The sequence below is a fragment of the Rhizobium sp. YAF28 genome (genome assembly GCF_052113285.1).
Classification (GTDB): domain Bacteria; phylum Pseudomonadota; class Alphaproteobacteria; order Rhizobiales; family Rhizobiaceae; genus Rhizobium.
On the sequence record NZ_JBFRCX010000007.1, the window covers coordinates 289,534 to 345,277 of the forward strand.

A 55,744-nucleotide genomic window follows, 5' to 3' on the forward strand; every position below is an offset into this window, starting at 1 on the left:
ATTGTCCGCAGATCCAGCAGCATCGAGCCTATCCCGAAGTCCCACACCGCGGACCCTACAGGAAGCGATTTGCAGTTTGATTGGATGCTTCGCTAAAAATTTAGCGACATTTGGTTTTTCAGCGTCAGGCGGCCCGTACCGCGCCGATGATATCAGCCAGCAGGCCGTGCAGCGAATCCCGATAGCCGTTGCGCGCGGAAGGGCCGCTCTCCTCCGAGGTCATGACGACCGTGAGATTGAGCGACGGCACGATATAGAGCATCTGGCCTCCATAGCCCCAGGCGAAATGCACCTGCTCTCCGCCGATCTGCCGCGTAAACCAGCCGTAACCATATTCATCACCGGAGAAGCGCGAATTGGTGCGGCGCTGCCAGGATTGGGCAACCCAGTCCGCCGGAACCACCTGTTTGCCTTCGTCCGTGCGCCCGCCGTTGCGGTAAAGCTCACCGAAAGCAAGCAAGGATCGGGCGCTCATCGCCATCTGGTTGCCGCCAAGATAGATGCCTTGCGGATCGCGCTCCCAAGCACCGATGCTAAAGCCCTCGATGGGACCGAGCCACTCTCGCGCCAGCGCCAGCGTCGACTTGCCACCGACCTTGGTCAAAATAGCGGAGAGAAGATGCGTCGAGGCCGTGGAATAGAGCATCTCCCCGCCCGGCTGATCGACGAAAGGCTGCGAGAGCGCAAAACGCACCCAGTTGCGTGAGGAGACCCAGCGGCCGTAATTCGGCCCGGACATGCGATCCAACCCCGCCTGCATGGAGAGCAGATTGCCGATCGTGATATCGTTGAGGCGAGCATCCGGAGAAGCAGGCAGATCCGCCTTCAGGATCGGCGCGATCTTCTGATCCGGCCCTTCCAGCAGGCCCTTGCCGATAGCAATGCCGACCAGCGCCGAAATAATCGATTTCGAAGCGGATTTGATGTTGCTCGGCTCCGACGGCGTATGACCGCGATAGCCATGCTCTGCCACCGCGCGCCCATTACGGGCGACAATGACGGTTTTCAGCGGTTTCAGCTCATCCCGACTTCCGAGACTATCCAGGAGATTCGAAACGGAGCTTCCCTGCTGCTGGGCGAGAGCGGCAATGGGGGCGAGCAGCAGAAGGCAGAGAGCGAGGCGCTTGATCATGGAGCGATGAGCTAGCGCAGCTACGCGGTGAAATCAGCAGCGGAAAGCGCCGATTCACGCGGACGTGAAACTTTATGATCCGCGCACTGGCCACTTGCAGTTCCGCGAAGCGGCACGACATACTGCGCATGACCAGCCCATATTCGCATCTGGAGGAGACTGCATGGCCCGCGTGATCGTCATCGGAGCAACAGGACATGTCGGCACCTATCTCGTACCCCGCCTCGTCGAGGCCGGCCATGAGGTGGTGGCGATCAGCCGCGGCACGGCCGCGCCCTATAAGGCGCATGAAGCATGGAGTCGCGCCGATATCAGGCATATGGACCGCGCAGCGCTCGAAGCCGAAGGCCGCTTCGGCGATGCGATCCGTGCGCTGGAGGGCGAGATCGTCATCGACATGATCTGCTTCACGCCCGAAAGCAACGAACAGCTCGCAACCGCGCTTGAGGGTCATGTCCGCCATTTTCTTCATACCGGCACGATCTGGACGCATGGTTTCTCAACGGTGGTCCCGACACCGGAGGAGGCACCGAAGAAGCCCTTCGGTGACTACGGCGTGAAGAAAGCGGCGATCGAATTCGACCTGCTGCGGAGGGCGCGAGAGAAAAGCTTTCCCGTAACGCTGATCCATCCCGGCCACATCGTCGGTCCCGGCTGGAACCCGTTGAACCCCGCCGGCCATTTCAACCCCGCTGTCTTCACGACGCTGGCACGCGGCGAAACGCTTGCGCTGCCGAATTTCGGCATGGAAACGGTGCATCATGTCCATGCCGACGACATTGCTGAACTCTTCATGGCCGCCATCGCAAAGCCCGAGGCGGCGATTGGCGAGGCCTTCCACGCGGTATCGGAAAAGGCTGTCACGCTGCGAGGCTACGCCGAGGCGATGGCGGCCTGGTTCGGCCAGGAAGCGAAGCTGGAATTCCTTCCCTATGAGGCCTGGGCAAAAAAACAGAACCCGGAAGAGGCCAGAGCCACCTGGGAGCATATCGCCCGCAGCCCCAACTGTTCGATGGAAAAAGCCCGCCGGCTGCTCGGATTCGCGCCGCGGCACGGCTCACTACAAGCCGTGCAGGAAGCCGTCCGCTGGCTGATCGGCAATGGCCGCGTCGAGGCAAAGGCTCCCTGAGCTATCAGTGATAGCCCTTAAACAAAAAGCCCCTCCCGGAGAATGGGAGGGGCTTTGCCGGTCAGGCCGCCTTCCGGACCGGCGCGCCGGCCAGCATGCGTCCCGAAGGGACGATCATGCCGGCCGCGCCGCCAAGCCAGCCCTCGACGAGCTCCAGCGCCAGAAAGCGCGAGCGTTCGAAGGGGCCGGGCATGACAAGGTGACGAGCCTTCTCGGCAAAAAAGCCGAAACGCTCGTAATAGTCCGCATCGCCGACGAGCAGGATCGCGCCGTGGCCGCGGTTTTTTGCTTCGAGGATCGCCGCGCGCATCAGCGCAGAGCCGATGCCCTTGCCGCCATGCTTACCATCGACGGCGAGCGGGCCGAGCAGCAGCGCGTCGAGCGGCGTACCCTCGTAGTTGATGCCGGCTTCGACATTCCACAGACGCACCGTGCCGATCACATGGCCGTCGCGGTCGCGCGCGACCAGCGCCAGGCCTTCGGCCGGCACACGGTTGCGGCGGATCATTTCCGACGACTTCTTGCGGCGATCCGGACCCATGACGCGATCGAGCAGGGTTTCGCGAGGAACGACGTCGGACGGATTTTCCGCATCGATAGTGAAAGTAACAGGCGCAAAGAATGCGCGGACAGAATCAAGAACAGCGACCATCTTGGCCTCCCGTACCCAATACCGTTATCAGCGGTGATGACTGGAAATTGTGAAGTTGCCGCCCCGGCTGGTTACGGGGCTGGCAGAAACAAGACCTTAGATGACGTAGGCCTTCAGCGGCTCAAAGCCATTGAAAGCGACTGCCGAGTAGGTCGTCGTGTAGGCGCCGGTACCTTCGATCAGAACCTCGTCGCCGATCGTCAGAGACATCGGCAGCGGATAGAGGTTCTTTTCGTACAGCACGTCGGCCGAGTCACAGGTCGGGCCGGCGATCACGCAGGGCTCCATCTCGTCGCCGTCGCGCTCGGTGCGGATCGGGTAGCGAATGGCTTCGTCCATCGTCTCGGCGAGACCGCCGAACTTGCCGATGTCGAGGAAGACCCAGCGGGCGTCGTCATTGTCCGACTTCTTGGAAATCAGCACTACTTCAGCCTTGATGACGCCTGCATTGCCAACCATGCCGCGGCCCGGCTCGATGATCGTCTGCGGGATCTGGTTGCCGAAATGCGTGCGAAGCGCCTGGTAGATCGACTTGCCGTAAGCTTCTGCGGACGGAACATCGCGCAGATACTTGGTCGGAAAGCCGCCGCCCATATTGACCATCTGCAGGTGGATGCCCTGCTTGGCAAGCTGGACGAAGACGCGCTTGGCATCGGCAAGAGCCGAATCCCAGGCATCGACCTTGGTCATCTGCGAGCCGACATGGAACGAGACGCCGTAGGACTGCAGGCCGAGCTGGTGAGCATAGACGAGAACGTCGACGGCCATCTGCGGAACGCAGCCGAACTTGCGCGACAGCGGCCATTCGGCACCCTCGCCGTCCGTCAGGACGCGGCAGAATACACGAGCACCCGGAGCTGCACGGGAAATCTTCTCGACTTCTTCGTGGCTGTCGACTGCAAAGAGGCTGACGCCGAGTGCATGCGCACGGGCGACGTCGCGTTCCTTCTTGATCGTGTTGCCGTAGGAGATACGGGCTGCGGTCGCACCGGCTTCCAGCGCCATTTCGATTTCTGCGACGGACGCGCAATCGAAGTTGGAACCGAGGCTGGCGAGCAGCTTCAGGACTTCCGGAGCCGGGTTGGCCTTGACGGCGTAATAGATCGCGCTGTCCGGCATCGCGTGACGGAAGGCGTGGAAATTGTCTCTGATGACATCGAGGTCAACCACGAGGCAGGGACCGTCGGGACGTCGGGTTGCGAGAAAGTCGCGGATGCGCTGGGTGGTCATATCGATTCCCTCTTCCAATTCCAGAGCTCCGGCACGAACCGGAGGACAAAGGGCATACAAGAACCGCTCAGGAACCAGCCGGTGGAGACCCCGGATCCTTGACGGCGCTTGATGCGCGAATAGTGAACCAACGCCGCTGACGCGGTATGGGTTCGGCTTTGTCTGCCATGGATTGGAGGGAGTATCCCTGCCGCACTTCCGGCAATGAAGGTGTGCCTCTTCAGTAACCCCCGCTGATGGAAAGCAGGGAGAGAACAAAAAGGCCCGCACCGTCGTTGCTTCAGGCGTCCTCGCATTTTCCGGTTGGCCGGAATAGCGACTGGAGGGGTTAATTCCAGGTACCTTACCGATTTCCTCACCAATTCGAGGGTTCGGCGGACACCCATGGGCACGTGCGACTTTGGGCTGAGTGGGAAATAAGAATATTCGCCGACATAATCAAGAGAATTTTTGATTGCGCCCCAAAAAATAAATTGAACAAAGCAGCCAGATTTGTTCAATATTCTGAAACAGATCGGAGGAATCATGGACACGCTGACCCGCATACGCGCCTTCATCGATGTGGTCGAAGCTGAAGGTTTTTCTGCTGCTGCGCGGCGCACCGGCCGCTCCAAGGCCCTGCTCTCGAAATACGTGCGCGAACTGGAGGACGAACTCGGCGCCTTGCTGCTCAATCGCACCACCCGTCAGTTCTCGATGACCGAGGCCGGACACACCTATTATCGCACGGCATCCGACATCCTGAAGGAGATCGATAACCTCGCCGACCTCGTGCGGGAGAACAATGCGCAACTGAAGGGCCGCCTGAAGGTTTCTGTGCCGCGCACCTTCGTCGATGCCGATGTCGGCCAGTCGTTGATCGACTTCGCCAAGGAAAATCCAAACCTGCAGCTGGAGATTGCCGCCGACGACCGATTCGTCGACCTGATCGAGGAAGGCTTCGACGTCGCGGTCCGCGTCACCAAACTCGAAGATTCCGGTATGATCGCCCGCAAGATCTCCGATTTCCGCGTCCATATCTGCGCCACGCCGGAATTCCTCGAACGCTACCCCAACATCGAGCACCCGAGCGATATCTCCAACGTGCCCTTCATCGTCGATACCAATTCCCGCAACCAGGCGAGCATCCGCTTCTACAATCCCGACAGCACCTCCTTTGCGGTCGCCGTTTCCGGCCCGATGGAAGTCAACAGCCCGCACGCGACACTGCGCGCCTCGCTCTCAGGGATCGGGATTGCGCTGATTCCAGACTTCATCGCTCGCAAACCGATCGAAGACGGCCGGCTGGTGACGTTGTTCAACGACTATATTCCGACTGACCGCGGCATCTATGCCGTCTATCCGCACCGCCGCTATCTGCCGGCAAAGGTCAGGATCTTCGTGGACTACCTTTACAACTGGTTCAAGAAACATCCCTGAAGCGAGCGGGATGCGCGCCTAAGCGTCGCAGGGGCGGTCCCAATTCCGTCCCATTTTCTGGTGAGAAATCACCCCAACCGAACAGGGCAGCGGGTAAGCATGAAAAGATCGACACTTCTGACGGCTGGGCTTCTTTCGCTCGCCCCCGCCACCGCCTTCGCCCATCCGCATATCTTCGTGGAAGCGCGGCTGGAAGTTGTCGCAGCACCCGACGGCAGCATTCAGGAACTGCGCAATGTCTGGCGCTTCGATGAGGTCTTCTCCTCTTCGGTCGTCATGGATTTCGACAAGAACACCGATCTGAAGCTGGAGCCGAACGAACTTGCCGAGGTCGGCAAGACGGTCCGAGATTCGCTTGCCGACTACGATTACTACATGAACTTGACGATCAACGGGAAGAACATCACCGTCCAGAAGCCCGACATCATCCACGTCGACTACAAGGAAGGTCAGCTTCTGATGTTTTTTGCGGTCAAACCGGTCGAAAAGATGCCGCTGAAGGGCAAGCTGACCTTCGGCGTCTATGATCCGACGCTCTACACCTCGATCGACTTCCCGACCGACAACGAACTCGCCACGGTCGGCGACGGCTTCAAGGCTTGCAAGCACGCGGTCGTGCGCCCGGACGCAGACGAGGTAATCTCGGAAAACAAGCAGTCGCTGACCGACGCTTTCTTCAACGATCCGACCGGCACCAATATGTCGAAGCTCTTTGCCACGCGGCTGGAGGTCACATGCTGATAAAGCGCCTGCCCCTCGCCCTGCTTGCGCTCGCTGTCATGTCCGTCGCTGCCCATGCGCAATCGCCGCTCGGCATCGGCACGGCCGAGCCGAGCTTCCAGCCGACGGGCGGGCCGCTGGCGCCACTCTTTCTCTACGTGAATTACGAGCAGCAGGCCTTCTATCGTGCGCTGACTGGCGCGCTGAAGGAGATGCGCCAGGATCCCTGGCAGCTTTCCTCGCTGATCGGCCTTTCCTTTGCCTATGGCGTCTTTCATGCCGCCGGCCCCGGCCACGGTAAGGCCGTCATCTCGTCCTACATGATCGCCAACGAAGTCGAGCTTCGACGTGGCATCGTCATCTCCTTCATCTCAGCCTTCGTCCAGGGCGTTATGGCCGTCGTGCTTGTCGGCGGCGCGTGGCTGGTGCTGCGCGGCACCGGTATCACACTGACCATGGCAACACAGGCCATGGAAATCGCAAGCTTCGTGATGGTCATCCTCTTCGGTGGCTGGCTGCTCTTCCGAAAGCTGCGCTCGATGGCCGGCAGCCTGCCACGCCGTCGGCTCATGGCAACGCCGGCTGGGCCTGTCAGCATGATGCTGGACTGGAAGGAGAATGCCGCCGAACGCCAGCGCGCCAATTTCAGCTTCAACGGCAAGGCGCAGGCCGTGGACCCCGGCCATACCTATGTGCCCGGCATGGTCTGCGAGACCTGCGGCAATTCACACCTACCCGATCCCTCGCTGGTCAGCGGCGACAAGTTTAGCGCGCGTGAGGCGTGGTCTGCGGTGATTGCCGTGGGCTTGCGCCCCTGCTCCGGCGCATTGCTGGTCATGACCTTCTCACTGCTGAACGGGCTTTATCTCGGCGGCGTGCTCTCGGTCGTCGCCATGTCGCTCGGCACCGCCATTACCGTTGCAATTCTTGCCACGCTCGCCGTCACTGCCAAGAGCACCGCGGTGCGCCTCTCCGGCCGCGGTTCGTCCGCCTCCGTCTGGATCGGCAATGCGATCGAGATATCAGGTGCAATTCTTGTAATCTTGATGGGTGTATTGCTGCTCGGAGCCTCCCTGCAGGGATAGTCTTCAGGGCTTTCTGCTGCGCTGATAGCGCGCCCGCAGCCAGAATATGCCGAAGAAACACATCAGCAGGCAGACGCCGACGATGACGGCCAATGTCGGCGAGAAACTGCCGATCCACAGCACGATGGTCGGCAGGAAGTAGATCACCAGCCCGGCAGAAAACAGAATGATAGCGGCGGCGATCGCCTGCGAACGGCTTTCCGGGCTCATGGACATGCTCACTCCTCTTGTCCGGGAGTGGATAGGCCAGCCGCTTCGCAAAGGCAACTGGCCCCAGGATCACTGTACCGCTGACATCATTGAGAGAGGGTGATCTTGGCGGAGGAAACCGTCGCCTCGATATGGTCGACGAGCTGATCGGGAAGACCGAGCCTGCCCGCAAGCAGATCGAGATAGCCGCGTTCGGCACGCGAATCCGGCTCGATCGTCAGGCGCGAGGCTGTGTAGAGCTCGACCTTCTGCTCCTCGGTCACGGCGGCTGCGACAAGCGCATCGATGTCCGTCGGCTCCGAAAGCTCGCGCTCGATGAAGCTCGCCGCCTCGCCGCTGACATCGGCGGCCTTGACCTTGTCCATGATGAGCGCGCGCTCTGCATCGTCGATATGACCGTCGGCCTTGGCGGCAGCGATCATGGCACGGATGAGGATGAGCACGAATTCATTGCTGGTCGCAGGCGAGGCCGGACCGAAGCCGGATTCCGTGGGCGGAGGCAGGAGAACGGGATTGTTCGCCGTCGGCGCATCAGAGGGTGCCGCAGGCGCTTGCCCGGCCTGATAATTCTTCCAGGCCTGATATCCGAGACCTGCGATTGCTGCGAGACCGCCGATGGCGACGGCATTGCCGGCAATGTCACGACCGGTCTTGGTGCCGAGAAGGACGGCGGCAAGACCGGCGGTCTTCAACGGATTGTCCTTCGCCATCTGGATCGCGTCGCCCGCCCGGTCGCGCACGCTGCCGCCCACACCCGGCACTTGTGATCCCAGAAACTGGTCGAGTAGCTTCTTCGCGTCGAACATGTCCTCATCTTCTCCCTGTTCTAGAGGCTGGAGGAGAACATAGGTTTGCGACTGCCGAAAAACAAACGAGGGCGGCGCGGCCACCCTCGTTCAAAATCCATCTGCTCTAAAAACCGACAAGCTTTGAGAGCTCAGCCCTTCAGCGCGAACGCTTCGGAGGCAAGCTTGGTGATGCCTGCCCAATCGCCCGCAGCAACCAGTTCCTTCGGTGCGACCCACGAACCACCGACGCAGATGACGTTCGGCAGCGACAGATAGTCATTGGCATTCTTCAGCGAGATGCCGCCCGTCGGGCAGAAGAGCGTGCCAGCAAGCGGGGAGGAAAGCGCCTTGAGATAGGCGGCACCGCCGGCCTGCTCGGCCGGGAAGAACTTCAGCACCTGATAGCCTTCTTCGCGCAAGGCCATGACTTCACTTGCGGTGGCGGCGCCAGGAAGCAGCGGCACCGGAGAATCGGCGGCGGCATCCAGAAGCTCCTGGGTCGTGCCGGGGCTGACGATGAACTTGGAGCCTGCCTGCACGGCGGCTTCCCAGTGAGCGGCGTTGAGGATTGTGCCGGCGCCGACTTCAGCACCCTCCACTTCAGCAGCAACCGCGCGCACGGCATCGAGAGCGGCCGGGGTGCGCATCGTGATCTCGATGGCCTTCAGGCCGCCGGCAACGAGGGCTCGAGCGAGAGACACGGCCGACTTCGCGTCCTCGACGATCAGGACCGGAACGACGGGCTGGAGTTTCAGGATGGAAAGGAGTTTTTCTGTCTTCTCGCCCATGGCCACGGTTCCCTTAAACGATTGAAATCGATTTTCGAATAGCGCCCCCACAGAGGCTTGTCGAGATAAAACCGGCCCCTAAGACAAGCCGGGTATTAAATCATTATAAATTGGGGTACCGTGCGACGATCGTCACAAAAGGTTCATTCGTATGGCGAAAGAGATCGAACGGAAGTTCCTCGTACGCGGCGAAGCATGGCGCTCTGCCGTAGAGTCCAAGTCGGTCCTGAAACAAGGCTATGTCGCCTCGATGGATGATCGCTCTGTGCGGATTCGCATCCTTGATGAGAAGACCGCGCGGCTGACGATGAAAATCGGCCGCGGCACCCTCACCCGCGATGAATTCGAATACGAGATCCCTGTCTCCGACGCCGAGGAACTGTTGGAAAACGCCATCGGTATCGTCATCGAAAAGACGCGTTACCGCGTCCCCTATGAAGGTTTCGTCTGGGAAGTCGATGTCTTTGCCGGCGCCCATCGCGGCCTCGTCATCGCTGAAGTCGAGATGCAAGCCGAAACTGACAATCCTCCCCTACCCGCCTGGCTCGGCCGCGAGGTCACGGGCGATTTCCGTTATTCCAATCAGGCGCTGGCCACAGAATTTGAGCACGACAGGCATGGGCTATCGCATACGGCCTGAGGCCGACTTTACCGACGAGTTCCGAAGCACCGCTGAGGAGCAGCTGAAGCGTGCCATCACCGTTCTCGACAAGCGGCCGGAAGGCGCCCATGAGGCGATCCACGCCTTCCGCAAGAACATCAAGCGGCTGCGTTCACTTTATCGTCTTGTGTCCCGCGAAGTGCCGGAATTCCAGAAGCGGGAAAATGCCCGGCTGAGAGAAACGGCACGGTCGCTGTCGGCCATCCGCGATGCCGCGGCAATCGTTGGTACCGCCCGCTACCTGCAGGACAATGCTCGCAATCTGGAAGAGGCCGAGGCGCTCGGCCGTATCGTTTCCATTCTGGAAGCCCGGCGCGACTGGATGGCGGAGGCCGAAAGCGGCCTTGAGGAAAGGCTGCATGATGCTGCCGGCAAGTTGCGGGAAGCGATCGCGGCACTCGACGATGTCGCCTTCGACAAAAGCCACCGCAAGAATGCCCGTATGCTGGCAAAAAGCTGGCGCAGGACGGCATCGCGCGCCAGGGAGGCGCTCGATGCCTGCCAAGAGGACACAGCGGCCGGTGATTTCCACGAGCTGCGCAAGCGCTCCTACGATTATCGCCTCTATCACGCGCTTCTGCGCGATCTCTGGCCAAGCGCCATGAAGGCCAAGCGCGACTTCGCCAAGGACCTTGTTGAACGTCTCGGCCATATCAACGATCTCGCCGTGCTTTCAGGCCTCGTGGAGGCAGAACCGCAGCTCTTCACCCGCAACGACGATCTCGCCCATCTGCTGGATGCCATCATCTTCCGCCAGCAGGAGGATCGGCGCGAAGCGTTAAGCGACGCCGAAACACTCTATGGCGATGATCCTGACGATGAGGCCCAGCGTCTGGAACTGCTCTGGGTGTCTATCGGCAATTGACGCATTTGATCTGTTGACCTCAACTTTACTTGAGGTCTTAGCCTCGACCCGGTCAATGAACCGATCGAGGAAAATATGTTTGCAGACAATGCCGCGACGCCCCAGATCCAGGGCATCTATGAAACCCATCTCACCGTCGCCGATCTGAAGACCTCCATTCCTTTCTACCGCGATATTCTCGGCTTGGAGCTCGCCGCCGAATTTCCCGAGCGCCGCAGTGCCTTCTTCTGGGTGAACGGCAAGAAGAACGCCATGCTCGGCCTTTGGGAAACCGGCACCGGCCCCTTGAAGATGCGCCTGCACATGGCCTTCCGCCTGTCGCGGGAAGAAATGATGCGGGCGCCGGCGCTGCTGATCCACAAGGGCCTGAAGCTGCATGGCTTTCACGGCGAGCCGATCACCGAACCGATCGTCATCGGCTGGGTGCCGGCACTGTCGCTCTATTTCAACGATCCCGACGGACATTCGATCGAATTCCTGAGCGTGCTCGACGAAGAGCCGGATGCTGCGTTTGGCATGCGGTCCTACGCCGAATGGAAGGCGCGCGGATAGGCACAATCCCACAATGCCGTCCTTGCGTAATGTCATTGCGCAGGGACGACATATTCTGTATTTCCACGCGCATGACCGACAATGCGACCCAAACAAGCCCCTTCCTGGTGGCAGCGCTCTATCATTTCGTATCCCTGCCACGCTTCGAGAGCCTGCAGGCGCCATTGCAGGCGCTCTGCGAGGAGAATGGCGTGAAGGGTACGCTTCTGCTTGCCCATGAAGGCATCAATGGCACGATTGCAGGACCGGATGCCGGCATCCATGCCGTCCTCTCCTTCCTGCGTGCACAGCCGGAATTTGCTGCCCTGGAGCACAAGGAAAGCCGCGCATCCAAAATGCCTTTCCTGCGCATGAAGGCAAAGCTGAAGAAAGAAATTGTCACCATGGGCGTCGAGAATATCGACCCCAACAAGGTGGTTGGGACCTATATCGATCCAAGCAACTGGAATGCCCTGATCTCCGATCCCGATACGATCGTCATCGACACCCGCAACGACTACGAGACGGCAATCGGCACCTTCCGCGGCGCGGTTGACCCCAAGACCAAGACCTTCCGTGAGTTTCCGGATTGGGTGCGCAACAATCCCGGCCTGCACAACAAGCCGAAGATCGCCATGTACTGCACCGGCGGCATCCGCTGCGAGAAGGCGACGGCCTTCATGAAGGAACAGGGCTTCGAAGAGGTTTATCACCTCAAGGGCGGCATCCTGAAATATCTGGAGGAAGTGCCGCAGGAGGAAAGTCTTTGGGACGGGGCATGCTTCGTCTTCGACGAGCGCGTTTCAGTGGAGCATGGTCTGAAGGAAGGCGAGCACAAGCTCTGCCACGCCTGCCGCAACCCGATCACGGCAGAAGAGGTCACCTCGCCCTATTACGAGGAAGGCGTTTCCTGCAGCAACTGCTACGATACGCGCAGTGAAGAAGACCGCCTGCGCTATCGTCAGCGCCAGCACCAGATCGCGCTCGCCAAGAAGCGCGGCCAGAAGCATATCGGCACGTAGAGCAATTCCAGCAAAACTGCGTAGCGGTTTTGCGTCCGGAATTGCATGAAAACAAAGAGATAGAGCGACGTTTTAGCCTGCGATCCGGCGCAGGACCCGGGCTTCGCGGCGCTCCTGCAACAGGCCATTGATCTGGTCGGCGGGCATGGGCTTGCCGAAGAAATAGCCCTGCAGACTGTCGCAGCCGAAGAGGCGGAGCGCAACCGCCTGCTCTTCGGTCTCGATGCCCTCCGCGGTGACGGGGATATCCAGCGCGCGCGCAAGTGCGACCGTCGCCTGCAGCATTTCCCGCTGCCGGCTGTCGCCGGTAATATCGGTCACGAGCGAGCGGTCGATCTTGATGCGGTCGAAGCCGAACTGCCGCAGGTAGCCGATCGAAGAAAAGCCGGAGCCGAAGTCGTCGAGCGCCACCTTGACGCCGAGCGACTTCAGTCGCTCGATCGATTGGCGCGTGCGCTGCGGATTTTGGATCATGTAGCCTTCGGTGATTTCCAGCGTGACGCGGCTCGCCTCGATCTCCGTCTGCTTCAGCACATAACGAACATAATCGGTGAAGGCCGGATTGCGGAACTGGCCCGGTGAAACGTTGACCGAGATCTTCAGCTCCGGCCACTGCTTTGCTGTTTCGCAGGCCTTGCGCAGTACGAAAAGGCCGAGGGATTCGATGAGCCCGCTGGTCTCTGCGATCGGAATGAAAACTTCAGGCGAAACAGGACCGTGACCCGGCCGGTTCCAGCGCACCAGCGCCTCCACGCCATTCATCTCATGCGTCGCGGCATCGACGAGCGGCTGATAGGCAAGCGTGAGATCGCCGCTTTCGATCGCCATGCGCAGATCGAGCTCCAGCGCATTGCGCTGCGCGCGATCGGTATCCATGGCCGGATCGTAGAGCGTCATGCGGGCGCGGCCGGCTTCCTTGGCCTTATACATGGCAAGGTCGGCGCGGCGCACCAGTTCCTCCCGGCCGATCGAACCGAGCGACGACATGGCGATGCCGATGCTGGCGCCGACCACGACGATACGCCGGCCGACTTCGAGCGGTTCGGCAAGGAAATCGAGGATCTGCTCCGCAAGCTGCAGCGCGGCCGCATTCTCCGCATCCGAAAGGAAAGCGATCGCGAATTCATCACCGCCGATGCGCGCGAGCACGGCATCCTCAGGGATCAGCACGTCCAACCCTGCCGCAACAGCGCGGATCAGCTGGTCGCCGGTGCCGTGCCCATAACTGTCGTTGACTTCCTTGAAGCCGTCGAGATCGAGATAGAGCAGCAGGACGTTCCGCTTCGTCTGCTGGGCTTCCGCAACGAAGCTGTCGACGGCAAGCCCCAGGCCATCGCGATTGGAAAGGCCGCTCAGACGATCGCGAAGTGCTTCTTCACGCGCACTGTTTTCCTCCGCCTTCAGGCGCCGCCCGGCCAGCCAGCCGATGATGAGGAGGACGACGAAGAACAGGCCGACGAGACCAAGCGCCTGGATGACCATGGGCCTGACCTGCGCATAACCGATATCGCCGGGCGAACGCGACACCCAGACAAGTTTGCCAAGAACCGCGCGAGCAGGATCTGCAATTTCCACCGAATAGGCCGAGGCAAAATCCGCAGGCACCAGCCGCAATCCATTCAGCACATAAGTGGTGCCGAGAGCAGATATTTTTGCATCATCAAGATGCCGGGCAAAAATCAGATAGCGATGCTGACGGGCAGGCATATCAAGCTCACCTGACTTCTCTCGCACCAGCGCGATACCAACGGCGGCAATGCCTCTTGCGGTCTTGATGAAACCGATGGCTTCCGGCTTCTCGCCGGCATCAGGTGCACGAACCTTGTCCAGAAGCCGCCAAAGCGAGGGGGAGAAGAAATCACTGACCAACATCTGCATTGGCAAACCGTCCTGATAGGCCATGACGGTTTTCTTCTGGTCGTCAATGACGATGGCCATATCGAAGAGGGGGCTATTGAGGGACATCTCGCCGTAGTTGCTGATCGTCCACGCCATGCCCTCCGGCTCATAGACATTGGCAGCCGCATCATCCCAGGCGGCATAGTCGTCAAGCGTGGCGGCAAGCTGATCTTCGAAGGTCTTGAGCGCTCCGACGGTCGTTTCACGCGAGCGCTCGTCATCGAGCACATTGGCATTTTCCGAGACGCGCTCCAGCGCTGTCAGAACCATGATGGTGACAACTGCGACAATGACCGCAAAGGAAAAAAGCACGCCAGTAACCGTGGTATGGCGGCCTAAACCCGATCCGCTGCTTTTAGACCTCAAGACTGCCGGCAATTCATACAACTCCCCGTTCGAGAAATCTTCGCAGTCAAGGGTCAAGAAACGCTTAAGATCATGGGAACTATCGAGAATCCGGCTCAGGATTTACCTGAATACCGCATGTTTTCGCAAGTTGACAACTAGTTTCCAATAATGGTAACTAGTTTCCATTATTGGAAACGGAGGATTGCGAATTTTGAAGCGCACGATCGAAGCCGATCTGCTGACGGACATCATGCTGATGGTCTTCCGCATCAACGGACGACTGTTGGATGGCGGCGACCGGCTGGGCGCATCGCTGAACCTCACCAGTGCCCGCTGGCAGGTACTCGGAGCAATTTCGCTGTCCCCAGGTCATATCACGGTGCCGGGAATTGCAGAGATGATGGGCACGACCCGGCAGGGCGCCCAAAAGCAGGTGAACAAGCTCGAGGAAGATGGCTTTATCGAAAAGCGGCCCAACCCGCGCCATCAGCGCTCGCCCTTCTATGTGCTGACACCGCAAGGCACTGAGAGCTATGCGCGGATATCAGCGCTTCATACCGGCTGGGCCAATGCGCTGGCCGGCGGACTAAATGCACCGGAATTGCGGGCGGCGCTCGATCTCCTGAACAGGTTCGACCAACGGCTGGCGCTGGACGCCACGGAAAGCGAGGAGCAGAGATGAAAACGATCGTTCATGCCGGCGCAGGCACTCTTGCCATGGTCCTGATTGCGGGTTTTCTGACCGCAACGCTGATCTCCGAATTTCTTCTGGATACGACTGCTATTCTTACCGTCAAGAAAGCGATCCTTACCGGTCTCTGTCTGCTGATCCCGATGCTGGCAATCACTGGCGGCAGCGGATTTTCGCTGGCCAGAGGTCGTCATTCGCCGGCTATCGAAAGGAAACGCGGACGCATGAAGATTATCGCCGCAAACGGGCTGCTGATCCTGCTGCCCCTGGCAATCCTGCTTTACCTTCGCGCGGCGGCAGGCCTGTTTGACGGTGTTTTCTATGCCATGCAGACGCTCGAAGTTCTGGCTGGCTGCGTGCAGCTGACGCTACTTGCCCTCAATTTCCGCGACGGGCGGAAAATGACGAGAGGAAAACGTCTCGCCGCGGCAAAGACGTTGAACGCGATCTGAATCGGCAGGGCATCAATGCCCTGCCGAAAATACCTGGCCTCAGACGGCCTTGTGGTTCCCCTTCGGGAATTGGCTGGCAAGTTCCCGATACCACTTGCCGCTCTTCTTGACCGTGCGAACCTGCGTTTTGTAATCGACGTGAACGAGGCCGAAGCGCATGCGATAGCCTTCCGCCCATTCGAAATTGTCCATCAGGCTCCAGGCGAAGTAGCCGCGCATCGGATAACCGTCCTTGATAAGGTCGGCGACGACATTGAGATGGTCGCTGACATAGTCGAGGCGCATCACGTCATCCACCGCGCCGTTGACCACATCGGTGTTGTCGCAGGCGCCGTTCTCGGTGATGTAGCATTCCGGCAGCTCGTAACGGCGATAGAGATCTTCGACGAGCAGCTTGAGGCCCGGCGAATAGACTTCCCAGCCGATATCCGTCTTCACGTCGCTTGCGGGAGGCGCTTCCACCGTCCAGGGGAAATCGCCCTTCCGGCTCGCATCATCCGCAACGCGCTCCGGCTTGTAATAGTTCAGACCCCACCAATCGAGCTTCTGGTTGATAATCTTGAGATCGCCGTCTTCGATGATGGGCATACGATCGCCGAGCGCTTCGACGAACTCGTCAGGATATTGGCCCTTGAAGACCGGATCGAAGAAGGCGCCGTTATGGAACTGGTGCGCGCGTTCGCCAGCGGCGAGATCGGCCGCGCTGTCCGAGCCCGGAATGATCGACGAAGCGTTGAGCACCAGACCGACGGGCACACCAGGCGCTTCAGAACGGATCGCTTCGACACCGAGACCATGCGCCAGGTTCATGTAGTGCATGGCATGAAGCGCGGCCTGCATGTTGCGCTCGCCCGGCGCATGAATGCCGTAAAGATGGCTAAGCCAAACGATGCACCATGGCTCGTTGAAGGTGGCAACACTGTCGAGGCGATCTCCGAGGCGGTTCATGACCGTCTTGGCGTAACGCTGATATGCATAGGCCGTCGAACGCGCGGTCCAGCCGCCGTCACCGGCGAGCAGCAGCGGCAGGTCCCAGTGATAGAGCGTTGCGAAGGTCTTGATGCCACGTGCCTTGCAGCCGTCGACGAGACGATCGTAGAAATCGAGGCCGGCCTCGTTTACCGGGCCTGTGCCGTCGGGGATGATGCGCGGCCAGGCGATCGAGAAGCGATAGGCCTCGACACCCATGTCCTTGATGAGATCGAGGTCCTGTTCCAGCCGGTTATAGTGGTCGCAGGCAACATCGCCGTTGTCGCGATTATAGACGCGGCCGGGCATGTTGCAGAAGGCGTCCCAGATGGACGGCTTGCGGCCATCTGCCTTGCTGGCGCCTTCGATCTGGAAGGCAGCGGTGGCAACACCGAAGGTGAAATCACCGGGGAAGCGGTCTGCAAGCTTTTTCGGATCGATCATCTGTGAATCCCATCTCTCAGTTGTGGACTGACCGTTTGCGCGGGGGTTTAGCCAAGCCTGATGGCAAAGTACAGGCCGGCGGAAAGAAAACTGCAACGTTGCAGGAAGAAAAACAAGACAGCTGCAAGCCCGCCAGACGCCCTCTTCCCAATCTCATAACGCCAATGTCAGCAGTCGTGATTTGCTGTTGCGACCGCGATCCTTACACGGAAAGAGCATCGCAATATGAAAGGAAACGAATGTTCTCTTCGATCCATTTGCTGCAGCCGCATCTCCTGAGCCTGCTGCGCATCGTCTCATCCCTCGTGCTTTTCAGCTACGGAACGCAGAAGATCCTGCTTTTCCCGGCCGCGGCAAGCGTGCCGCCCGTCGGTTCGCTGTCCTGGGTTGCCGGCCTTATCGAACTCACGCTCGGCTTCCTGGTACTCATCGGTTTCCAGACCCGCATCGCAGCCTTCGTGCTTTCCGGCCTGATGGCCTTTGCCTATTTCATCGGCCACGCATCGAAGAGCTTCTTCCCGGCACAGAATGGTGGCGTCGCGGCGATCCTGTTCTGCTTCGTTTTCCTTTACCTGGTCGCCGCCGGCGCAGGTCCGTTCAGCGTCGATAATCTGCTGAAGCGCGGTCGCACGACGGCTACCGCCTGATCACCACAAATGGAAAAGCCGAGGCGATATCGAAGCGCCCCGGCTTTTTTAACGACATGCGCCTTATCGGCTCAGAAGCTCAGACCTTGACCCAAGCCCCGTTGCGCTTGGACGACGCCACGCAGGCTTCGACGAAGGCGACACCCTTCACACCATCATCGACGGTCGGGTAGACGACGGCCTTGTCGACCGCTTTACCCTTCTTGTGAGCGTTGATGGCATGCGCGGCTTCCGTATAGATCGTCGCAAAGGCTTCGAGATAACCTTCAGGATGACCCGACGGAACACGGGAAACGCGGGCGGCGGCAGCGCCGGAACCGGCGCCGTTGCGGGTGATCAGCCGCTTGGATTCGCCGAACGGCGTGTACCAGAGATAGTTCGGATCGGCCTGAACCCATTCGATCCCGCCCTTGGTGCCGTAAACGCGCACCTTGAGGCCGTTCTCATGACCCGGCGCCACCTGGCTGCACCAGAGCATGCCCTTCGCCGGCATTTCCGAACCCTTGGCCTTGAAGCGCAGCATCACATGGGCGTTGTCGTCGAGACGGCGGCCAGGCACGAAGCTGTCGAGATCGGCAGCAAGGCTGTCGAGCTCCAGCCCGGTGATGAACGAAGCGAGGTTATAGGCATGCGTGCCGATATCACCTGTCGAACCGCCGACGCCTGATTGTGCCGGGTCGGTGCGCCATGCAGCCTGCTTCTGGCCGGACTGCTCGATCGCTTCCGTCAGCCAGTCCTGCGGATATTCGGCCTGGACGATACGGATATCACCAAGCTCGCCATTGGCGACCATTTCGCACGCCTGACGAACCATCGGATAACCGGTATAATTATGCGTCAGGATGAACAGTGCACCGCTCTCGTCGGCAACCTTCTTCAGCTTCTTGGCATCGGCAAGGTTGGAGGTCAGCGGCTTGTCGCAGATGACATGGATGCCGCGGCGCAAGAATTCCTTGGCGGCGTCATAATGCACATGGTTCGGCGTGACGATGGAGACGGCTTCGATGCCGTTCTTCAGCTTCGCTTCGCGGATCGCCATTTCCCGGTAGCTGGAATAGGTGCGCGACGGATCGAGACCGAGATCGCGACCGGACTGGGCAGCCTTTTCCGGCGTCGACGACAGTGCGCCGGCGATCAGGTCATACTGATCGTCGATACGCGCTGCGATACGGTGGACGGCCCCGATGAAAGCCCCTGCGCCGCCGCCGACCATGCCGAGCCGGATGCGTGGCTCGCGGGTCTGTTCGGATGATGCTTCGATTGCCATAGTATTCTCCTCGAAATCCTGATCCGGTTACGACAAGCCCAGCATGCGTCGGTTGGCCGCCTGATCGGTGCCGCCGGCAGCGAAGTCGTCGAAGGCCTTTTCGGTGACACGGATGATATGTGCCGCAACGAATTCAGCGCCTTCACGCGCACCGTCTTCCGGATGCTTCAGAGCGCATTCCCACTCGACCACGGCCCAGCCATCGAAATTATTGGCGGTCATCTTCGAGAAGACGGCGCCAAAATCGACCTGGCCATCGCCCAGCGAACGGAAGCGGCCGGCACGCTCGACCCAGCCCTGATAGCCGCCGTAGACGCCCTGGCGTCCGGTCGGATTGAACTCGGCATCCTTGACGTGGAACATCTTGATCCGGTCTTTGTAGATGTCGATGTTGTCGAGGTAATCGAGGCACTGCAGAACATAGTGCGACGGGTCGTAGAGCATGTTGGCGCGCGGATGATTGCCGACGCGCTCCAGGAACATCTCGTAGGTGATGCCGTCATGCAGGTCTTCGCCCGGATGGATTTCGTAGCAGACGTCGATGCCGTTTTCGTCTGCATGATCGAGGATTGGCTTCCAGCGACGGGCAAGCTCGTCGAAAGCGGTCTCGACGAGACCGGCGGGGCGCTGCGGCCACGGATAGATGAAGGGCCAGGCAAGCGCGCCGGAGAAGGTCGCATGCGCCTTGAGGCCGAGATGCTTGGAAGCCGTCAGCGCGTACTTGACCTGCTGGACGGCCCATTCCTGACGCGCCTTCGGATTGCCGCGCACTTCCGGCGCCGCAAAGCCGTCGAAGGCTTCGTCATAGGCCGGATGGACGGCAACGAGCTGGCCCTGCAAATGGGTGGAAAGCTCGGTGACTTCGACGCCGTTTTCACGCGCCTTGCCAGCGAATTCATCGCAGTAGTCCTTGGAGGTCGCCGCCTTCTTGAGGTCGATGAGCTGGCTTGCCCAGGTCGGAACCTGCACGCCCTTGTAGCCGATATCGGCCGCCCATTTGGTGATCGCGTCCCAGGAATTGAAAGGAGCGGTATCACCCGCGAACTGTCCGAGGAACAGGCCCGGTCCCTTGATCGTCTTCATGTCAGATTCCTCCCTGAATATCGATCGTAAACGTTTCCGATAAATCTTAGTGCGCCGTTCGACAAAGAAAAGGCGCCTCCCCGCCAGTGCGAAAGATTTAGCGGGTGGGCCAAAATCAACGCGGTCTGGACCTAATCACGCTCACCGCGGATCGGCAAGAGGTACGTGCCGCATTTTGGCTTCAACTTGTCTGAAGGCATGAAAAATGCGCCCATCCTTTCGAATGGGCGCATGCATGAAAGTATTATCAGAACGGAGAATCCGGGAAGTAGAAGTTCTTGGCATTCTCCTTGGTAACGAGCGTTGCGTCGAGGATGTAGTTGCCGTGAACCGGAACCTGATCGTAGAGCGCAGCAGCCGTCAGTTCCATGGCCGTACCGACCATTGCCGGCGGATAGAGAACGTCAACCGGGATCAGCTTGTCGCCATCCATGACCTTCTTGACCATGTCCTTGGAGCCGGCGCCGGCAACGACATACTGGATGTCGGTGCGCTTGGCCTGCTCGATGGCCTGCAGAACGCCGACTGCCATGTCGTCATCCTGGCACCATACAACATCGATCTTCGGATACTTCGTCAGATAGTCCTGCATGACCTTGAAGGCGTCGTCACGGTTCCAGTTGCCGTACTGGCGGTCGAGAACCTTTACCTTGGAGCCGGCAATACCCTTGTCGAAACCGTCCTGGCGCTGCTGGTCGATCGGGATCGGCAAGCCGCGGATGATGACGACCTCAGCTTCCGGGGTCTTTTCGGCAATATACTTGCCGGCGACTTCGCCGAGTGCCGGATTGTTGCCGGCGACGTAGAGGTCACGCACGGAATTGTCGTTATTCGACGGCGCGCGGTCAACGAGCGCGACGAACTTGCCCTTGCCCTTGACTTCCTTGATGGCGTTGACGAGCGGATCCGGATCCGACGGCAGGATAACGAGTGCGTCGATGCCCTGCGTGTCGAGGTCCTGCACGGCGTTTGCCTGCGTTGCGGCATCCGGCGAGGTCTTGACGATGACGTTCAGGCCCGGATGTTCGGCCATCAGCTTCTTGGCAACGCGCTCGGCATGGAACACGACGCCCGACGTCCAGCCATGGTCAGCGGCCGGAATGGACACGCCGATCGTGTAATTCTTGTCCTGGGCGTAGGCTGCGCCGGCAAAAGCCACCCCCGCAACCGCCAGACCCAACATGAGCTTGCGCATGCTATTTCCTCCCAAAAATATCAGGGACTTATTCAATCCGGGCCGGGTGCCCTGGATAGCCCGGCCAATCCGAGAAGCACTTGTCTTACGATTTGCGCACCAGCGACCGCTGCACCAGCATCGCGATGATGATGATCGCACCCTGGATTGCGCCGATCAGGTATTCGCTGATGAAATTCGAAAGCAGCATGATGTTTCCAACGAGCTCGAGAATGAAGGCGCCGCAGATCGTGCCCCATACCCGGCCGGCACCACCCTTCAGCGCCGTACCACCCACGACGACAGCCGTGATGGCCTGCAGTTCCCACAGGATGCCGGTCGTTGCCGAGGTCGAGCCTAGGCGCGGCACATAGAGCAGCACGGCGATCGCCACGCAGAAGCCCTGGATGACGAAGGCAATTGTGCGCACGCGGTTGACCGCAATGCCGGAATAGCGGGCAACATCGCTGTTCGAACCGACAGCCACGACATGCCGGCCGTAGCGCGTGCGGTAGAGAATGAAGGCCGCAACGGCGGTAACAGCCAGGATGACGACGATCGGCACCGGCATGCCGAAAATGCTGCCGAAATAAGCCGGACGATAGAGCGTCTGGATATCTGCCGAGCGCAGCGTGATCGCGCCACCCTGCGAGAGCCATGTCGTCAGGCCGCGATAGATGCCCATCGTACCGAGCGTCGCGATAAAGGGCTCGATTTTGCCGACTGTCGTGATGAGGCCGTTTGCGAGACCGCAGAGCGCACCGGCGACCACGGCGAAGACGACAGCAGCCGCCAGCATCAGCACCGGATCGGCAATGACACCGGAATTGATAAGCAGGATCATCAGGCTGGCGACGAAGGCCACCATCGAGCCGACGGAAAGATCGAGGTCGCCGGCCGAGATCACGAAGGTCGCACCGACAGCGATGATGGCAATGAAGGCACAGCGCGTCGCGACATTCGTAAGGTTGGTGATGCCGATGAAATTCGGATTGACCAGTGCGCCCACGATGAGGAGCAGGGCCAGTGCGGCAAAGGGCGCAACCGCGCGCAGATCGACGTCACGCCAGGATCTGCGCCGGATTTCCCTGGTCTCCTCGTTAACACTCATGTCCAAAACCAACCTCCCGTCCCATGACTGCTGGGCACTTTGTTTGTCCCGCGCGCAGCACGCCCGTGCCGCGCCGTGCCGGCTCAGGCAGCCGCCTGACGCTTCAGCCCCGCGGCGTAACGCATGATTTCCTGTTCGGAAATTTCATCCCCCTCGAGCATGCCGACGATCCGGCCTTCACGCATGACAGCCACGCGTGTGCAGAGACCGATGATCTCAGGCATTTCCGAGGAGACGACGATGATCGACCGCCCGTCGCGGGCGAGCGCCGAGATGAAATGATAGATCTGCTGCTTGGTACCGACATCGATGCCGCGCGTCGGCTCGTCGATAATGATGATCTGCGGCTCTGTTTCCATGACCTTGGCAAGCAGCAGCTTCTGCTGGTTACCACCAGACATGCGGCCGGCAACGATATTGCCGTCGCGTACGCGGATGTCGAAGCGCCGCTTGGCCTTTGCAAGCGCTGCCGCTTCGCTATTCGGGCTCAGATAACCATGGCTGACATGGCGTTCGAGCGATTGCAGTGTCAGGTTGGCGATCATGCCCGAACCGAGCAGCAGCCCCTTCGACTTGCGATCCTTGGTCATATAGGCAAGGCCGGCGCGATTGGCGGCGCGCGCATCACCCGAAGACGCGCTTTCGCCGTGGATGACGACCTCGCCCGACAGGCGCGAGCGCAGGCCGGCAATCGCTTCCATCAGCTCGGTACGACCCGAACCGATAAGTCCGGAAAACCCGATCACCTCGCCCTTGCGCACTTCGAAGCTCGCATCCTGCACGTAGCCGGTCGAAACCGAACTGACGCGAAGCACAACTTCCTCGTCGACATTGGGCTCGACTTTGGCGGGATAGAGGCTGGAAAGCTCGCGGCCGACCATGAGCTGCGCGATGGATTCGCCGTCCAGCATGGAGGTCGGCGCCGTCTTCACCCATTGGCCGTCCCGCAGGACCGTGACCCTGTCGGTCAGTTCCATGACTTCGTCGAGCTTGTGGGAAACGAAGACGAAACTGGTGCCCTTATCGCGAAGCTTGCGCACCTGCTTGAAGAGCATATTGATCTCCTCGCGCGACAGAACCGCCGTCGGCTCGTCCATGAAGACCACGCGCGCATCGCGGCTGATCGCCTTGGCAATCTCGACCATCTGCTTGTCGGCGATGGAAAGCGAGCTGATCATCGCATTCTCGTCGACATGCGAACCGAGCATGTCGAGCACTCGGCGCGTCTCACCGCGCATGTACTTGCGATCGAGCACGCCGAAATGCGTGACCTCGCGGCCGAGAAACAGGCTCTCCGTCACGGTCAAATGTTCAGCGAGATTGAATTCCTGATGGATGATGACGATGCCCAGCGCCTCGGCAGCACCATTCGGCGGCAGCACTATGGGTTTGCCATCGAGCAGGATCTCACCCGATGTTGGCTGCTCGAAGCCGGAGAGAATCTTGACAAGGGTGGATTTTCCGGCGCCGTTTTCACCCATCAGCGCATGGATTTCACCGGCGCGAAGATCGAAGTTGACGCTGAAAAGAACCTGCACGCCGCTGAAAGACTTGCAAATGCGCCTGGCGGACAACACCACCGGTGCAGCCTCTGCGGTATCCACGGTCATGATTTCCTCCTGCGGCTCCCATCCGCTTATGTTGGGCATATGTAAACCTTTACATCAGGCATGTAAAGGTTTACATCGGGGATTTACACAGACTTGTTGGCAGTCGCCTTTGACCTCCCGACAAGTCTGTGTAGTGTGCGGCGAAGACAGCCCAAGGCAGAGCCCCCGTGTCGAATTCCACGCCCGCAACAATCGAAGACGTCGCCCGGATCGCCGAGGTTTCCATCGCGACGGTTTCGCGGGCAATTCACATGCCCGAAAAGGTGGCCAATTCCACGCGCCTGAAGGTCAACCAGGCGATCGCCATCACCGGCTATACGACCAATGCCATGGCGCGCAGCCTGAGGCTTGGACGCTCCAACATGATCCTGGTCGTGGCGCCCGATATCGGCGACCCCAACTTTTCCAATATCTTGATCGGCCTGGAAAACGAGGCACGGGCCCATGGCTACGGCGTGCTGATCGGCCACACGCAGAATGATGCGCAGCGCGGCCTGGAATATCTGAAATTCTTCAATTCCAACCAGGCGGCCGGCTTGATCCTTTTTACCGGCATCCTGCCCTTCGGCCATCAGATGGTGACGGCGCAGCTGCCGCCGAGCGTCGGCGTCTTTGAACCCGTCTTCAATGGCGGCATTCCCTATGTTGGCGTCGACGATATGGAAGGCGCGAGGAAGGCTGTCGACCTGCTTCTGGCCGAGGGACACCGCAAGATCGCCTTTATCGGCGATTCCCGCACCCGCCTCGCCTACAGCCGCCGCCGGCAGGGTTATGACGCCGGCCTCGACGCAGCCGGTGTCCCCAAGGACATGCGTATCGTGCTGGAGGGCGACGGCACAATCGAGAGCGGCCGCCATGCTGTGGAGCAGCTCTTCATGCGCGACACGCTGCCCACCGCCTTCATGTGCGTCAACGACCAGACTGCAATCGGCGTCATGATCGGCCTCAACGCCCGCGGCTACAACATCCCGCAGGATTTCTCCGTCACCGGCTTCGATGACGTGCCGCAAGCCGTCTTCATGAGCCCGTCGCTGACGACCATTCGCCAGCCGCGCACGGCAATCGGCAAGCAGGCCATGGCGCTGCTTCTGGAGCTCCTCTCCGATGGCCGTCCTGCCGAGACGGAAATCCTGCTGCGGCCGGATCTTGTGGTGCGCAATTCGGTCTCCGCACCGCCGCGTAACTGGCAGAAGCGGTAGCCTCGAAACCTCGACCAACCATCTGCCATTGCCTGATCTCCGCCCCGTTCTAGTTTGCCGACAGACTCCTTTGCGAAGACGAGGCAACCGAAATGACACTGCTGGCCGATAGATACCGAGGCTACATCGCTTGCTTGAACGAACAGGACTGGGCAAACCTGGGAAATTTCGTCCACGAAGAGGTTCGCTACAATGGCAAGCACATCGGCCTGTCCGGCTATCGGGAAATGCTGGAAGGTGATTTTCGCGCCATCCCCGATCTCTTCTTCGACATCCAGCTCCTGATCTGCGAGCCGCCACGTGTGGCGAGCCGTTTGCAGTTCGACTGCATACCGAAGGGCGAACTTTTCGGTCTTCCCGTCAACGGCAGGAGAGTGCAGTTCGCCGAAAACGTCTTCTACGAGTTTCTGGATGGAAAGATCGAGAGCGTCTGGTCGGTCATAGACAGGGCAGCCATCGAAGCCCAGCTTTGAAACACGGAGCTTCCCCTCCGATTACGCGATCCGCTTGAACGTGCTGAACTGAAACCTCTGCACGCTACCCCAGGGTGTCGAATGATCGTGGCGGCGGCTGTCGATCAGCTCGAAACCTGGTCCGATTAGCTCTCCCAGACTGTCGGAACTATGACGCGCCACAGGCAGGCCGCTGCACTTTTCCGGCCCATCGAGGGCAAAAGTCCCCATGACTAGATGTCCGCCCATTTTCAACGCGCGTTTCAGCCGCTCGATATAGGCTGCTTGCTGGGCCGCATCGGTCAAGAAATGAAAGGCTGCTCGGTCGTGCCAGATATCATAGGTCCGCGGCGGCTCCCAAAGGGTCGCGTCAGCGGCAATCCACATCACCTCGTTGCCTTTGGCACCAAGGCGCTTTCGCACCGTATCGAGGGCTGCCGCCGAAAGATCGAGCACCGTCACATCGCCGAACCCGTCGGCAAGAAGGCTGTCGACCAGCCTTGAAGCTCCGCCGCCCACATCGACGATGGCGTCCGATTGTTTTGCCTGCACCAGATGGATCAGCTCGAGGGAGGGTGCTGGATTTTCCTGAAGCCAGCTGACATCATTCTCGCCCTTGGTCGAATAGACATTTTCCCAGTGCAGCTTGCGATCGTCAGTCATGAAACGCTCCAAACGTTTTCTCCACCGCCACTGATGGCATGCCAGATTTCCGTCTGCCCGACCAGCACAACTGGCCATCTCCCGTCTCCGTAAACGAAAAAGCCGGGAAGCTTCGCTCCCCGGCTCTTCCAGTAAAATCAAACCGGCAATCAAACGTAGCGGTTGACAATGTTTTCGAGCAGTTCCTGCTTACCGGATTTCGGCTGCGGGTTGACGTCCTTGCTCTCGACCCAATGGGTGATCTCTTCCAGCGAATATTCGCCGCGGAAGAGCTTCTGTCCCTCAGCCGAATTCCAGCCGGCATAGCGGTCTGCGAGCGGCTGGGAGAGCGCCTTGTCCTCGATCATCTTGGCAGCGGCCTTCAGGCCGCGGGCGCAGCAATCCATGCCGCCGATATGGCCGATCAGCAGGTCTGCCGGGTCGAGCGACTGACGGCGCAGCTTCGAATCGAAGTTGGTGCCGCCGGTCTTGAAGCCGCCGCCTGCCAGAACGTGGTAATAGGCAAGCGCCATTTCCGGAACATTGTTCGGGAACTGGTCGGTATCCCAGCCGGACTGGTAGTCGTTGCGGTTCATGTCGATCGAGCCGAAGATGCCGAGAGCGTTGGCGAGTGCCAGCTCATGCTCGAAGGAGTGGCCGGCGAGAATCGCGTGGCCCTGCTCGATGTTGAGCTTCACTTCGTTTTCGAGGCCATGCTTCTTCAGGAAGCCATAGACGGTCGCAACGTCGTAGTCGTACTGGTGCTTGGTCGGTTCCTGCGGCTTCGGCTCGATGAGGATCGTGCCCTTGAAGCCGATCTTGTGCTTGTACTCGACAACAAGGTTGAGGAAGCGGCCGAGCTGGTCGAGCTCGCGGCCGATATCGGTGTTGAGCAGGGTTTCATAGCCTTCGCGGCCACCCCACAGAACATAGTTTTCTCCGCCGAGCTTCTGCGTGGCGTCTATGCAGGTCTTGACCGTCGCAGCGGCGAAAGCGAAGACATCCGGATCCGGGTTGGTCGCAGCACCCGACATGTAGCGGCGGTTCGAGAAAAGGTTCGCCGTGCCCCAGAGCAGTTTCGTGCCGGAGGCAGCCTGCTTTTCGGCGAAGTAGTCGACGATCTCGTTCAGGTTCTTGGTGTTTTCGACAAAATTCTTGCCTTCCGGGCGCACGTCGGCGTCGTGGAAGCAGTAATAGGGCGCGCCGAGCAGCGAGAAGAATTCGAAGGCTACGTCAGCCTTGAGCTTGGCAGCCTTCATCGTGTCTTCAAACCACGGACGCAGGAAGGTCTGACCGCCGAAGGGGTCGCCGCCAGGCCAGGTAAACGTGTGCCAGTAGGCGACTGCGAAGCGCAGATGATCTTCCATCCGCTTGCCGAGAACGATTTCGTCCGGCTGGTAGTAACGGAAGGCCAACGGGTTGGTGCTGTCAGGGCCTTCGTACTTCACTTTCTGGATGTCGCCGAAAAATCCGGTGCTCATTTGGGTTCTCCTTGGGTTCAGTTCGTATGGATGGATCAATGGGCCAGCGACTTGATCGCCGGGTAGACGGAGCGGTAGCGCTTGTAGGCATCTTCATAGGCGCCGCTGAGCGCGGCGACTGGCTCGATCGTGCCGGCCGTGACCGGCGGTGTGCAGACGGCAACCGGATCGGCGCCCGTTGCCGCAATCAGGCCGAGGCGGGCAGCACCGAAGGCAGCACCGAAATCGCCGTCCGCAGGCAAGTCGACGGGAACGCCGAGCGCGGTGGCGATAGAGGCCAGCCAGTAGCGTGAACGCGAGCCACCGCCGATCGCCGTGACACGGGAAATATCCGTGCCGGCAGAACGCAGCGCTTCCAGATTGTCTCGGATCGCGAAGGAGACGCCTTCGAGCACTGCCTGCGTCAGCACGACACGGCTGCTTTCATGCTCGAGGCCGATGAAGGCGCCGCGGATGACCGCATCATTGTGCGGCGTGCGCTCGCCAGAGAGGTAAGGAAGGAAGGTGACGCCGGTCGGCGCCTTCAGGCTTTCGCCGAGTTCGCCGGTGAGATCAGCGGCCGACTTGCCGGTAACCGACGAATGCCAGTTCAGGGCATCGGTCGCAGAGAGGATAACGCCCATCTGGTGCCAGGTATCCGGCAGCGCATGGCAGAAGGCATGAACAGCACTTTCCGGCTTCGGCAGATAGGCAGCATTGGCGGCAAAGAGAACGCCCGACGTGCCGAGCGAAACGAAAGCAGCCCCATCGCTGACCGTACCCATGCCGCAGGCGGAAGCCGCATTGTCCCCTGCTCCGCCGGCAACGACGACATCGCCGGAAATGCCCCAGGCCGAAGCGAGCTCACCGCGCAGTTTGCCGCCTTGCTCGGTGCCTTCAACAAGCGTCGGCATCTGCTTCTCGTCGAGATTGGTTGCAGCCAGCAGTTCGGGCGACCAGGCGCGCTTGCCGGTATCGAGCCAGGACGTACCGGCCGAGTCGGACATCTCAGAGATATGTTCACCCGTCAGCCAGAGGCGCAGATAGTCCTTCGGCAACAGAACGTTAGCGACCTTGGCGAAGATCTCGGGCTCGTTCTTGGCGACCCAGGCAAGCTTCGGTGCGGTGAAGCCTGGAAAAACGATATTGCCGGTCAGCTTGCGGAAGCGCGGATCGGCGTCGAGGGCCGCAGCCTCGATATAGGAACGCGTATCGTTCCAGAGGATGCAGGGACGCAGCACCTTATCGGAGGCGTCGAGCAGAGTGGCGCCGTGCATCTGGCCGGAGAGGCCGATACCCTTGACGGCTGCAAGCTCCTTCGGATGTTTGGCCTTGAGGCCGGCAACGGCCTCTTCCGTGGCGCGTACCCAATGGGCCGGCTCCTGTTCGGACCAGCCGGAATGCGGACGCGAGACGTCGAGCGAACCATTGGCGGAGCCGATGATCTTCTGATCGCCATCGATCAACATCGCCTTGACGCCCGAAGTTCCGAGATCGAGACCCAGATACATGTGGTATTTCTCCCTTTGCCGTTACGGCAGATTGTCTTTCAGGAATATGTCGAGGCGAATGCGCTCCTGTGCGTCGATGACCGAAAGCCCGTCCGCCTTTGCCTTGAGAACACGGATCGCGCTGCGCACTTCATGGCCGGCATCCTGATTGAGGATTGCGTCGATAGTGCCGTCGAGAAGCGCAGCGCGCGTATGCGCCGTCAATTCATGGGCAATCACCGTCAGCGACCTGTCTGCTGCCTTTTCCTTGAGCGCCCGGATCAGACCGCGGTTACCGGCACCGAGGCTGTAAATGCCGATGATGCCGTCGTTCTTCCCAAGCGCATCGGCAATCAGCATGTGTGCAACTTCAGGGTCGTCCCGGCCTTCGAGAACCGATAGTAGATGCAGCGCCGGAAACTCCTGAGCCATGATGGCGGCGAAGCCCTCCAGGCGTTCGCGATGGTCGCGTACCAGCATGGAGCCGGCGAGAATGGCAATCTCGCCCTTGGCGCCGCCAAGGAAGCGTCCGAGCAGACGCGCAGCGGTGCGCCCTGCCGCAATATTGTCGACGCCGGCATAGTGGTGGCGCAGCGATCCTGTCAGATCAGAGACGAGCGTGACGACCGGAATGCCATCTTTCACCAACCGGTCGACGGCGGCGCGCACGTCAGGCGCATCAGTCGCGACAAGCGCGACACCGGAGGGCTTTTCGGCCGCGAGCATTTCCAGCTCACGCACCAGCGCCTGCGGATCGAAGGCGGGCACCTCGACGATGCGGATATCCGTACGCTCGGCGACCGAGCGCGCGATCGCTGTGCGGATTTCGGCATTCAGGCCATGCATGAAGGAGTTGTCGCTGGCGGGCAGGATGAAGGTCAGCGGATAGACGCGACCTTTGGCGAGGTTTGCAGCGGCCACGTCGCGCACATAGCCGAGATCGCGGATCGCGGTTTCGACCTTCTCCCGCGTCACATGGCGCACACCCGGACGCTGGTTCAGAACCCGGTCCACGGTCGCAAGACTGACGCCCGCCGCAGCGGCGATATCATGAACGGTTGGCCTCATCACTCCTCCTGGACGAGACCATTAGCGCCAAATTTGATGTACGTAAATCAAAAAAGTGCGCGAGGTGGCAAACACCCTGTTGAAGGGGAACTGAAGCCACCTGTGCAGAAAAACAAAAAGGCCCTCCGAAGAGGGCCTTTCTCGCAATGACGGCCGGAGGTCAGTGGCCGCCACCGCCTCCCCCGCCGCCTTGCGGTGCGGGTTTCTTGATCATGAAGACGCCAAGGACCATCGCCAGGAAAAGCACAGTCAGCATCAGGAAAATGTCGCCGAACGAAAGGATCATCGCCTGTTTGGTGGCCAAGCCGACCATCTGCTTGACTGCAACATTCGCACCATCCAGACCCCAATTATTGAAGTTGTTGGTCATGTTGTTCATCTGGTCGATCGCAGCCGTGTTGCCCCAGTGCACGTTTTCACGCAGGCGTTCGTAGTGCACGTCCTGTCGGGTGGTCAGCACGGTGTTGATAACAGCAAGGCCAACGGCGCCGCCGAGATTACGCGTTAGGTTGAAGAGGCCGGATGCGCCACGGATACGCTGCGGCGGCAGGGTGCCGAGCGCGATGTTGTTGATCGGCACCATGCACATCATCAGGCCGAAACCGCGCAGGATCTGCGGGATGAAGAGTTCGTAGAAGTCCCAGTCCTGCGTCAGATGCGTCATGATGTAGGTGCCGGCGGCAAAGCTCACGAAACCGATCGCCATCATGAAACGCAGGTCGAGTTTCGTCGACAGCCGGCCAGCAATCGGCGCGGTGAAGAACATCGCAAGGCCCGACACGAACATCGTCTCGCCGATCATCTGCGAATCGTAACCGCGGATGCGGCCGAGATAGACCGGATAGATATAAGTGAGCCCGTAAAGGCCGATGCCCATGACGAAGGAGAACACCGAACCAAAGGAGAAATTGCGGTTGGCAAAGGCCGTGAGATCGACGACCGGAAATTCCACCGTGAAGGCCCGGTAGAAAAAGACGACACAGGCGACGGCGGAGGCAACGGCGCCGATGACGATGTAGCTGTCATTGAACCAGTCGTTCGAATTGCCTTCTTCCAGCACATATTCCAGTGCGCCAAGGAAAACACCCATAGACAGCAGGCCGTACCAGTCGAACTTCTTGAAGAGCGACAGTTCCGGCTTGTCGAAATCGATGAAATTCCAGGTGACGATCGTGACGATGATACCGGGCACGATATTGACCAGGAACAGCCAGTGCCAGGAGAAGGCATGGCTCAGGTAACCGCCGACCGTCGGGCCTATGGTCGGCGCCAGCGTCGCGATGAGGCCAATGATCGGCGAGACGATCGCACGCTTCGACGGCGGGAAGATCGTGAAGGCGGCCGCGAAGACCGAGGGGATCATGCCGCCGCCGATGAAGCCCTGAATGACACGGTAGACGATCATCTGGTCGATATTCGTCGCCGTTGCGGCCAGGGCGCTCGCCATGGTGAAACCGGCAGCCGAGATTGCGAAGAGATACCGTGTCGAGATGATACGAGCCAGCGTGCCCGACAGCGGGATCATGATGACTTCGGCGATCAGATAAGCAGTTTGCACCCAGCCGATTTCGTCCGTGCCGGCAGATAGGCCTGCCTGGATTTCGGCGAGCGAAGCGGAGACGATCTGAATGTCGAGGATCGACATGAACATGCCAAGCACCATCGCGAAGAAAGCGATGAGCCTTTTGGGATCCATGCGATCGGCGGCATGCGCAGGCGCTGCCGGGATCGAACCTGCCGTTGCTGTCGCGCTCCCGGCCATGGGATTACCTCCGCCCTGGCGCTTACTTCACCGGCGCCGTGCGGGTATCGACGTCGACGACGACGCTGAGACCGGCGCGCAGGCGGCCGCTATCAAGCGCATCCTGCGGCAAGGCGATGCGAACCGGCACGCGCTGGATGATCTTGGTGAAATTACCAGTCGCATTTTCCGGCGGTAGCATCGAGAAGACCGAGCCGGAGGCCGGCGCGATCGATTCAACGGTGCCGACAACAGGATAATCGCTATAGGCATCGACATGCACGTTCACCTTCGAGCCGGCAACGAGATGTTGGATCTGCGTTTCCTTGAAGTTGGCGTCGATATAGAGCTGGCGGGTCGGCACGAGCGCCATCAGCCGCTGGCCGGGCGAGACGAGATCGCCTTCCTGAACCGAACGGTTGCCGACGACGCCGTCATAGGGTGCCTTCAGCACCGTGAAGGAAAGGTCGCGGGCGGCCTTGTCGCGCTGGATTTCCAGCGTACGGACGGAACCCTCAGCTTCCTTGCGCTGGGCTTCGAGGATGGCAATATTGGCCTGGGCAGCAACGATATTGGCATCGCCGCCGGCAAGATTTGCCTTCGCCTGATCAAGAGCCGTATTCGCGTCATCGAGATCTGCGGTGGTGCCGACCGACTTCGCCTGCAGGTCGCTCTGACGCTTCTGCTTGATCTCCGCGCCGCGCACGGTGGCTTCGAGGGCAGTCTTCTGGGCCTGGGCTTGCACGAGGCTCGCCTTGGCGCCTTCGATCTGCGCATCGATGCGGCTGAGCGACAGCTGCTCGGTTTCGATCTGAGCGTTGGCCTGGTCGAGGGCGTTCTGGTAGTCGCCGTTATCAAGGGTAGCGAGAACGTCGCCTGCCTTGACTTCCTGGTTGGCGACAACATTCACCTTCGCGACATAGCCGGTGACCTTCGGCGATATCGTCGCGATATCGCCCTCGATGTATGCGTCGTCGGTCGACACCATGAAGCGGCCATTGGTCCACCAGTCGTAGCCATACCAGCCGGCACCGGCGAGAAAAGCGAGCACGATGACGGGCAGTACGAGGCTACGGCGCTTCTTCGGGGCAGACGGAGCCAGTGCGACAGCAGGCGCGGACTGCGCGGGAGCCGTCTGCGGTGCCTCGGCCTTCGGGGCTTCAACGGGAACTGCGGTTTCCGCTTTTGCCTCTTCGGCGTCGGCATTTTCGCTGACGATGCGCGCGACGTTGCTTTTCTGGTTTGTCGACATAGACAGGCTACCGATCTGGAGTAAAATAATCGAACTGAACGGTTCGGTTCAGTTGACATAAATGGTTTTTGACTTCATATCAAGATGCATAGAACCAATCGGTTCGATTTCTTTAAAAGAAAACACGAATTCGCCAAGACGGTTAAGGAGACATGACACTGAAGCCCGAGGAGACCGCCGTATTCAGCCCACCCGTTCCGGGAGGCCGCTTTGCTGCGGGTGAGGATCCCGCCAAGCGCCAGCAGATCCTTGATGGTGCCAGGCGCGTATTCCTGAAGATGGGCTTCGACGCGGCCAGCATGAATGACGTGACCCGCGAGGCCGGCGTTTCCAAAGGAACGCTTTATGTCTACTTCGCCAACAAGGAAGAACTCTTCCACGCCATGGTCGAGACCGAGCGCGCCGCCTTCGTCGCAGCCGTGCGCATGGTCCTTGCGGAGCACGACGATGTCGAGGCCGGCCTATACGAATTCGGGATAACCTTCGTCACCCATATGACCGAAGACAAGGTCATCGACGCCATGCGCACCGTGCTCGGTGTGCGTGAGCGCATGCCCCTTCTCTGTCAGCGCTTCTTCAAGGGGCCGCAGAACCTGCGCACCATCATGCACGACTTCCTGGAGCGGCATGTGCAAGCCGGCACCCTGAAGATCGACGATATCGATCTCGCCGCCGGCCAGTTTCTCGACCTTGCAAGCGGCAGCTTCTTCAAGCTGCGCCTCTTCGGCAACATGGAAGGCCCGCCGCCGCGCAACGAGATTGAGCGCGTCATCCGCGGCGCGATCTTTGTCTTCATGGCCGCCTATGGCGTGCGCAAACACGAGCCCGCCTGATCCCCATCCCGACCCTGATTGGTTTTCTGCCGGATTTGCGCAATAGCGATCAAATCCGGCCGCCGCATTTCATCTAGGAATGAAGCGGCAACCAGGGGAGAACAGATGAGCGCCATCGGACGGGCGATATGGTTCATCGAGAGCCATTTCGAAACCGATATAAGCCTCGATGAGATCGCAGAAGCCGCCGGATTGTCGCGCTACCATCTTTCGCGCGTCTTTGGTCTGGTAACCGGCCATTCGATCAGCGGCTATATCCGCGCACGGCGTCTGAGCGGCGCCGCGCTGTCTCTCATCTCAGGCTCATCCAGCATTCTCGAGGTTGCCCTCGACGCAGGCTACGGCTCGCACGAGGCTTTCACCCGTGCCTTCCGCGACCAATTCGGCATGACACCGGAAGCGGTGCGCCGACAGGGGCACATTCGCAATCTCGCTTTGATGGAGCCTATCAGGATGAAAACCGCAAGCCTTACCGATCTCGAACCGCCGCGTTTCGAAACCCTTCAGCCGATGCTTTTTGCCGGCCTGCAGGAAACCTACGCCTATGGCGGTAATGCCGCGATCCCCTCGCTCTGGCAGAAGTTCAACCAGCATTTCGGCCATATCCCCAACCAGAAGGGTAATGTCGCCTACGGGATCTGCACCCATATCGATGGAGAAGCAGAGAAATTCCGTTACATGGCGGCCGTCGAGGTATCCGATGCGGACGATCTGCCGGATGGCTTTGCCACACTGAAGCTGCCGGCGCAGCGCTACGCCGTCTTCTCTCACCGCGGTCATGTTTCCGGTATACCGGCCACGATGGACCTGATCTTCGGCAACTGGTGGCCGACTTCAGGCCTCGAACACGGCAGCATGCCCGACATGTTCGAACGCTACGATGAGCGCTTCGATCCCCACACGGGGATGGGCGGAACGGAAATCTGGCTGCCGGTCAAGGAATAAAAGCCTGACCGTTTTCGTATACCCCCTTGCGGCGCTTGCCCGGCAGGGCCGCAACGATACATTGTCCGCGTCCATATGCGACGCAAGGGGGAAATACGCCGATGCAGGATATCATGACGCTCATTCAGGACCCGGCTGCCTGGGTGGCGCTTGTCACGCTCGTGGTGATGGAAGTGGTTCTCGGGATCGACAACCTCATCTTCATCTCCATCCTCACCAACAAACTGCCGCCCGAGCATCGGGAAAGAGCCCGCAAGACCGGGATCGCTCTTGCTCTCGTCATGCGTCTTGCCCTGCTCGGCACCATCGCCTGGATCGTCCAGCTCACCGAACCTCTTTTCGAGCTTTTCGGCCACGGCTTCTCCTGGAAGGATCTCATTCTGATCGCCGGCGGTCTCTTCCTCGTCTGGAAGGCCACCAAGGAAATTCACCACAATGTCGATCCGGAGGATCAGCACGAGAATTTCATTGCAGGCGCAACAGGTACAAGCTTCGCCTCGGCGATCGGCCAGATCCTGCTGCTCGATCTCGTCTTCTCGGTGGACAGCATCATCACCGCCGTCGGCATGACCCCGCATCTGCCGATCATGATCATCGCCGTCATCGCTGCCGTCACGGTCATGCTCGTCGCCGCAACGCCGCTGGCCAATTTCATCGAGCGCAATCCGACGATCGTCATGCTGGCGCTCGCCTTCCTGCTGATGATCGGCACGACGCTGATTGCCGATGGCATGGGCTTCCACGTGCCGAAGGGCTACGTCTACGCCGCCATGGCCTTCTCGGCCCTCGTGGAGATGCTGAACATGCTGGCGAGGAACGCGCGCCGGCGAAAGCGTGAGGGCGGCCACTAAGGCGGTCCATCCATCTGAGACCCAATTCTCCGCCTTACTCGGTAAGGCGGAGGTTCCTCTGTGCATGGTGGCCGTGGTGAAAAGCACAGACATCGCCTGTTTCATGTCGTCGCCGGGCTTCACCTCGAAGAACAGATCATTCGAAACGGTCGCCCGGAGGGGCCGGAAGAGGCCCGCTGGAAGCGGTTTTTCTTGACGCGCCCTTTTGAATATGGCCTAAGCGCAGCCACACGGATAATCGGCGGATTATGCGGGCAGACGCCTTGCTCCAGCCGATTTCTGATAGATATCTGCATTCTCCAGGCCGGACGTCGCTTTCATTGAAAAGCCGCTCGGCATTCATTGACGGGCACATAAAATGACAGCTTCCGGCGTCCGCGTCCGCATCGCTCCCTCGCCGACCGGCGAGCCGCATGTCGGCACCGCTTACATCGCTCTCTTCAACTATCTCTTTGCCAAGAAGCACGGCGGCGAGTTCATCTTGCGCATCGAGGATACCGATGCGACGCGCTCGACCCCGGAATTCGAGACCAAAGTGCTGGATGCGCTGAGATGGTGCGGGCTGGAATGGAAGGAAGGCCCCGATATCGGCGGCCCCTACGGCCCCTATCGCCAGTCCGACCGCAAGGACATGTATCAGCCCTACGCCCAGGAACTGCTCGACAAGGGCCATGCCTTCCGCTGTTTTTGCACGCCTGAGCGGCTGGAGCAGATGCGCGAAAGCCAGCGCGCCGCCGGCAAGCCGCCGAAATATGATGGCCTCTGCCTGACGCTCAAGGCCGAGGAGGTCACCTCGCGCATGGCAGCCGGTGAAACCACCGTCATCCGCATGAAGATCCCGACCGAAGGCTCGTGCGACTTCACCGACGGCGTCTATGGCGATGTGTCGATCCCGTGGGATTCCGTCGACATGCAGGTGTTGATCAAGGCCGACGGCATGCCGACCTATCATATGGCAAACGTCATCGACGACCATCTGATGAAGATCACCCACGTCGCGCGTGGCGAAGAGTGGCTGGCATCCGTGCCAAAGCACATTCTGCTCTATCGCTATTTCGGCTGGGGCCAGCCAGTGTTCATGCATCTGTCGTTGATGCGCAACGCCGACAAGTCGAAGCTGTCGAAGCGCAAGAACCCGACCTCGATCTCCTATTATTCCGCGCTCGGCTACATCCCCGAAGCGCTGATGAACTTCCTCGGCCTGTTCTTCATCCAGATCTCCGAAGGCGAAGAGCTGCTGACGATGGACGAGCTGTCGGAAAAGTTCGATCCGGAGAACCTCTCCAAGGCCGGCGCGATCTTCGACATCCAGAAGCTCGACTGGCTGAACGGACGCTGGATCCGCGAAAAGCTGTCGGAAGAGGACTTCCGCGACCGCGTGCTCAACTGGGCGATGGAAAACGATCGCCTGATGGCAGGCCTGCGCCTGTCGCAGACGCGTATCTCGAAGCTCGGCGAACTGCCGGATCTTGCAGGCTTCCTCCTGAAGTCCGATCTCGGCCTGCAGCCGTCAGACTTCGCCAAGATCAAGTCGCCGCCGGAAGAGATCCTTGAGATCCTCAACACGGTTCAGCCGGATCTCGAAAAGATCCTGGAATGGAACGTCGAGACGATCGAAGCCGAACTGCGCGCCATCGCCGACCGCATGGGCAAGAAACTGAAGGTCGTGGTGGCCCCGCTCTTCGTCGCCGTTTCCGGCTCGTCGCGCTCGCTGCCGCTCTTCGATTCCATGGCGATCCTCGGCCGCTCGGTCGTTCGCCAGCGCCTCAAGCTCGCCTCGCAGGCCGTCGCCGCCCTCGTCGGCGCGAAGTAAGAACAGTCAGAGGATTTCGACAATGGCTGACAACAAGACCGAAAACACCCTTTCTTCCGACGCAACGGAAGTGCGCGCCCAGAAGCTGAAGCTGCTGCGCGAGCAGATCGGCGACGTCTATCCGGCGCATTTCCACCGCACGCTGACCAATGCCGAATTGGCCGCGAAATACGAGGGCCTGGAACCTGACGTCGAGACACAGGATGTCGTGACCGTCGCCGGCCGCGTTTACTCGTCGCGCAACTCCGGCATGTTCATGGACATCCACGACGCCGGCGGCAAGATCCAGATTTTCAGTCACAAGGACACGACCCCGGAAGAGGCTCGTGCCCTGCTGCCGATGATCGATATCGGCGATATCATCGGCGTGACAGGCGTCGTGCGCCGCACCAAACGCGGCGAGCTGACGATCAACGCCCAGAAGATCGAGATGCTGACGAAGTCGCTGCTGCCGATGCCCGAAAAGTGGCACGGCTTGTCCGACATCGAGCTGCGCTACCGTAAGCGCCACCTCGACATCATGACCAATGAGGAATCGAAGCTGCGCTTCCAGCAGCGTTCGAAGATCCTCTCCGGCATCCGCCGCTTCATGGAAAATGACGGCTTCATGGAAGTCGAAACGCCAATGCTGCATTCGGTCTACGGCGGCGCGACCGCCGAGCCGTTCAAGACGCATCACAACACGCTGAAGCTCGACATGTACCTGCGCATCGCGCCGGAACTGTTCCTGAAGCGCACGCTGGTCTCGGGCCTCACCGACAAAGTGTTCGAGATCAACCGCAACTTCCGCAATGAAGGCGTCTCCACCCGGCACAATCCGGAATTCACCATGATGGAGTGCTACTGGGCTTACGCCGATTACGAGGATATCATGGACCTCGTCGAGCGGCTGTTTGAGAGCCTGGCGCTTTCCATCCACGGGACAACGGAATTCCCCTTCGGCGACAAGACCATGTCCTTCAAGGGGCCGTTCAAGCGCGTCCCGATGCCTGATGCCGTCAAGGAAGCGACCGGTATCGACTTCCTGGCGATCAAGACCGACGAGGAAGCCCGCGCCGCAGCCAAGGCTGCCGGCTTCGAGGTCGAGAAGGATTGGACCTGGGGCGAATGCCTCGCCTTCATCTTCGAAGAGAGGGTCGAGCAGACGCTGATCCAGCCCTCGCACGTCACCCATTTCCCGAAGGACATCTCACCCTTCGCCAAGGAAGTGCCGGGCGAGCCGCGCCTCGTCGAACGTTTCGAGACCTATTGCAATGCCTGGGAACTCGGCAACGCCTTCTCCGAACTCAACGATCCGGAAGAGCAGCGCCGCCGCATGGTGGAGCAGCTCGAACAGGCCCATGCCCGCGGTGAGAAGGAAAAGCAGCTCGACGAAGAATTCCTCGATGCGATCGACCAGGGCATGCCGCCCGCAGGTGGTCTCGGTATCGGCGTCGACCGCCTGATCATGCTGCTGACCAACGCACCGTCGATCCGCGACGTCATTCTCTTCCCGGCTCGCCGTAACAAGGCCGACTGAATAACACGCTGTTTGAATGAAGAAACGGAGCGCCGGTAAGGACGCTCCGTTTTGCGATTCCTATTGATGATGGAAAACATAAGGCCTGCGGCCTGACGATTTTCGGGTTAGTGCCCGCTCTTGGCCGGCGGTGCCTCTGCGGAGGCGGCTTCTCCCGGAGCAGCGGCATCTTTGGCAGCCTGTTCTTCAGCAGACGGTTCCTCAGGCTCCTTGGCCTCCGGCTTGCTCTCTTTCTTGGTGGAAGCAACGGCAACCGGATCGATGCAATCGGCAGGATCCTTAAGGCTCGCATTCAGCGCCGCGATCCGATCGTCCGGCAATTCGATGCGCTCGCCATAAAAGAGGCCCTGCTCGCTCGCCTTGCCGTCATAATAACGGGCCGTATAGGGCTTGTCGTCGAGCCCTTCGACCATCTTGTCGGGATGCGCAATATAGACCACATCGGCACCGATCGCCCGGCCGCGAATATCCGAACGCAAGGTCGGACCATTCTCGTCGAGGACGACGACCTGCACGAGGTCGGGTTTCTGCGCTTCATAGACCGCCTGAGCGACACGCAACGCCGTCTTGATGCGCGTCATGCCGTCAACAGGTTCGGTCTTGATGTATTTGCGGACCCAGACGTGATCCTGCTTCTTGATCGTCACCAGATTGACGTCGGTGCAGGCCACGCCATCAGCGGATTCCTCATCACCGAGCAGCCTGTCTTTACCGACATAAACCGCAGCACCGCCGGAAACGCCCGCTAACAGGGCGCTACCACCGATGATCAAAGCCAATTTCCGGGAAGGCCGGAATATGCGCAGTAAGGCCTTCACGCCAACTGCTCCGCCATCTGAAAACTCCAACGCAATACAAGTGACTGTGAAGCTAGGGAAATGACGTTTCCGAATCTTTAAGTGGACCGTCCAACTTTGTCTCGAATTGAATAAATACCAAAAAAGGTCCAGCCATTCGCAAGCTTGCCAGATCACTCAAGCACATGCTCTAAAATGCCATGGCCTTCACGCTTCGCCAGATTCAATATTTCGTCGCCGTTGCCGAACAGGGTTCGGTCACGCGCGCCGCGCAGAACCTGTCGATCTCCCAATCCTCGATAACGGAGGCGCTGAAGGAACTGGAAAACGACCTTGGCGTCGTGCTGTTCGAGCGTCACCCGCGGGGGCTGTCAGTCACCCACAACGGCCATCAGTTCCTGCGGCACGCCACGAAAATCCTGGCAACCGTCTCCGACGCCCGCACCAGCTTTTCCGGCCAGGAGAACATACCCTCCGGCACGCTCAATATCGGCGTCACCTCGCTCGTTGCAGGCTATGTGCTCTCGGACCTGTTGGCACGCTATCGCCGCGCCTGTCCAGGTGTGGAGGTCAGCGCCATTGAGGACAATGGCAGTTACGTTGAGCATCTGCTGGTCGGCGGCGAGCTTGATGTCGCCGTCATGGTGATTTCAAATCTGCGTGATCGCATGGCTCTGCAGGCCGAAATTCTGGAAACCTCACCCTATCGCCTCTGGCTGCCGATGGGCCATCCTCTGGTTTCGGCAGATATCATCTCCATCGCCGATATCGCCCGCGAGCCTCTGATCATGCTGACAGTGGATGAAATCGAGGAGAATACCGGCAAGCTGCTGACCGCACTCGGCGCCCGCCCGCATGTCGCCTTCCGCACCCGCTCGGTTGAAGCGGTGCGCAGCCTGGTTGCGACCGGCGCCGGCGTCGCGCTGCTGCCCGATCTCGTCTACCGCCCCTGGTCGCTGGAAGGTGACCGCATAGAGAGCCGCGATGTTTCGGGCGCCCTGCCCGTCGTGCAGGTCGGCATGGTCTGGCGCAGGGGCTCCAGCCTGCCGCAGGCCGCACGCGATTTCGTGGCCATCGCCGAGAACATGCGATCGGGAAGATCCCGCTAGATATCGGAATTTCCGATATCGCCTTTCTGATAAATGAATTTGCGAAACCGGCCTTTCCGCGTCACCCTTTCTTCTGGGAACAAAACGCCGCAAAAGCGGCACCGAACCGGGAGACAGACGATGAATCTTCTGAAATCGTGCACTGCTGCGCTCGCGAGTCTGAGCTTCGCCACACAGGTTGTTGCTGCCGAACCCCTGAAGACACTGGGCAAGGGGGAAGGCGCCGTCAGCATCGTCGCCTGGGCCGGTTATATCGAGCGCGGCGAGACCGACAAGAATTACGACTGGGTCACCGACTTCGAGAAGGAAACCGGCTGCAAAGTTTCCGTCAAGACCGCCGCCACCTCGGATGAGATGGTGGCGCTGATGAACGAAGGCGGTTTCGACCTCGTCACCGCCTCAGGCGACGCCTCCCTCCGCCTCGTTGCCGGTAAACGCGTCCAGCCGATCAACACCGATCTCATCCCGAGCTTCAAGACTGTCGACGAGCGCCTGCAGAATGCGCCGTGGAATACGGTGAACGGCGTCCATTACGGGGTGCCCTATCTCTGGGGGCCGAACGTGCTGATGTATAATACCGACGCCTTCAAGGATAAGGCGCCGACGAGCTGGAACATCGTCTTCGACGAACAGAACCTGCCGGACGGCAAGTCCAACAAGGGCCGCGTGCAGGCCTATGACGGCCCGATCTACATCGCCGATGCCGCTCTGTATCTGATGGCGCACAAGCCCGATCTCGGCATCAAGGACCCCTATGAGCTCAACGAGGACCAGTACAAGGCCGCTCTCGACCTGCTGCGCGGCCAGCGCAAGATCGTCTCGCGCTACTGGCACGATGCGATGATCCAGGTCGACGACTTCAAGAACGAAGGTGTCGTCGCCTCCGGTTCCTGGCCGTTCCAGGTCAACCTGCTGCAGGCCGACAAACAGAAGATCGCCTCCACCTTCCCCGAGGAAGGCGTCACCGGCTGGGCCGATACGACTATGCTGCACGCCGACAGCGAACATCCGAACTGCGCCTATATGTGGATGGAACATTCGCTGAAGGCCAAGGTCCAGGGTGATGCTGCCGCCTGGTTCGGCGCCGTGCCATCCGTTCCGGCTGCCTGCAAGGGCAATGAACTGTTGACCGATGCAGGCTGCAATACCAACGGCTATGATCACTTCGACAAGATCAAGTTCTGGAAAACGCCGGTCGCCAAATGCGCAAGCGAGAGCGAATGCGTACCCTATCATCGCTGGGTATCGGATTATATCGGTGTGATCGGCGGGCGGTAACGCCAAGCCGGTTCACGTAAACAAAGTCCCCTCCCCAACCCCTCCCCACAAGGCGGAGGGACCAGAGTGGCGCCGCCGCATTCCTGCCGAAACGCCGAAAGGTTTGAGCGTGGGCGCGGCAGATTAAGCCCCTCCCCCTTGTGGGGAGGGGTTTGGGGCGGGGTCTTTTTGAAGATCAAAGCCTCTCTCAGATAATACAGCTCCGGAGCCCCCATGACGTCCGCCGTCCGTTTCCAGAAGGTCTCTCGCCATTTCGGCGCGGTGCGCGCCGTCGATGGCGTCGATCTCGAAATCGTACCCGGCGAGTTCTTCGCTATGCTCGGCCCGTCCGGTTCCGGCAAGACCACCTGCCTGCGGCTGGTTGCAGGCTTCGAACAGCCTACATCGGGACATATCGAAATCTTCGGCGAAACCGCCGAAGGCATCCCGCCCTATCGCCGAAACGTGAACACCGTCTTTCAGGATTACGCGCTCTTTCCGCATCTCGATATCCTCGACAACGTCGCCTACGGACTGATGGTCAAAGGCGTCGGCAAGGCGGAGCGGATCAAAGAGGCTGAAAAGACGCTGGAACTGGTGAAACTGCCGGGCTATGGCAGCCGCCGCCCCGGCCAGCTTTCCGGCGGCCAGCGGCAGCGCGTGGCGCTCGCCCGCGCACTCGTCAACAAGCCTCAGGTGCTCCTGCTCGATGAGCCCCTAGGCGCTCTGGATCTGAAGCTGCGCGAGCAGATGCAGGAAGAGCTGAAGAGCCTGCAGCGCGCCCTCGGCATCACCTTCATCTTCGTCACCCACGATCAGGGGGAGGCGCTCTCCATGGCTGACCGTGTTGCGGTCTTCAACAATGGCGGCATCGTCCAGCAGGGCACGCCGCAGGATATCTACCGCCGTCCGAAGACCCGCTTCGTCGCCGATTTCGTCGGCTCGTCGAATGTCATTTCCCCTGACGTCATGACGGCTCTTGGCGGCGAGAAGCGCTGGGCGAGCCTGCGTCCCGAGGCAATTCACCTCGCCGCTGACGGCGTCGAAGCCAGGGTCGAGAATGCCAGCTTCCTCGGCGCGGCGACCCGGCTTACCGTCGATATCAGGGGAACGTGCCTGCATGTCATGCTGCCGGCCGGCAGCGACATCCCCGATATCGGCACCGCCATCCGCCTCGTGTGGCAGCAGGGCGACGTGCATTACATGGATGATGCGGCATGACGGCTCTGGCGATGATCAAGGCGGAAACCTCGATCCTGCCGCGCCGCGGCGGTTTCTTCGGCGGCCTGTCGGATAGCTTCTGGCGTCACCCGAAACTCCTTCTGTTCCTGATGCTGACGCCGCCGCTGCTCTGGCTCGGCATCATCTATATCGGCTCGCTGATCGCGCTGCTGTTGCAGAGTTTCTTCTCGATCGATGATTTCTCGGGGATGGTGAACCACGAATTCACCCTCGATACCTATGCCCAGCTCCTGAACCCCGGCAATTTCGACATCATCGTCAGAACCGTCCTGATGGCGGCGCTGGTGACGGTGGCCTCCGCCGTCATCGCCTTCCCGATCGCCTATTACGCCGCCCGCTATGCGCAAGGAAAATGGAAGGCCTTGTTTTACCTTGGTGTCATGCTGCCGCTCTGGTCGAGCTATCTCGTCAAGATCTATGCCTGGAAGCTGATCCTCGCCAAGGAAGGCATCCTCACCTGGCTCTTCGACAAGCTCTATCTCTCCTGGCTGCTCGACGGCGTCCTCGCTTTGCCTGTTGTCGGCGGTAATTCGCTCTCCGTCAGCTATCTCGGCACTTTCATCGTCTTCGTCTATATCTGGCTGCCCTACATGATCCTGCCGACGCAGGCAGCACTCGAACGTGTGCCCGGCAATCTGATCGAAGCGTCCGCCGATCTCGGCGCCACCCCGCGCCAGACATTCCGCACTGTGCTTTTCCCGCTGGCGCTGCCCGGCATAGTCGCCGGTTCGATCTTCACTTTCTCACTGACGCTCGGCGACTACATCATCCCTCAGATCATCGGCTCTTCCCGCCTCTTCATCGGTCAGGCCGTCTATACGCAGCAGGGAACGGCCGGCAATGTACCGCTCGCCGCCGCCTTCTCCGTCGTACCCATCGTCATCATGGCGATCTATCTCTGGCTCGCCAAACGCATGGGGGCCTTCGATGCGCTCTGACCGCGGACAGAAATCACCCCTCGTCCTGAAGATCGCCGCGGCCGGCGGCCTGCTCTTCCTGCATCTGCCGATCCTGCTGATCTTCGTCTACGCCTTCACGACCGAGGAGAAGAGCTATCAGTGGCCGCCACCCGGCCTGACGCTGCAATGGTTCGGCATCGCCTGGAACCGGCCGGATGTCTGGTCGGCACTTGGCCTCTCCCTGCAGGTTGCCTGCATTGCAACGGCAATCGCGCTGGTCCTCGGTACGCTTTGCGCGGCCGCCGTCAGCCAGACGAAATTCTTCGGCCGCGAGGCGATCTCACTGCTCGTCATCCTGCCGATCGCCCTTCCCGGCATCATCACCGGCATCGCGCTGCGCTCCGCCTTCAGCCTGTTCGACATACCCTTCTCGGTTTGGACGATCGTGCTTGGCCATGCCACCTTCTGCGTGGTTGTCGTCTACAACAACGCCGTCGCCCGCTTCCGGCGCACGTCAGGCTCGCTGATCGAAGCCTCGATGGATCTCGGCGCCGACGGCTTCCAGACCTTCCGCCATGTCATCCTGCCGAATATCGGCACGGCGCTCCTGGCCGGCGGCATGCTCGCCTTCGCTCTGTCCTTCGACGAGGTCATCGTCACCACCTTCACCGGTGGCCAGCAATCCACCCTGCCGATCTGGATGCTCGAAGAGCTGATCCGCCCGCGCCAGCGCCCGGTCACCAATGTGGTCGCGATGGTCGTCGTGCTGGTCACCTTCCTGCCGATCCTGGCAGCCTATTACCTTACGCGCGACGGCGACCAGATCGCCGGCGCCGGCAAATAACCCGGAGTGGGACGCGGAGCCCCTTCCGCTCCCACTCGATCAACCACAAGGGAGAACGCCCATGGACACGCAAATGCTGATCGGTTCCCGCTTCGAGACCGGCACGGAAATGGAAGAGCACATCCTGAACCCGAAGACGGGTGAGACCGTGCTGAACCTTGCCGAAGCTTCGCTCGGCCAGATCGATGCCGCCGTGGATGCGGCGGAGAAGGCCTTTGTCGCCTGGTCGCAGACGACGCCATCCGAACGCTCCGCCTATCTATTGAAAATCGCCGATGCCATCGAAAAGGACGCGCAGGGCTTCGCCACGCTCGAGGCACTGAACTGTGGCAAGCCTATCAATGCCGTGCTGAATGACGAAATCCCGGCCATTGTCGATTGCTACCGCTTCTTTGCCGGTGCGGTGCGCAATCTGCACGGACCGGTCGCCGGCGAATATCTTCCCGGACACACCTCGATGATCCGCCGTGACCCTATCGGCATTGTCAGCTCGATTGCGCCGTGGAACTATCCATTGATGATGATGGCCTGGAAGCTGGCGCCCGCCATAGCCGGCGGCAATACCGTCGTCTTCAAGCCGTCTGAACAGACGCCGCTGACAGCGCTCAAGATGGCAAAGCTCCTTTCCGATATTCTCCCCGAGGGCGTGGTCAATGTCATCCTCGGCCGCGGCGAGAGTGTTGGCAACACGCTGATCAACCATCCGAAAATCAATATGGTGTCGATCACCGGCGACATCGCGACCGGCAAGAAAGTGCTGCAGGCTGCCGCCAAGACCGTCAAGCGCACCCATCTGGAACTTGGCGGCAAGGCGCCGGTCATTGTCTTCGACGACGCCGATATCGATACCGTGGTCGCCGGCATCCGCACCTTCGGTTACTACAATGCCGGTCAGGACTGCACTGCCGCCTGCCGCATCTATGCCGATGCGAAGGTTTACGACAATTTCGTCGCCGATCTGACCTCCGCTGTTTCCAGCATCCGCTTCAACCACGCCGATGACACCGACAACGAAATCGGCCCGCTGATTTCCAAGCGCCAGCGCGATCGTGTCGAAAGCTTCGTCACCCGTGCCTCCGAACACAAGCATATGGAAATCACCACCGGCGGCAAGGTCTCGGGCGACAAGGGCTTCTTCTTCGCGCCGACGGTTATTGCAGGCGCCACGCAGGAAGATGAAATCGTCCGCCGCGAAGTTTTCGGCCCCGTCGTCTCTGTTACCCGCTTCACCGATGTCGAGGATGCGGTGAACTGGGCAAACGACAGCGATTACGGCCTCGCCTCCTCCGTCTGGACCAAGGATGTCGGCCGCGGCATGAAGACTGCTGCTCGCCTGCAATATGGCTGTACCTGGATCAACACGCATTTCATGCTGGTCAATGAGATGCCGCACGGTGGCCTGAAACAATCAGGCTACGGCAAGGACATGTCTGTCTACGCCCTGGAAGACTATACGGCAGTTCGCCATGTGATGATCAATCACGGATAGTTGAACAGAAGCGTCTTAATCTTCTTCAAAAGTCACTGCCGCCATCAGTGACTTTTGTCACTTTGTCACAATACAACTGCAGATACTATTTCTGAGCGTGGAATTGCCGTTTCGCTATATATGGCAACCCGCGATAAACGTGGTTCTTCACTGGATCAAAGAAATCGGTCAGGCATTACTTACCCATGGCGACGCGCATCGACATCTCCGAGCTCGAAACGGCCCTGGACGGATTGCTGGAATCCGCTCTGGTGCCGGCAAGCTGGGAGCGCACGCTGGAGCAGATCAGCGGCGCCACCGGCTCCATCGGCACGCATATCATGCCGGTGCGCGGGAAATTCCCCTCCGGCTTCCTGAGCACGCCGAATCTGCTGGAGGCCTTCCAGGTCTATTTTGACGAAGAATGGTACAAGCGCGACTTCCGCGAACGCGGCCTGGCGGTTGCGATGGCCAAGGGGGTCATCATCGAACACGACATCGCCGGCGATGAGGAGTTCAACCATCAGATCTTCTATACGGAGTTCCTGGCCCGCTTCGGCTTCCGCTACTCCGCCATGGTGGGCTTCACCTCCGGCGATACGATGCTAAGCATCAACCTGCAGCGTCGCATTCAAGACCAGCCGTTCGATCGCGATGACGAGCGCTTGCTCATAAAGATGCAGTCGAAACTGACCGCCGCAGCCGAGATCATTCGCGCGCTGCATGTCGCCAAGATCGACAGCATGAGCGAGGCATTTGAGCTCGCCGGCACTGCCGTGGTCTTCTTCGATCGTTTTGGCCGCATCACCCGGCTGAACCAGCGCGCTGAGATGCTGCTCGATGGCAATATCCGGGTTCTCGATCGGGAGCTCGTTGCTCTCAGTCAGGAGGAGACGGGGCTCCTGCGCCGCCATCTGCAGGCAATCCTTTCGAAGGAGCCTTTCACCAATCCGGCCGTCTCCACGCCGGTTCTGTTTTCCCGCCCGGGAAAGGCGCCGCTGATAATCCGTGCTCAGCGACTGAACGGAGTACCGGCCGAACTCTTCTCGCATTCCGCCGCCGTCGCCATCATCACGGATCTCTCCGAACGCGCGGCCCCGAGCCGCGATCTGCTGCGCCGGCTCTTTTCGCTCACTCCTCAGGAAACGACGGTAGCGCGCCTGCTGATGGATGGTTCGTCGCCGCGCCAGATCGCCGAAATATCCGGCCTGACTTATGAGACAACGCGCGGCTACGTGAAGAAGGTTCTCGCCAAGACTGGCACACAGCGCCAGTCCCAGCTTATCTCCCTGCTCTCAAGCCTGAAAATCTAGACCCGGTTATTAGGCCTGACCGTAGAGCGCAAGCAGCTCAATGCCGCCTTCCCATATCATGTCGAACGCCACATAGACGATGATGGCAAGGCCGATCCAGCCGATCCAGCGGAAGCGGTTGAGCAGCTTTGCCACGAAGTTGGATGCGACACCCATGAGGACGACGGAAAGGATAAGGCCGAAGATCAAGGCATTCATGTTCGACTTCGCAGCACCGGCAACGGCCAGGACGTTGTCGAGCGACATGGAAAGATCCGCAAAGATGATCTGGCCGATCGCCTGTCGGAAAAGCTTCGGCTTGTGAGCGTGGTGACCGGCTTCCTGCCCAGTCCCTTCTTCCTCTGCCTCGCGCAATTCCCTGAACATCGTCCAGCAGATCCACAGAAGCAGCAGACCTCCGACGAGATTGATGCCCTTGATGACGAGCAACTGCGCGGCAATGACGGCGAAAACGATGCGGATAACGGCGGCTGCGGCAATGCCGGTGACGATCGCCTTGCCGCGCAGCTCGGTGGAAAGGCCTGCAGCTGCCATACCGATAACGACCACATTGTCCCCTGATAGGATGATGTTGATCATGATGACTTCGAGGTAGGCGGAAATGACCTGGGGGTCCAGAAAAGCGTGCATGGAGGGTGGCTTTCGTCGATGGGGCAAATCGATGATGATCCCTTCAAACAGATCGAGACACCTTTGAAAAGCCCTTGCAGGCCGGAGCAGCACGCCTTCAAGGATTGCCGTTCCATTCTAACCGATCTGGAACAAAATCAGTTTTGGCGCGTCTTCTTCCGGCAATCACGGAAGGAAGATATCCATGTTAAAATGGGCTCTTATATTTCTGGTAATTTCTATCGTCGCCGGCTTTTTCGGCTTCTCCGGCATCTCCGCGGCGACCGCGACGATCGCCCGCGTGCTCTTCGGCATATTCCTCGTCGTCTTCCTGATCTTCCTCATCCTGGCCTTGATGGCAGGACAGGCGATCTTCTAGCCACGGGGCTATGCCAGATGGCATAACGACGACGGCAGCTTTTCAAAACAAGTTCGCTACAGCACCGCCGTCAGCCAGGGATGCATTCCCTTAACCCGCCTTTTCATGAGATTGTCGATAGACACCGATCCTGCACCCGAAACCGCAAGCACGAACATGCCGCCGGCAATTGCGAGATCCTTCTCGAAATGCAGCAGTTCGTTCTGGTTCGCGAAGTTGGTGTGGAACAGAAAAGCCGTCGCGAGGCAGAACAGCCCGAGGGCCACCGCACCGAGCCGGCTGAGGAAACCGGCAGCAATAGAAAGGCCGGCACCGAGCTGCAGAGCAATGACGGCAAACGTCACCAGCGCCGGCAGGCCAAGCTTTTCGAAGATAGCAAGCGTCGCGGTGATGTCTGAGATGAGCGACGAACCCTCATGCAGGAAGATCAGGGATAGGAGAAGCCTACCCAGAAGAAGAATGAGATCGGCCAGCCGAGGCCAGCTTGCAGCGTTTTCCATCATATCCTCCACTTTATCACGAGCAGGCGGCGAACCGCCTGCTCCTGCCGTTGATATGTCGGTCACTTACCGCCCTTTGCGGCGATGGCTCCCTGAAGGTCTTCGAGCTCCTCGCAGCCGCCGGGGCAAAGCTGTTTAAGGACCGCCACCTGCTCTTCAGCCTTCGCCATATCGCCGGTCTCGACATAGAGTTCACCGAGATATTCGCGTGCCGCCTTATGATCGGGCTGAAGCTCCAGCGCCTTGGTATAATAGGTCAGCGACGTCCGGTAATCACCGGTCTTGCGCAGCGTGAACCCCATCAGATTGTAGACGTCCGCCTGCTGATTATCTTCGGCAAGATCGCGCAGCTCTGCAAGCGCGCCGGTATAGTCCTTGGCGTCGATCTTGGCCCGCACCGCAGTCAGGTCCGGAGCGTCGGTCGACTCCATGTTGTCGACGGCGAAGGCTGGAAATGCGGTGACCGCGGAAAAGCCGGCGGAAATGGCGCAAACCCAGATGAATCCCAGAATTGCATACTTCATCATTGTAACCTCCTTCGGCCTTTCAGGCCTGGATTGTTGGGGTGAACGCATAGGCGCTTCCGTCCTTGACGAAGGTGCCCGAGCCGGGAAACGGGAAGTGGGAGCCGCAGATCGCGATATTGTCGGCAATGACGCGATCGATGAGACGGCGACGCGTGTCGATGGCTGTCGGCCCGTCCTGGTCGTAGCTGCCCTGCCATTCGGGATGCGGGGCAAGCAGCGCCGGCACATACATGATGTCGGCGGAGACGAGCAGTTGCTTGTTGCCCGAGGTGACAAGGTAGGTCGAATGGCCGGGCGTGTGGCCGGGCGCTGAAAGCAGCCTGATGCCGGGAGCAACCTCGGCCCCGTCATCCACCAGCTTCCAGTTCTTCCACGTCGGGAAAACGGCGGCGATGCGCTTGCCGGCCGGCTTCCGACCTTCAGCGAGCTTCTCGACACGACCCGGTGCCGTCCACCAATTATATTCAGCAGCATTGACGATGAGTTCGGCATTCGGGAAGACCGGATTGTTCGTTCCCTTTTCCATCAGGCCCCAGACATGGTCCGGATGGAAATGCGAGATCATGATCGTATCGATCTTCTTATAATCGATACCGGCCGCCGCCATATTCGCCGGAAGATGTGTGGCATTTTCCTGCCATTGACCGACGCCTGAGCCGGCATCCATCATGATCAGCCGCCCGCCGACTTTCAAAACGACCACCGTCAGCGGGATCGGCATGAATTCGGTCGTCAGCCCTGCCTTGGAAAGCGCCTCTTTGGTATCCCCGATCGAGGCGTTCTTGATGAATGCAGGATCATGCGGTTTTTTCCAGATGCCGTCATAGATCGCCGTAACCTCGATATCGCCGACCTTGTATTTATAAAAGCCGACCGTCGGCTCCAACGGTGTCGCGGCAAGTGCCGGCATGACGAATTCGAGCTTCGATGACAGGCCGAATGCAGCCGCAGCAGCGGCCGATCCCAGGACGGCGCGACGTGACATGGTAAACATGAATATGCCTCCTCTTGTTGATGGTATTTCGACTGGCGAAGACTGCAATTCATCTGACGCCCTCGCTGACGAACTAGATCGCCAGCGGGGCGCTGTTATTCCCGGCCCGAACGATATTTTCGACAAGCCATTGAAAATGCTTTGTTATTTTAACGGCGCACATCTTTCGTACCGCTGCGTGCAAATAAACCGGCGCTATTTGGAATAAAATCGCGCGCCGATCGGTCTAGACTGCAAGGGACCCGCATGTGACCGCGGCTCTCGCGTGCAAATCGGCTGCTGTTGAAGCAGGGAAGATGATGACAAACGCTCAGATCACCTATCCCGTCGGATCGCTCGACTGGATGCTGCTGCTCAATCGGCCGCTGCCAGAGACACGCATTCGAACATCAGCGCTGGCAACGCTTTTGGCGGGCGCTGTGCGGCTGTTCCACCTTATGGCAGCTGAAAAATCGGCCGACAGCCGTATCACGTCGAAGGACGATGCGACCGCGCAGCATGAATTCATGCAGCGCTTCAAGCACGTGATCGTTCCGCACTTGGACGCGGCCTATAATTTCGCCCGCTTCCTCAGCCGCGATGCCGAGGCCGCGCAAGATATCGTCCAGGAAGCATTCCTGCGAGCCTACCGAAATTTTGAGACCTATCGCGGCGGCGATCCGCGTTCCTGGCTCTTTGCGATCGTCAGAAACTGCTGCCACGTCTGGCGCCAGCAGGATCGTCGCAAGACACATTTCGAGCGGCATCTTGACGACGCCGATGGTGCCGACCCCGATGAGGATCAAGGCTACCAGATCGCTTCGGAAGAAGATTCTCCGGAGACGGCGATGATCCGGGCAAGCGAGCAGCGGCGTGTACGATCCGTCATCAGCAAGCTTCCGGAAACGATGCGGGAGATCCTCGTCCTGCGTGAACTCGAAGATCTCTCCTATCGGCAGATCGCCGAAATCATCGATGCACCGATCGGCACCGTCATGTCGCGCCTTGCGAGAGCACGGCGCGAATTCGCCGACATCTGGGATGCATGCAACAAGAGCGAGGCGGCAGGATGAGTGAAGCCCATCAGAAAGGCTGCCCCGAATGGCGCATCATGCTGCATGGTTTTATCGACGGCGAACTCGACTCCGTTCATGCAGCACAGTTCGAGGATCATCTGGCGACCTGTGAAAATTGCCGGGCGGAGATGGAAGGGGTCGCTGCCGTGAGGAAGATCATCGATCAGGATGGCGTGCGATGGAGGCCGCCGGAGGCTCTGCGTTCACAGGTACTTTCCATGCTGTCTTTCGAACAGACGGCGGCGAGCTCCAGCCTGCCGGTGCCACGCCAAGCGCCTTTCCGGCGCCGCACTTTCGACTTCATCCGGCAATGGAGCTTCGTACCGTCCTTGGCGGTGCTCGCGGCAAGTGCTTTTCTGTTCGTCAATGCGCCGTCGCAGACCCTGATCCTGCAGGACGAGATCATGGCAAGCCATGTTCGATCCATGATGGCGGATCATCTGACCGACGTCCTGACCTCGGATCAGCACACGGTAAAGCCTTGGTTCAATGGCAGGATCGATTTTTCGCCGCCCGTCAGCGATCTCGCCAAGGATGGTTTCCCGCTGGTCGGCGGACGTGTCGATTATATCGGCGGCCGTGCCGTCGCCGCTCTCGTGTACAGACGCCATGGCCATGTCATCAACCTGTTCATTTGGCCTGCGGCTTCAGGTGCCCAAACGACAACGGAGCACGACGGCTACAACATGGTGCAATGGTCGGATGGCGGACTGACGTTCTGGGCGATTTCGGATGTCGCCTCTGGTGACCTTGCGGAGTTCGAGAGCTTCTTCCGGTCTGCAGCAAGGCTCTAAAGCAGGCTTGCGCCAACATTGATCGCAAGTGCCAGAATGGTGGTGTTGAACAGGAACGACAGGAGCGCATGCAGCAGGGTGAACTTGCGCATCCTCGTCGAGGTCACTGCTACATCGGCCGTCTGCGCCGCGACACCGATTGTGAAGGAGAAATAGAGGAAGTCCCAATAAGCGGGCTCCTCGATTCCATCAGGGAATTTAAGCCCTTCGCACTTATCCGAGCCGCCGTAGAAATAATGGGCATAATGGATCGTGAAAAGCGTGTGCAGGAAAAACCAGGAGATCAGGATAGTCAGGATCGCCGCAGCCGCACGCCACAGCGCGACATCTGCCGGTGCATCCTTGATCGAATGGAGCTCGATACCGATTCCGGCAATACTGGCGAGAGCCGCTGCGATTGATAGGAAGAGCAGGAAAGTATCGGAAAAATCGAGATCTTCCGATCGCTTCTTGATGCTCTCAACGGTCGCGCGAAGCATCTTGCGCCAGCTCAGCCCGATGAAGAAGATCGCCGAGGCATTCCAGCCGAACAGGATGTTGCTGGCGCTGACCTCCCGCGAGGTCAGCAGTAGAAACACGATGAAACCGCCGAGCACCGAAAGGAAGAAGCTTGCATGCTTGTAGACAATCGAGACCAGCGAATTTCCGTCATCCTCGTCAGCCACCACGATACTCCTGCCTCTATGCCCTTGATATCAACATGAAAAAGGCGCGGATGCCAGCGGCACCCGCGCCTTTCATCAAAGTGCGGCTTGCGCGGCCTTACGCAGCAGCGAGCTGCAGCTCCTTGCGGACCTGACTGCGCAGCGTGCCGAGATCCTTTGCGAATGCGCGAATGCCTTCTGCGAGCTTTTCGGTCGCCATGGCATCTTCGTTCATCATCCAGCGGAAGGTCTTCTCGTCGACCGTGATCTTTGGCTCGGCCTTCTTGGTTTCCGGCGACAGCTTGCGCTCAAGCTTGCCCTGATCGTTGGACAGTTCGTCGAGCAGGTTCGGAGCGATCGTCAGGCGATCGCAACCGGCCAGCGCTTCGATTTCGCCGGTGTTGCGGAAAGAGGCGCCCATGACGACCGTCTTGATGTCATTGGCCTTGTAGTAGTTGTAGATGTCGCGGACGGACAGAACGCCCGGATCTTCCTCGGCGGTGAAATCCTTGCCGGTCGACTTCTTGTACCAGTCGAGGATACGGCCGACGAAGGGCGAGATCAGGAATACGCCGGCGTCAGCGCAGGCAATTGCCTGAGCCTTCGAGAACAGCAGCGTCAGATTGCAATCAATGCCTTCCTTCTGCAGGACTTCCGCTGCGCGAATGCCTTCCCAGGTGGAAGCGAGCTTGATGAGGATGCGGTCCTTCTCGATACCGCGCTCCTTGTAGGCCGCGATGATGCTGCGTGCCTTCTTCAGCGACGCTTCCGTATCGAAGGAGAGATCGGCATCGACTTCGGTCGAAACGCGACCGGGGACGAGCTTTACGAGGGCTGCGCCAACGGAGATCGCGAGGCGATCGGCAACGGCTGCGGCCGTAGCATCGGCATTACCGCCGAGCTTCTTGCCCCAGGCGATCGCTTCCTTCATGTCGTCGGCAAACATGTCGGTGCCGAGCGCCTTGAGAACGATGGAAGGGTTGGTCGTGCAATCAACCGGCTTCAGGCGAGCGACAGCCTGGATATCGCCGGTGTCGGCGACGACGGTTGTGATCTCGCGGAGTTGGTCAAGCTTGGATGTCATGGTCAAATTCCTTTGTGAACTTGGGCTGCGGACCGGCGCGAGTTCCGCCCGGCAAAGAGGTGATCTAAGGACAGATGGTTTGCATACAGCAGGCGAATAGTCGCGCGTCCGTCACGGGTGAGTCGTAAACGTGAGAGACACTGGCGGTGTTCCCGGGGGCGGGGCTCCCAACGCCGGAATACGACGAGCACATCGCAAGCGATGCCGCCTGCGGCTTAAAGGCCGGTCGAGACTTTCCGCATGCCCGCACATTGTCCTCCTCGGACGGACAAGAACGATGTTGTCGACCCTGACTATCGCCGCTCCGGCAACGAAAAGTCAAGGACATTTGTGCATTTCAATTGACATAAGTGTCACACCCGGCATTATCGCGGGAACAAAGCCGATGCCACAACCTTATGCTATCGATAGCAAAGATCTAGGGCGAAATCGGCGCGGGAGGAGATGTGGTCAAGCTGAAACGCGGCACGCATACTGCTTATTCCGAAGCCTCCTCGCTTCGGCTGCGGGCTGCATGGCTCTATTACAATGAAGGCCTGACCCAGAAAGATGTTGCCGAACAGCTCGGCATCAGCCGCACGACCGTCATCCGCCTACTCGACGAGGCGATGAAGCGCAGCGAAGTTCAGATATGGATCAACGACTCGATCGGCGACTGCGTGGAGCTTTCGGTCAAGCTGGAACGCGCCTATGGCCTCGATGAGGCGATCGTCGTGCCGGAACCCGCCAATTGTGACGTGAATTCACTGGCAAAGAATGTCGGTCTGGCGCTCGGCCAGTTCCTGTCGGAAGCCATTCCGGACGATTATACGATCGGCGTCGGCTGGGGCCGCACCATGACGGCCTCTCTCGCAAGCTTCCGGCCGCCACGACGCGACAATTGCAAGATCGTCTCCCTGCTCGGCGGCATCGTCGCCGTCCACCAGACAAACCCAATCGACTACACCTGGCGCCTTGCCAATCAGCTCGGAGCGGAATGTTATATGTTCCTTGCGCCGCTGCTCGTCGATTCCACCGAGACCAAGCGCAACCTCATC

Annotated in this window: 56 protein-coding genes (2 of these 56 running past the window's edge); 29 read left to right on the forward strand and 27 right to left on the reverse strand. The window is 59.8% G+C overall.

What is annotated here, in order from left to right; translation table 11 throughout:
* A protein-coding gene (locus AB4Z13_RS18280) for a GGDEF domain-containing protein (RefSeq protein WP_442206445.1) crosses the window boundary here: on the reverse strand, positions 1-23 show its 5' end (the start). It extends 1,135 nt beyond the left edge of the window; the window shows 23 of its 1,158 coding nt (coding positions 1-23); it begins with the start codon at positions 21-23; its stop codon lies beyond the left edge, outside the window.
* 101 nt (positions 24-124) lie between these two features.
* A complete protein-coding gene (locus AB4Z13_RS18285; protein WP_442206446.1) occupies positions 125-1,132 on the reverse strand; it encodes a serine hydrolase domain-containing protein in 1,008 nt (335 codons plus the stop codon).
* Between the two features lie 163 nt (positions 1,133-1,295).
* On the opposite strand from AB4Z13_RS18285, the gene AB4Z13_RS18290 reads away from it, so the two are divergent.
* A complete protein-coding gene (locus AB4Z13_RS18290; protein WP_442206447.1) occupies positions 1,296-2,261 on the forward strand; it encodes an NAD-dependent epimerase/dehydratase family protein in 966 nt (321 codons plus the stop codon).
* Between the two features lie 61 nt (positions 2,262-2,322).
* Here AB4Z13_RS18290 and AB4Z13_RS18295 read toward each other — a convergent pair whose 3' ends face one another.
* Together AB4Z13_RS18295 and odc2 are read right to left on the reverse strand one after the other, a co-directional pair.
* Complete coding sequence (locus tag AB4Z13_RS18295; RefSeq protein ID WP_442206448.1) at positions 2,323-2,913, reverse strand: GNAT family N-acetyltransferase; 591 nt, start codon at positions 2,911-2,913, stop codon at positions 2,323-2,325.
* Between the two features lie 96 nt (positions 2,914-3,009).
* Complete coding sequence (odc2, locus tag AB4Z13_RS18300; RefSeq protein ID WP_113321906.1) at positions 3,010-4,143, reverse strand: ornithine/lysine decarboxylase; 1,134 nt, start codon at positions 4,141-4,143, stop codon at positions 3,010-3,012.
* 525 nt (positions 4,144-4,668) lie between these two features.
* Between odc2 and AB4Z13_RS18305 the strand changes: the two genes are divergently transcribed.
* The 3 genes from AB4Z13_RS18305 to AB4Z13_RS18315 all read left to right on the forward strand — a co-directional run bounded on the left by AB4Z13_RS18305 (position 4,669) and on the right by AB4Z13_RS18315 (position 7,367).
* Entirely contained in the window at positions 4,669-5,562 is an 894-nt protein-coding gene (locus AB4Z13_RS18305) for a LysR family transcriptional regulator (RefSeq protein WP_442206449.1), read from the forward strand.
* 99 nt (positions 5,563-5,661) lie between these two features.
* A complete protein-coding gene (locus tag AB4Z13_RS18310) occupies positions 5,662-6,303 on the forward strand; it encodes a DUF1007 family protein (protein ID WP_113321908.1) in 642 nt (213 codons plus the stop codon).
* Entirely contained in the window at positions 6,297-7,367 is a 1,071-nt protein-coding gene (locus AB4Z13_RS18315; protein WP_442206450.1) for a nickel/cobalt transporter, read from the forward strand. The genes AB4Z13_RS18310 and AB4Z13_RS18315 overlap by 7 nt, the downstream gene beginning before the upstream one ends.
* A gap of 3 nt (positions 7,368-7,370) precedes the next feature.
* Here the strand turns inward: AB4Z13_RS18315 and AB4Z13_RS18320 are convergent, their stop codons facing one another.
* The 3 genes from AB4Z13_RS18320 to AB4Z13_RS18330 form a co-directional block, all read right to left on the reverse strand.
* Positions 7,371-7,577, reverse strand: coding sequence for a hypothetical protein (locus AB4Z13_RS18320; RefSeq protein ID WP_037104016.1), 207 nt, complete (start codon positions 7,575-7,577; stop codon positions 7,371-7,373).
* Positions 7,578-7,663: 86 nt separating this feature from the next.
* Complete coding sequence (locus AB4Z13_RS18325; protein WP_442206451.1) at positions 7,664-8,383, reverse strand: tellurite resistance TerB family protein; 720 nt, start codon at positions 8,381-8,383, stop codon at positions 7,664-7,666.
* 131 nt (positions 8,384-8,514) lie between these two features.
* On the reverse strand, positions 8,515-9,153 hold the full coding sequence (locus AB4Z13_RS18330) for a 2-dehydro-3-deoxy-phosphogluconate aldolase (RefSeq protein ID WP_442206452.1): 639 nt from the start codon (positions 9,151-9,153) through the stop codon (positions 8,515-8,517).
* Between the two features lie 151 nt (positions 9,154-9,304).
* Between AB4Z13_RS18330 and AB4Z13_RS18335 the strand changes: the two genes are divergently transcribed.
* The 4 genes from AB4Z13_RS18335 to trhO all read left to right on the forward strand — a co-directional run bounded on the left by AB4Z13_RS18335 (position 9,305) and on the right by trhO (position 12,232).
* Positions 9,305-9,793, forward strand: coding sequence for a CYTH domain-containing protein (locus tag AB4Z13_RS18335; RefSeq protein WP_113321912.1), 489 nt, complete (start codon positions 9,305-9,307; stop codon positions 9,791-9,793).
* Positions 9,771-10,679 carry a CHAD domain-containing protein gene (locus AB4Z13_RS18340; protein ID WP_439016611.1) on the forward strand — a complete coding sequence of 303 codons (909 nt, stop codon included), beginning with the start codon at positions 9,771-9,773 and terminating at the stop codon, positions 10,677-10,679. Before AB4Z13_RS18335 ends, AB4Z13_RS18340 begins: the two co-directional genes overlap by 23 nt.
* A 75-nt stretch (positions 10,680-10,754) precedes the next feature.
* Positions 10,755-11,231 (forward strand): VOC family protein, encoded by a 477-nt coding sequence (locus tag AB4Z13_RS18345; protein WP_113321914.1) that lies wholly within the window; start codon positions 10,755-10,757, stop codon positions 11,229-11,231.
* Positions 11,232-11,302: 71 nt separating this feature from the next.
* A complete protein-coding gene (gene trhO, locus AB4Z13_RS18350; protein WP_442206453.1) occupies positions 11,303-12,232 on the forward strand; it encodes an oxygen-dependent tRNA uridine(34) hydroxylase TrhO in 930 nt (309 codons plus the stop codon).
* A 72-nt stretch (positions 12,233-12,304) separates the two neighbouring features.
* Here trhO and AB4Z13_RS18355 read toward each other — a convergent pair whose 3' ends face one another.
* Positions 12,305-14,509, reverse strand: coding sequence for an EAL domain-containing protein (locus AB4Z13_RS18355; RefSeq protein WP_442206454.1), 2,205 nt, complete (start codon positions 14,507-14,509; stop codon positions 12,305-12,307).
* A 181-nt stretch (positions 14,510-14,690) separates the two neighbouring features.
* Here AB4Z13_RS18355 and AB4Z13_RS18360 point away from each other — a divergent pair, with 181 nt between their 5' ends.
* Complete coding sequence (locus AB4Z13_RS18360; RefSeq protein WP_439016615.1) at positions 14,691-15,161, forward strand: MarR family winged helix-turn-helix transcriptional regulator; 471 nt, start codon at positions 14,691-14,693, stop codon at positions 15,159-15,161.
* Entirely contained in the window at positions 15,158-15,622 is a 465-nt protein-coding gene (locus AB4Z13_RS18365) for a hypothetical protein (RefSeq protein WP_442206455.1), read from the forward strand. The genes AB4Z13_RS18360 and AB4Z13_RS18365 overlap by 4 nt, the downstream gene beginning before the upstream one ends.
* Positions 15,623-15,661: 39 nt before the next feature.
* Here the strand turns inward: AB4Z13_RS18365 and AB4Z13_RS18370 are convergent, their stop codons facing one another.
* Positions 15,662-17,035: a GH1 family beta-glucosidase gene (locus AB4Z13_RS18370; protein ID WP_442206456.1), complete on the reverse strand. Its 1,374-nt coding sequence runs from the start codon at positions 17,033-17,035 to the stop codon at positions 15,662-15,664.
* Positions 17,036-17,274: 239 nt separating this feature from the next.
* Here AB4Z13_RS18370 and AB4Z13_RS18375 point away from each other — a divergent pair, with 239 nt between their 5' ends.
* Positions 17,275-17,682, forward strand: coding sequence for a DoxX family protein (locus tag AB4Z13_RS18375; protein ID WP_442206457.1), 408 nt, complete (start codon positions 17,275-17,277; stop codon positions 17,680-17,682).
* 79 nt (positions 17,683-17,761) lie between these two features.
* Here AB4Z13_RS18375 and AB4Z13_RS18380 read toward each other — a convergent pair whose 3' ends face one another.
* The 5 genes from AB4Z13_RS18380 to AB4Z13_RS18400 all read right to left on the reverse strand — a co-directional run bounded on the left by AB4Z13_RS18380 (position 17,762) and on the right by AB4Z13_RS18400 (position 23,927).
* Complete coding sequence (locus AB4Z13_RS18380) at positions 17,762-18,949, reverse strand: Gfo/Idh/MocA family protein (protein WP_442206458.1); 1,188 nt, start codon at positions 18,947-18,949, stop codon at positions 17,762-17,764.
* A gap of 27 nt (positions 18,950-18,976) precedes the next feature.
* Entirely contained in the window at positions 18,977-20,032 is a 1,056-nt protein-coding gene (locus tag AB4Z13_RS18385; protein ID WP_007817498.1) for a sugar phosphate isomerase/epimerase family protein, read from the reverse strand.
* A gap of 247 nt (positions 20,033-20,279) precedes the next feature.
* On the reverse strand, positions 20,280-21,227 hold the full coding sequence (locus AB4Z13_RS18390; RefSeq protein WP_007817501.1) for a substrate-binding domain-containing protein: 948 nt from the start codon (positions 21,225-21,227) through the stop codon (positions 20,280-20,282).
* 85 nt (positions 21,228-21,312) lie between these two features.
* Complete coding sequence (locus AB4Z13_RS18395; RefSeq protein WP_442206459.1) at positions 21,313-22,317, reverse strand: ABC transporter permease; 1,005 nt, start codon at positions 22,315-22,317, stop codon at positions 21,313-21,315.
* 83 nt (positions 22,318-22,400) lie between these two features.
* The gene (locus tag AB4Z13_RS18400; protein WP_439016620.1) at positions 22,401-23,927 is read right to left on the reverse strand and encodes a sugar ABC transporter ATP-binding protein; all 1,527 of its coding nucleotides are present in this window, start codon (positions 23,925-23,927) and stop codon (positions 22,401-22,403) included.
* A gap of 167 nt (positions 23,928-24,094) precedes the next feature.
* Between AB4Z13_RS18400 and AB4Z13_RS18405 the strand changes: the two genes are divergently transcribed.
* The gene (locus AB4Z13_RS18405) at positions 24,095-25,126 is read left to right on the forward strand and encodes a LacI family DNA-binding transcriptional regulator (protein ID WP_113321922.1); all 1,032 of its coding nucleotides are present in this window, start codon (positions 24,095-24,097) and stop codon (positions 25,124-25,126) included.
* 92 nt (positions 25,127-25,218) lie between these two features.
* Complete coding sequence (locus AB4Z13_RS18410; protein WP_439016621.1) at positions 25,219-25,599, forward strand: ester cyclase; 381 nt, start codon at positions 25,219-25,221, stop codon at positions 25,597-25,599.
* Positions 25,600-25,620: 21 nt separating this feature from the next.
* Here the strand turns inward: AB4Z13_RS18410 and AB4Z13_RS18415 are convergent, their stop codons facing one another.
* The 6 genes from AB4Z13_RS18415 to AB4Z13_RS18440 form a co-directional block, all read right to left on the reverse strand.
* Positions 25,621-26,241, reverse strand: coding sequence for a class I SAM-dependent methyltransferase (locus AB4Z13_RS18415; RefSeq protein ID WP_442206460.1), 621 nt, complete (start codon positions 26,239-26,241; stop codon positions 25,621-25,623).
* Between the two features lie 149 nt (positions 26,242-26,390).
* Entirely contained in the window at positions 26,391-27,701 is a 1,311-nt protein-coding gene (xylA, locus tag AB4Z13_RS18420) for a xylose isomerase (RefSeq protein WP_439016623.1), read from the reverse strand.
* Between the two features lie 35 nt (positions 27,702-27,736).
* A complete protein-coding gene (gene xylB / locus AB4Z13_RS18425) occupies positions 27,737-29,191 on the reverse strand; it encodes a xylulokinase (RefSeq protein WP_442206461.1) in 1,455 nt (484 codons plus the stop codon).
* Between the two features lie 21 nt (positions 29,192-29,212).
* Positions 29,213-30,238: a LacI family DNA-binding transcriptional regulator gene (locus AB4Z13_RS18430; RefSeq protein ID WP_442206462.1), complete on the reverse strand. Its 1,026-nt coding sequence runs from the start codon at positions 30,236-30,238 to the stop codon at positions 29,213-29,215.
* A 160-nt stretch (positions 30,239-30,398) separates the two neighbouring features.
* Positions 30,399-32,000 carry a DHA2 family efflux MFS transporter permease subunit gene (locus AB4Z13_RS18435; RefSeq protein WP_113321927.1) on the reverse strand — a complete coding sequence of 534 codons (1,602 nt, stop codon included), beginning with the start codon at positions 31,998-32,000 and terminating at the stop codon, positions 30,399-30,401.
* Positions 32,001-32,022: 22 nt separating this feature from the next.
* Positions 32,023-33,231 (reverse strand): HlyD family secretion protein, encoded by a 1,209-nt coding sequence (locus AB4Z13_RS18440; RefSeq protein ID WP_442206463.1) that lies wholly within the window; start codon positions 33,229-33,231, stop codon positions 32,023-32,025.
* A gap of 152 nt (positions 33,232-33,383) precedes the next feature.
* Between AB4Z13_RS18440 and AB4Z13_RS18445 the strand changes: the two genes are divergently transcribed.
* The 5 genes from AB4Z13_RS18445 to lysS all read left to right on the forward strand — a co-directional run bounded on the left by AB4Z13_RS18445 (position 33,384) and on the right by lysS (position 39,192).
* On the forward strand, positions 33,384-34,064 hold the full coding sequence (locus AB4Z13_RS18445) for a TetR/AcrR family transcriptional regulator (RefSeq protein WP_310383818.1): 681 nt from the start codon (positions 33,384-33,386) through the stop codon (positions 34,062-34,064).
* A gap of 105 nt (positions 34,065-34,169) precedes the next feature.
* The gene (locus AB4Z13_RS18450) at positions 34,170-35,009 is read left to right on the forward strand and encodes an AraC family transcriptional regulator (RefSeq protein ID WP_442206464.1); all 840 of its coding nucleotides are present in this window, start codon (positions 34,170-34,172) and stop codon (positions 35,007-35,009) included.
* Positions 35,010-35,110: 101 nt separating this feature from the next.
* A complete protein-coding gene (locus AB4Z13_RS18455) occupies positions 35,111-35,860 on the forward strand; it encodes a TerC family protein (protein WP_113321931.1) in 750 nt (249 codons plus the stop codon).
* Positions 35,861-36,218: 358 nt separating this feature from the next.
* Positions 36,219-37,673, forward strand: a complete 1,455-nt coding sequence (gltX, locus tag AB4Z13_RS18460) for a glutamate--tRNA ligase (RefSeq protein WP_442206465.1) — start codon at positions 36,219-36,221, stop codon at positions 37,671-37,673.
* Positions 37,674-37,695: 22 nt separating this feature from the next.
* The gene (lysS, locus tag AB4Z13_RS18465) at positions 37,696-39,192 is read left to right on the forward strand and encodes a lysine--tRNA ligase (protein ID WP_442206466.1); all 1,497 of its coding nucleotides are present in this window, start codon (positions 37,696-37,698) and stop codon (positions 39,190-39,192) included.
* A 107-nt stretch (positions 39,193-39,299) separates the two neighbouring features.
* On the opposite strand, the gene AB4Z13_RS18470 is transcribed toward lysS, so the two are convergent.
* The gene (locus tag AB4Z13_RS18470) at positions 39,300-40,010 is read right to left on the reverse strand and encodes a hypothetical protein (RefSeq protein WP_442206491.1); all 711 of its coding nucleotides are present in this window, start codon (positions 40,008-40,010) and stop codon (positions 39,300-39,302) included.
* 179 nt (positions 40,011-40,189) lie between these two features.
* Here AB4Z13_RS18470 and AB4Z13_RS18475 point away from each other — a divergent pair, with 179 nt between their 5' ends.
* The 7 genes from AB4Z13_RS18475 (at position 40,190) to AB4Z13_RS18505 (ending at position 48,121) form a co-directional block, all read left to right on the forward strand.
* Complete coding sequence (locus AB4Z13_RS18475; protein WP_113321935.1) at positions 40,190-41,098, forward strand: LysR family transcriptional regulator; 909 nt, start codon at positions 40,190-40,192, stop codon at positions 41,096-41,098.
* A 120-nt stretch (positions 41,099-41,218) separates the two neighbouring features.
* On the forward strand, positions 41,219-42,376 hold the full coding sequence (locus AB4Z13_RS18480; RefSeq protein WP_442206467.1) for an ABC transporter substrate-binding protein: 1,158 nt from the start codon (positions 41,219-41,221) through the stop codon (positions 42,374-42,376).
* 213 nt (positions 42,377-42,589) lie between these two features.
* Complete coding sequence (locus tag AB4Z13_RS18485; protein ID WP_442206468.1) at positions 42,590-43,576, forward strand: ABC transporter ATP-binding protein; 987 nt, start codon at positions 42,590-42,592, stop codon at positions 43,574-43,576.
* Positions 43,573-44,535 (forward strand): ABC transporter permease, encoded by a 963-nt coding sequence (locus AB4Z13_RS18490; RefSeq protein ID WP_442206469.1) that lies wholly within the window; start codon positions 43,573-43,575, stop codon positions 44,533-44,535. The genes AB4Z13_RS18485 and AB4Z13_RS18490 overlap by 4 nt, the downstream gene beginning before the upstream one ends.
* On the forward strand, positions 44,525-45,340 hold the full coding sequence (locus AB4Z13_RS18495) for an ABC transporter permease (protein ID WP_442206470.1): 816 nt from the start codon (positions 44,525-44,527) through the stop codon (positions 45,338-45,340). Before AB4Z13_RS18490 ends, AB4Z13_RS18495 begins: the two co-directional genes overlap by 11 nt.
* 61 nt (positions 45,341-45,401) lie before the next feature.
* Positions 45,402-46,829, forward strand: a complete 1,428-nt coding sequence (locus AB4Z13_RS18500; RefSeq protein ID WP_442206471.1) for a gamma-aminobutyraldehyde dehydrogenase — start codon at positions 45,402-45,404, stop codon at positions 46,827-46,829.
* 185 nt (positions 46,830-47,014) lie between these two features.
* Complete coding sequence (locus tag AB4Z13_RS18505) at positions 47,015-48,121, forward strand: helix-turn-helix transcriptional regulator (protein WP_442206472.1); 1,107 nt, start codon at positions 47,015-47,017, stop codon at positions 48,119-48,121.
* A 9-nt stretch (positions 48,122-48,130) separates the two neighbouring features.
* Here AB4Z13_RS18505 and AB4Z13_RS18510 read toward each other — a convergent pair whose 3' ends face one another.
* Positions 48,131-48,751 carry a TerC family protein gene (locus tag AB4Z13_RS18510; RefSeq protein ID WP_442206473.1) on the reverse strand — a complete coding sequence of 207 codons (621 nt, stop codon included), beginning with the start codon at positions 48,749-48,751 and terminating at the stop codon, positions 48,131-48,133.
* Between the two features lie 184 nt (positions 48,752-48,935).
* Between AB4Z13_RS18510 and AB4Z13_RS18515 the strand changes: the two genes are divergently transcribed.
* The gene (locus tag AB4Z13_RS18515; RefSeq protein WP_007817547.1) at positions 48,936-49,109 is read left to right on the forward strand and encodes a DUF1328 domain-containing protein; all 174 of its coding nucleotides are present in this window, start codon (positions 48,936-48,938) and stop codon (positions 49,107-49,109) included.
* 56 nt (positions 49,110-49,165) lie between these two features.
* Here the strand turns inward: AB4Z13_RS18515 and AB4Z13_RS18520 are convergent, their stop codons facing one another.
* The 3 genes from AB4Z13_RS18520 to AB4Z13_RS18530 form a co-directional block, all read right to left on the reverse strand.
* A complete protein-coding gene (locus tag AB4Z13_RS18520) occupies positions 49,166-49,609 on the reverse strand; it encodes a DoxX family protein (protein WP_442206492.1) in 444 nt (147 codons plus the stop codon).
* Positions 49,610-49,671: 62 nt separating this feature from the next.
* Complete coding sequence (locus AB4Z13_RS18525) at positions 49,672-50,136, reverse strand: tetratricopeptide repeat protein (RefSeq protein ID WP_442206474.1); 465 nt, start codon at positions 50,134-50,136, stop codon at positions 49,672-49,674.
* A gap of 19 nt (positions 50,137-50,155) precedes the next feature.
* Positions 50,156-51,130, reverse strand: coding sequence for an MBL fold metallo-hydrolase (locus AB4Z13_RS18530; protein WP_442206475.1), 975 nt, complete (start codon positions 51,128-51,130; stop codon positions 50,156-50,158).
* 296 nt (positions 51,131-51,426) lie between these two features.
* On the opposite strand from AB4Z13_RS18530, the gene AB4Z13_RS18535 reads away from it, so the two are divergent.
* Together AB4Z13_RS18535 and AB4Z13_RS18540 are read left to right on the forward strand one after the other, a co-directional pair.
* On the forward strand, positions 51,427-52,182 hold the full coding sequence (locus AB4Z13_RS18535; protein WP_442206476.1) for a sigma-70 family RNA polymerase sigma factor: 756 nt from the start codon (positions 51,427-51,429) through the stop codon (positions 52,180-52,182).
* Positions 52,179-52,979, forward strand: coding sequence for an anti-sigma factor family protein (locus tag AB4Z13_RS18540; protein WP_439016643.1), 801 nt, complete (start codon positions 52,179-52,181; stop codon positions 52,977-52,979). The genes AB4Z13_RS18535 and AB4Z13_RS18540 overlap by 4 nt, the downstream gene beginning before the upstream one ends.
* On the opposite strand, the gene AB4Z13_RS18545 is transcribed toward AB4Z13_RS18540, so the two are convergent.
* On the reverse strand, positions 52,976-53,644 hold the full coding sequence (locus tag AB4Z13_RS18545; RefSeq protein WP_113325734.1) for a DUF1345 domain-containing protein: 669 nt from the start codon (positions 53,642-53,644) through the stop codon (positions 52,976-52,978). The genes AB4Z13_RS18540 and AB4Z13_RS18545 overlap by 4 nt on opposite strands.
* A 97-nt stretch (positions 53,645-53,741) precedes the next feature.
* Positions 53,742-54,707 carry a transaldolase gene (gene tal, locus AB4Z13_RS18550; protein WP_439016644.1) on the reverse strand — a complete coding sequence of 322 codons (966 nt, stop codon included), beginning with the start codon at positions 54,705-54,707 and terminating at the stop codon, positions 53,742-53,744.
* A gap of 446 nt (positions 54,708-55,153) precedes the next feature.
* Between tal and AB4Z13_RS18555 the strand changes: the two genes are divergently transcribed.
* Positions 55,154-55,744 carry the 5' portion of a sugar-binding transcriptional regulator gene (locus AB4Z13_RS18555; RefSeq protein ID WP_037103335.1) on the forward strand. It continues 393 nt past the right edge of the window, so the window shows 591 of its 984 coding nt (coding positions 1-591); it begins with the start codon at positions 55,154-55,156; the stop codon falls past the right edge of the window.

Excerpts from the sequence above, each read along its gene's own strand:
- AB4Z13_RS18490 (WP_442206469.1), top strand. The coding sequence starts at position 43,573 with ATGACGGCTCTGGCGATGATCAAGGCGGAAACCTCGATCCTGCCGCGC.
- AB4Z13_RS18335 (WP_113321912.1), top strand. The coding sequence starts at position 9,305 with ATGGCGAAAGAGATCGAACGGAAGTTCCTCGTACGCGGCGAAGCATGG.
- AB4Z13_RS18320 (WP_037104016.1), bottom strand. The coding sequence starts at position 7,577 with ATGAGCCCGGAAAGCCGTTCGCAGGCGATCGCCGCCGCTATCATTCTG.
- AB4Z13_RS18540 (WP_439016643.1), top strand. The coding sequence starts at position 52,179 with ATGAGTGAAGCCCATCAGAAAGGCTGCCCCGAATGGCGCATCATGCTG.
- tal (WP_439016644.1), bottom strand. The coding sequence starts at position 54,707 with ATGACATCCAAGCTTGACCAACTCCGCGAGATCACAACCGTCGTCGCC.
- trhO (WP_442206453.1), top strand. The coding sequence starts at position 11,303 with ATGACCGACAATGCGACCCAAACAAGCCCCTTCCTGGTGGCAGCGCTC.
- AB4Z13_RS18340 (WP_439016611.1), top strand. The coding sequence starts at position 9,771 with ATGGGCTATCGCATACGGCCTGAGGCCGACTTTACCGACGAGTTCCGA.
- AB4Z13_RS18520 (WP_442206492.1), bottom strand. The coding sequence starts at position 49,609 with ATGGAAAACGCTGCAAGCTGGCCTCGGCTGGCCGATCTCATTCTTCTT.
- AB4Z13_RS18410 (WP_439016621.1), top strand. The coding sequence starts at position 25,219 with ATGACACTGCTGGCCGATAGATACCGAGGCTACATCGCTTGCTTGAAC.
- AB4Z13_RS18415 (WP_442206460.1), bottom strand. The coding sequence starts at position 26,241 with ATGACTGACGATCGCAAGCTGCACTGGGAAAATGTCTATTCGACCAAG.
- AB4Z13_RS18440 (WP_442206463.1), bottom strand. The coding sequence starts at position 33,231 with ATGTCGACAAACCAGAAAAGCAACGTCGCGCGCATCGTCAGCGAAAAT.
- AB4Z13_RS18390 (WP_007817501.1), bottom strand. The coding sequence starts at position 21,227 with ATGCGCAAGCTCATGTTGGGTCTGGCGGTTGCGGGGGTGGCTTTTGCC.
- AB4Z13_RS18395 (WP_442206459.1), bottom strand. The coding sequence starts at position 22,317 with ATGAGTGTTAACGAGGAGACCAGGGAAATCCGGCGCAGATCCTGGCGT.
- AB4Z13_RS18450 (WP_442206464.1), top strand. The coding sequence starts at position 34,170 with ATGAGCGCCATCGGACGGGCGATATGGTTCATCGAGAGCCATTTCGAA.
- AB4Z13_RS18530 (WP_442206475.1), bottom strand. The coding sequence starts at position 51,130 with ATGTTTACCATGTCACGTCGCGCCGTCCTGGGATCGGCCGCTGCTGCG.
- AB4Z13_RS18505 (WP_442206472.1), top strand. The coding sequence starts at position 47,015 with ATGGCGACGCGCATCGACATCTCCGAGCTCGAAACGGCCCTGGACGGA.
- AB4Z13_RS18500 (WP_442206471.1), top strand. The coding sequence starts at position 45,402 with ATGGACACGCAAATGCTGATCGGTTCCCGCTTCGAGACCGGCACGGAA.
- AB4Z13_RS18515 (WP_007817547.1), top strand. The coding sequence starts at position 48,936 with ATGTTAAAATGGGCTCTTATATTTCTGGTAATTTCTATCGTCGCCGGC.
- AB4Z13_RS18365 (WP_442206455.1), top strand. The coding sequence starts at position 15,158 with ATGAAAACGATCGTTCATGCCGGCGCAGGCACTCTTGCCATGGTCCTG.
- xylB (WP_442206461.1), bottom strand. The coding sequence starts at position 29,191 with ATGTATCTGGGTCTCGATCTCGGAACTTCGGGCGTCAAGGCGATGTTG.
- AB4Z13_RS18370 (WP_442206456.1), bottom strand. The coding sequence starts at position 17,035 with ATGATCGATCCGAAAAAGCTTGCAGACCGCTTCCCCGGTGATTTCACC.
- AB4Z13_RS18480 (WP_442206467.1), top strand. The coding sequence starts at position 41,219 with ATGAATCTTCTGAAATCGTGCACTGCTGCGCTCGCGAGTCTGAGCTTC.
- xylA (WP_439016623.1), bottom strand. The coding sequence starts at position 27,701 with ATGAGCACCGGATTTTTCGGCGACATCCAGAAAGTGAAGTACGAAGGC.
- AB4Z13_RS18400 (WP_439016620.1), bottom strand. The coding sequence starts at position 23,927 with ATGACCGTGGATACCGCAGAGGCTGCACCGGTGGTGTTGTCCGCCAGG.
- AB4Z13_RS18285 (WP_442206446.1), bottom strand. The coding sequence starts at position 1,132 with ATGATCAAGCGCCTCGCTCTCTGCCTTCTGCTGCTCGCCCCCATTGCC.
- AB4Z13_RS18310 (WP_113321908.1), top strand. The coding sequence starts at position 5,662 with ATGAAAAGATCGACACTTCTGACGGCTGGGCTTCTTTCGCTCGCCCCC.
- AB4Z13_RS18475 (WP_113321935.1), top strand. The coding sequence starts at position 40,190 with ATGGCCTTCACGCTTCGCCAGATTCAATATTTCGTCGCCGTTGCCGAA.
- AB4Z13_RS18510 (WP_442206473.1), bottom strand. The coding sequence starts at position 48,751 with ATGCACGCTTTTCTGGACCCCCAGGTCATTTCCGCCTACCTCGAAGTC.
- AB4Z13_RS18305 (WP_442206449.1), top strand. The coding sequence starts at position 4,669 with ATGGACACGCTGACCCGCATACGCGCCTTCATCGATGTGGTCGAAGCT.
- AB4Z13_RS18445 (WP_310383818.1), top strand. The coding sequence starts at position 33,384 with ATGACACTGAAGCCCGAGGAGACCGCCGTATTCAGCCCACCCGTTCCG.
- AB4Z13_RS18485 (WP_442206468.1), top strand. The coding sequence starts at position 42,590 with ATGACGTCCGCCGTCCGTTTCCAGAAGGTCTCTCGCCATTTCGGCGCG.
- AB4Z13_RS18375 (WP_442206457.1), top strand. The coding sequence starts at position 17,275 with ATGTTCTCTTCGATCCATTTGCTGCAGCCGCATCTCCTGAGCCTGCTG.
- AB4Z13_RS18435 (WP_113321927.1), bottom strand. The coding sequence starts at position 32,000 with ATGGCCGGGAGCGCGACAGCAACGGCAGGTTCGATCCCGGCAGCGCCT.
- gltX (WP_442206465.1), top strand. The coding sequence starts at position 36,219 with ATGACAGCTTCCGGCGTCCGCGTCCGCATCGCTCCCTCGCCGACCGGC.
- AB4Z13_RS18380 (WP_442206458.1), bottom strand. The coding sequence starts at position 18,949 with ATGGCAATCGAAGCATCATCCGAACAGACCCGCGAGCCACGCATCCGG.
- odc2 (WP_113321906.1), bottom strand. The coding sequence starts at position 4,143 with ATGACCACCCAGCGCATCCGCGACTTTCTCGCAACCCGACGTCCCGAC.
- AB4Z13_RS18385 (WP_007817498.1), bottom strand. The coding sequence starts at position 20,032 with ATGAAGACGATCAAGGGACCGGGCCTGTTCCTCGGACAGTTCGCGGGT.
- AB4Z13_RS18295 (WP_442206448.1), bottom strand. The coding sequence starts at position 2,913 with ATGGTCGCTGTTCTTGATTCTGTCCGCGCATTCTTTGCGCCTGTTACT.
- AB4Z13_RS18525 (WP_442206474.1), bottom strand. The coding sequence starts at position 50,136 with ATGATGAAGTATGCAATTCTGGGATTCATCTGGGTTTGCGCCATTTCC.
- lysS (WP_442206466.1), top strand. The coding sequence starts at position 37,696 with ATGGCTGACAACAAGACCGAAAACACCCTTTCTTCCGACGCAACGGAA.
- AB4Z13_RS18535 (WP_442206476.1), top strand. The coding sequence starts at position 51,427 with ATGATGACAAACGCTCAGATCACCTATCCCGTCGGATCGCTCGACTGG.
- AB4Z13_RS18325 (WP_442206451.1), bottom strand. The coding sequence starts at position 8,383 with ATGTTCGACGCGAAGAAGCTACTCGACCAGTTTCTGGGATCACAAGTG.
- AB4Z13_RS18495 (WP_442206470.1), top strand. The coding sequence starts at position 44,525 with ATGCGCTCTGACCGCGGACAGAAATCACCCCTCGTCCTGAAGATCGCC.
- AB4Z13_RS18315 (WP_442206450.1), top strand. The coding sequence starts at position 6,297 with ATGCTGATAAAGCGCCTGCCCCTCGCCCTGCTTGCGCTCGCTGTCATG.
- AB4Z13_RS18290 (WP_442206447.1), top strand. The coding sequence starts at position 1,296 with ATGGCCCGCGTGATCGTCATCGGAGCAACAGGACATGTCGGCACCTAT.
- AB4Z13_RS18345 (WP_113321914.1), top strand. The coding sequence starts at position 10,755 with ATGTTTGCAGACAATGCCGCGACGCCCCAGATCCAGGGCATCTATGAA.
- AB4Z13_RS18455 (WP_113321931.1), top strand. The coding sequence starts at position 35,111 with ATGCAGGATATCATGACGCTCATTCAGGACCCGGCTGCCTGGGTGGCG.
- AB4Z13_RS18430 (WP_442206462.1), bottom strand. The coding sequence starts at position 30,238 with ATGAGGCCAACCGTTCATGATATCGCCGCTGCGGCGGGCGTCAGTCTT.
- AB4Z13_RS18330 (WP_442206452.1), bottom strand. The coding sequence starts at position 9,153 with ATGGGCGAGAAGACAGAAAAACTCCTTTCCATCCTGAAACTCCAGCCC.